The following is a 56,831-nucleotide window of genomic DNA, read 5'->3' on the forward strand; positions in this document are numbered from 1 at the left end:
GGTCATGCAGGCGTATGGCAGCATCTTTCGCCGACGAGTTCACACCGTTGCCGGCGTGGTTCATAGCGAAACGGATGAGCTTTTCGACATCAGCTCGGCGCAGGCTGACGGTATCGCCAACGGTTGGGGTGTTCATGAGGTTCCTTGAATGAAGTCGACATGCGGGTGGTATTCCCGCAGCTGTTCGATGGTGATGTCTTCTCGAGGGATGGCGGTGAAGCCGGTGCCGTAGCAGACGTTGCATGGCAGTCCGGGGGACCAGTGGCAGCGTGGGCATTCCCTGGTGAACCAGAAGCGTCGATGGATCAGGTCACCCTGCCCACATCGCGGGCATGCTTGCCCCGCCTGGTTCAAAGTCATGCAGCTGTGCCCGCAGCCGTTACAGACGGCCGCTGGCCCTAGCAGGTTGGTGTCGCGTCGATGTCCCATCGACGGATCGTACAAACTCCCGGGCTCACCGGCCGAGACACTAGGCCTCGACCGGGCGGCTGTCGTACTGGTGGATCGCCCAGGCGATCGCACGCAGGCACCAGATGAAGTGCCAGGTGTATCGCTTGAAAGCGCTCGTGGAGATGTCCTCGAACGGACGGTGGTGAGTGTTCTCGATCTGGAAGTGATAGGCGGCAGCCATGGCTGCGTGCTCACCATCGTCGGCCATGCCCAGCACCTCTTCGCGCAACTGCTGGAAGCCTTCTTTGGCTTCGGTGAACTGACCCGAGTCACGGAAGTAGTCGCGGTACCAGCGGACGATTTGGCTGCGGAATATTTCCGGCACGAACTCTTCCAGGCCTTTGTCGTAACCCTTACCGCCGCTGACCACTTTCTCGCTCCAGTAGCCGGCGTTGATGTAGGTGCCTGGTTCCTCACCGTCGCGAGGCGTGGCGCGGAAAAACTCGAACATGTCCGTCAAGCGACGGAACACGTGCGATCCGCAGTCCCCGTCGATACACAGGGCACCGGGCCACGTGAGGATGTCGAACCAGTACGCACTGCAACCAGGCGCACGAAAGCGCAGATGGCGATGGACACCGTCATCGCGGATGACTTCCATCTGGTGGTTGCCCACGTCCTTGAGGAAGCGATCTAGCGTAGGTTCGTGCTTGTCCATCACTCGCTCCACTCGGTCAGGATGAACGTGCAGTCGCAGTCCATGCAGCGGTAGTCACGGGATTCACCCATGTGCTCGGTGAACTCTTCACCGTCCTTGGTGTAGGTCAACGTGCTCTCAGGGATCTCGGCGTAGCGCAGGTAGCCAGCGGATGCACAGTCGGGGCAGGTGCGCCCCGGATCTCGTGTGTAGATTTCAAACATCTCAGCATTCCTTTCCGTTGGAGTCGCGGTAGGCCTTAAGGCGGCCTACGACGTAGTCGGCATGTACCTCCGGCTCCGTCAGGGAGACCACGGCCTCTGAAGACCGACCTTCGCCCCAGTCCACCTTGATGAATTGGTCCGGGTTGGTCTCGGCGACCGGCGCATAGTCGATGACCATGCAGTCCATGGGCACGGTAGTGATGGCGTCCTGGATGACGCCGTCTTCCATGACGATGACGATGGCAGGGCGTTCTTCGCGCAGCTCAGCGAGGAGCGCTTCGTCGATGGCACTCTTGAGATTGGCCCTGGTCGTATCGTCCGAACGAATCAGGACCATCTCGGCGGCATGCCGCAGTTTGCTGTGTGCGTTGCTCATGTCAGCTCCCCGTCTTCGCACTCGTTGGTCACACCGGGGATACCGAAGGCAGGGTCGCCAACGTTCTCCCCGCTGGACGCCTCCATGCAGTCTTCGCACCAGGTATCGTCGAGCACGGCGATGTTGTCGAACTCGCTTGTCTCCGGGTTGTATCGCGCGACAGCGTCGTGGCGAACATCCAGCCCGCCGCAGGTATTGCAATACCAAGTTTCCTTGTGGGCCATGTCAGTTCCTGGGTGGATAGAGCTTGGTGATGAGGTCGGCCAGACGCAGCGCCTCGTATTTATCGATGAAGACGTCAACGTGTTTGGTGCCTTCCTCGAAGGCAAAGGTGATGCCCTCGCGGTACGGCTCACCGCGGTTGTCGTAGCTGACGCGGAGGCTGTCGCCGTCCTCACCGGTGAACGTTTCATGCGCGCTGAACTTGTCGATCTGGCGCATGTCAGTCCTGCTTCTGGAGGAAGTGCTGGTGCAGCAGCGTGTTGATCGCACGCAGGCCGATGGTGCTGTCGCGATAGATCTCGCGCAGCTTGGTCGACACGTGTTTGATCACCTGGTTCTTCTGGATCTTGGGATAGAGCTTCAGGTACTCGGTGAGCAGCTTGGCCTTGGGCACCAGCTGCAGCATGCTGTCGAGGCTGATCTTCTGGGTGTTGTAAACCAGGCCCACACGACCCACGAACTCGGTGCGCAGGCCGCGCTCACGCAGGTCATCCAGCGTCATCTTGTCCTGGCCACCGAAGGCGCCGGCGAAGACGTACAGCACGCGGTTTCCCTCGTAGGCCTGGTACTTGCCGTAGTCAGTGAAAATCGACACGTGCGTGCTTTCGAGCACCTTGAGGAACTCATCCTGCACGCCGAGCGTGTGCTCCATGCTGCCGCCATTTTGGTTGAGCAGCTTGTCGAACTCGTCGACGAACACGATGGTCGGGCGATCCCAGCTGTTGATCAGCGGGCGCATGGCCTTGCTGAGGCTGTTGCCGCTGAAGCCTTCCTTTGTCAGCTGCGCGGCGTTGATCTCGAAGTACGCGGCACCCTTCTGCTCGGCGATGGTCTGGATCAGGTAGCTCTTGCCGGAACCAGACGGCCCCGTCAGGAAGAAGTGCGGACGGATCTCGCACTCGCTGTTGATGAAGACATCGAAGAGGTGGTTGATGGTGCGGGCGATTTCCTGCTGCTCGGGGATCATGGTCATTTCCGTGTGTTGGGCTGGCGTGGCCAGCAAAGTTGGCAGTAGAAGCCACGGCCGTGCGGACACGTCGGGCAGGTCTTGATCTGTTGCTGCTGTGCCCAGGAACCTTCCCAAGGCGTGATGGGTTTTTGCTTGCCGTTGACGATCGGGCCGTATCCCATCAGGCAGTCCTCAACCAGTAGGTCCAGTGGTGGAAGTGTTTGCCGAGGTAGACGGCCTTGCTCATCAGGCGCGGGTTCCGTGCGCCGCCGAGTGCGCAATAGCCGAGGTAGGTGATCTGTTCCATCAGCTGGCGCCCCAGCGGTGCTTGCGGTTGCGGTGTTTGTCACCTTTGCTGCGCCGGCGGCGGTCGCAGGTGTCGGGCTCAGGGAAGTGGGGGAATTGCACGTGTGTGATGTCGGTCAGCTCATCAAGGAGAACGACATATCCCCTGGAGCCGGTGAGCTTCGCTGGTTCGTCGACGACGACGACCACAGGTGTTTTGCGCAGAGCCTCAGCTGCCAGTAATGCAGCGATGAGCTGACCAGCGTGGCGGCCTCCGCCGAAGACCAGAACTTTCATGGCAGGTTCTCTAGTGGTGAAGGGACAAAGCAAAAAAAGAACCCCCACCTCCATGTAGGAGGTGAGGGCAATTGGGAAAGCATCAGCAGATTGCGTAATCGCTGGCCAAGATCTTGGCCGGCAGTTGCGCGGAGGCTTTGTTGACGGTGATGGTGCGGCCGGTGATCTCCGACGCGATCGACGGTAGGATGTCCGATGCCGCGATCTCGCTGAGGATCTGCTTGTACTGGCGACGCACGTCGTTGCCGTAGGTCGGGTGGAACTTGAAGCAGTCGTGGATGCAGATCAGCGGGAAGCTGGTGTTGGGCATGGTGTCGATGAGCTGGATCAGCTTCTCGCGCATGTCCGGTGACACCAGACCGTAGTTCGCCTGGTCGACGTACTCGAAGATCACGGCCGAGACGAAGCCGGTCATGTCAGCCAGGTGCAGCAGACGGAGCAGCTGCACGTCCATGACACGTGCGGTGGATTGCCCACCGGTGGTGCGGGTGTAGTAGAGCTCCTGAAAGGCGTTGATGGTCTCGGCGCTGTAGTTGCAGCGGCGGCCCATTTCACGCACGACCATGCCGTCGATTGAGTGCACGATGTTGGCGCCCATGCACAGGCTGGTGGCCTTCGGTGCCTGCACCTTCTCGGTGACCGCATAGACGGTACCGAGGAACGTGACGTCGGACTCGACCGTGACCATGGACTTGATCACGACCTCGAAGCCGTCGGGCAGGGTCCATTCCATGGACATGGCTTCCGGGTTCCACAGCGTGATCAGGTCACGGTTAAGGGCATCGGCTCCCGGGATCAGTTCTTCGACCGCGGAGTAGAACGCGCGCAGCTCAGGGGTGTCTTCGCCGAAGGTGCGCTTCGGTACCGCCTTGCTGCCGTACAGGTGCGTCATCAGGCTGGCCTTGACGTCCTTGCGCGGGATCGTGCCATCGGTGCCCAGCTGGGCATTCATGTGGTTGTAGGTGGCGGTGTAGGCGTCTTCACGACGGCCGGTGTCGATGAGGTTGCAGATGCTGGCGCTGCGCTCGCAGCCGCTGAGGAGCGACAGGAGCTGGAGGCCAGAGGCCGTGGCATCGAGGCCGCATAGGTAGGCAATGGGCTTGCCTGCCTCGACGTCCTGGAATGCCATGATGCCGGCCAGCGCCTGAGCAGGTTCGTCTGCCTTGGCGGCAGCGCGAACAGGATCATGCAGCAGGTCAGCCTTGTTAGCCTCAAACCATTCCAGACGCTCGTTCCACGTTACTTTGTCGAAGCCGAACGATGCGGCGATGTCCATCTTGAGGTACTGCAAACCGGTGAAGTGCTGCATGAGGATTCTCCTGAACTAGAAATACTGATAACGATGACGGTCGTGTGCCTTGGCCAAGCGTTGCTTGACCTCAGCGATGGTCTTGCCGCTGATGTGCGCGGCTATGCAGGGATGTGTGCGCCATTGGCTCTTCCAGCGACTGCGGAACAGCCGCCAGAGCCCGTCGTAGAAGACAAGGTGAGCCCTCTGTGGATGGATCACTGGCTCGACGTACGGTTTTGGTAGGCGCAGCCGGTACTGATGCGGCCTCAACTGAGGCCGCTTGCGTGAAAGCCTGCGTTGCATGGGGTTACCCCTGTGAGTTACGTGCGGACTGGCAATAGCGACCGTAGGCGGCCCAGTACCAGTGGCGTGGACGAAGCTGCTGCTTGTCCTCGATGAGCTGCTGTTCCTTCCACGCATGGAAGGTCATGGGCTCGCCGGCGTACCCACGTGCGTACGCATCCTGGTGCGCCTGGCTCAAGCGAGTGAGCTTGTTCGCAGCCCAGCCATAGGCCTTGTGCTCTGCACCCTTGCGATAGCACATCCGCAGCGGCGGGTTGTCGCTATCCCAGAGCGCCTGGTTCTCGGCGAAGTTGGGCTCAGCCATCTCACACCTCCATGTAGCCGGTGAGGGTGTAGGTGTCGATCCACTCTGCGTTGCAGGTGTTGCAGCCAATCTCCTGGGTGGCGCCGCCTTCATTGATGTCTACTTCGCTGCCTTCGACATCTTGGCTATGGCAGTACGGGCATTGGGTGCCGCGCACGGTGAGGTACTCCGATTGGGTCATGGCCATGGCTCATGCCCCCAACAAGGCGAGTTCGCCTTCCTGTGTCAGGAAGATCTTGCCGTGCTCATCGGTGGTGACGAGCTTTTGCTGGGTCAACGTGCCCCAGATCTGAATGCCCACGGGCTCGTGGTCATCCATGAAGTGCATCACAGATGCACCTCCGTTGGTGTTCTTCACGTACTGCAATGCACGTTTCGTTGTTGCGTTTACCATGGGTCAATCCTCCTTTCGTTGGGGGTCATCGGTCCCCCTGTTCAAGGGGCGACCGTATTCGTTGGTGATGTGTAGGCCGTGCTCCACGAGCGTCTTCCACAACAGGCGTGAGGGCCTGATATTGGTCGACGGGTCGGAAAGAGAGACGTTCTTCACGTACTGCATGGGCTTGGTGATTGCGCGGGCTGGCTCCGGCCAGTCGTCGTAGGGATCAAGCCGGTGGGTGTAGGCATCCATGCGTGTCAGGTGCGGTGGCCACACGATGGTGTTGGCCATGCTCGCGCAGTGGCTTCCCTTGGGTGCGCGACAGAGCGGGCAGTCCACCTTGATGATGGCTGCGCACTCGCGCTCGATGTCGTCCTGGTCGAGTGGACGTCCGGCAGAATCGCGCAGGTATTTGATGTTATGCGGCATCAGGCGGCGCCCTCATAAAGGTGTTATGCGAACCGAACGAGCGGCTGTCCTCCGGCGTCTGAAGTGGCAGGAGGGAAAGGACATCAAACTGGTACATCAATGTGCTCCGGTGCCCATAGGCAACTGCTTGTTTAGAGTGGAGCGTCCATGAGGTGCTGTGGTCACAGCACATATTCCGGTTCGGCCAGCTCGACGACTGCCTTGTTCCAGCAGTTGCCTTGCGTAGTGATGTGGTAACCCTGCGCGTAAGTACGCCCGCGCTTGTCCACCTTGTGGGTCAGGTGGAACCGGTTACCCATCTCGGCCATGAGGGCGATGGTGAAGAAGGAGTCCTTCTCGTAGCGCTCGAAGGCCTTGAGGCGCTTCTGGTAGTCCTCGAAGGTCTCGTCCGTCTTGGGCTTGTCGATGCTCTTCCAGCTATTGCGGATCTTCCGGACCACGTCCAGGTTGGCTCGCAGTGGGATCCGGTTGAACCGGTTGATGCTGTCCAGGCACAGATCGCCGTCATGATGGTTGTCCTTCAACAGCAGGCTGTCGTGGGTGACAGTGATGTAGCCCGAGCCGCGGTTGGAGGTGACCTCCAGCGGCGGGACGATCATGGGCGGCAGGTACTGGTACTGACGCAAGAGCTGCTGGGTATCAGCGTCGACGTCGAAGACCAGAATGAACTGCTCGGTGGTTGGGTCAAAGTCGACCAGGTCAGCATGAGCAGCTGCCTCCAGTGCGTTGGCCGTTTCCTGCAAGGAGCTGAAGTGACCCTTCATTAGGCCAATCATGGTGGGCACATTGGCCCGCTTGTGCAGGACCATCTGGCTCAGCAGATCGAGGGCGAACTCATGGTTGAGTCCGCTGCGCTCGATCGTGGCCAGCACGGTGGCGTCGGCGGTGAGCTCACGACGCAGCAGCGCAAAGGTCTGCTTGTCGTTGAACATCACCTCGAGCATTTTCTGGTTCTCGAAGTCCATCGTTGATACTCCCTGTTTGGTGAATAGGTGTGCGCCCAGGTCAGACCTGGTAGCGCACGATGTGTACGGGCTTGCCGAGCGTCTGCATGGTCTGCACCATGTGCTCGGTGCCGCGGGACTTGCCGTCCCAGAAGGCAATCAACTTGTCGGCGGTCTCGGCCATCTGCCTGTTGCGGATGAAGCCGGCGCCTTTGCCAAGACGATCCCAGTCAGCGGGGAACTTCTCGACCGGGTTGTCGTAGCGCTCGGTCCACAAGGTGTACGCGAGCATGTCTGCACCCCTGGCCATACCGCACACGAGCGTGCTGTCGTCGGCCATCCATCCGTGCTGTACGAGATGGGTGATGTGGTCGTGCATGAGTTCGATGTTTGCGAAGTCGCGTCCACCGGCCACGATGATTTTCATGGTTTAGGTTGCCTATAGTCAGAATGGGTCTTGGAGTTAACTGCTGGTATTTAGGTGTTGCGGTCTATCCCAGAGTGAAAAAGCACACCTCTGTCGATGTGCTGACAGAGGTGTACGTGGGACATCACGCAGCCTTCTTCCCGGCCAAGGTGGCCATAAGAGAGGCGACCAGCGGATTGCCTTCGGTGGTGCCGTGCTGCGCCGGCTCATTGCGGCGATACAGCTCAACCTGCAAGCAGTCGATCGGCTGACGGGCACCCGGCTCCATGGACGCAGCGTGCTTCTGGAGGGCTTCCAGCAGCGCGTTCTTCGTTTGGGCCAGATTGATCCAATCCTGGTTCGTGCCCTTGATGGCCTGCGGCTTCATGTCATCGAGAGCGAGGCCGACGGGCAGCGAGACGAACAGCGGCTCACCATCGGGACCATCAATCGTGATGCCGATGTTCAGCCAGAAATCGCTGTGCTTGCGATCGGCGATGGGCGTGACGTTGGCGGTAGCTGCGGCCTTGGCGGAAGCAGCGGCGACGTCATTGCGGAGGTTGTTCAGAACGGACATGGGCAGATCTCCTATTCAAGTGGGCAAGCACGGAATGCGCTTTGCTCCATCACGGGCGAAGCCCGACGCACGCAGCACGAAATAGGCGGCCCCCAGTCGAGCCGGGGACCGCCACATGCGCTACGCGCTTAGTTGAAGAGAGAGATCAGCCGGGACCATATGCCCTTGGTGCACCGATTCTGCTTGTACTGCCTCAAGTTCTTGCGAGCCCGCTGAGACTGGATCCTCAACGATTCTCTTGCAGCGATTGCCTCCCGCGAATGCTGTGCGTGCCAGTAAAATTCGGCATGGCGGCTCATTCCGGCCACCCAATAAAAGCGCACATCGCAGCAAAGGCGGCGAAATATATTACGACGCCTACACGCAGCCAAGCTGCGCGGCGACGTGCTTTGGTCGTAGACCTGTGATAGTGCTCGTTCAGCGAGACCGGGATGTAGTCTCGGCTCCGCTTACGACGGCGATTCCGAGTATCCCTTCGGAACAGACCCACTGTTGCAGTACGCATAAAGCTCTCCCGAAGTTAACTTTGAGACGCAGTTGTCCGGCACACGCAGAAACTGCGTATGGTTTAGAGACCCTTTAGATGAGGGTCATGAGTTTGTTGGAGTTGAGGAAGGTGGAGATGCAGCAGTACGAATACTGCTATCCAGCATCTCCCTGACCATCTCTCGCATGAGCGAGGTCGATGGTTACCATCCCAACTATCCCTAGAGGTCTATCTAGGGGTTGAGCCTTGCCACCCTTGCGGGTGGCTTGGCCAGTTATGCAGCTTGAGCTTCCACAGCAGCGACAGCGTTCTGGACCTGCTCGAGAGCCTTGTCGTAGGCAGCCTTGAGAGCGGCGTTGCCAGCGAGAGTCTTCTCACGCTCGACGATGCGAGATGCGATGGAGAAGGTGACTTCGTCGATGACAGCGACCTTGCGGTCTTCAGCGGATGCAGCGCTACGCAGACGGGTGTCAGCGAGCCAGTCGTTGGACTTGACGTTCATGACGTCGAACGCATTTCCCACAACCGTGACAGCAGTGGTGAAGGCGTTAGCAGTGGTGCCGACAGCACCGAACAGCAGAGCAGCGGACTGAGCAGCGGACTTGGTGACAGTAGCCATGGTGGTGATCCCTAGTGAGTTGAGTAGAGGCAGATGCCCAACACGGCCGAAGGCCAAAGGGGTACCCCTAGCCAAAACGAAATCGCAGATACCCGGGGGGGCGAAACGTGTTTTGTGTAAACGTGTGACGTGTACCCTGCACTGAGACATCTGCATCACCTGGTCAAAAACCGGATCGGCCTAGCCACCGGGGGTAGGTCCGCTTCGTGGGGGCGCACGTTAATGGAGTCCTCCACAAATATCCAGCATTGTTGTTGCTTCCTGGTTCCCGCCTGGCTACTCTGGCCACCTTCTTTCTTCCCTAGCGATAGGGTTCTTTCTTCAAAGGAGAGGGGGAGGGTCTTCTATAGAACAGGCTTCTATAGGGGGAGGGGGGATATGTAGAAAGAGCAGGATTTCTATACAGAACCGGGGGTTATATATGAGCAAGGAGTTCTGTATTAGGGCGGTTCTTTGGGCAGTAGTCCTAGTGTTTGTAGTGGCTTGGGTGGGTACAGTAATCCGGGGTTGATGGAGTCGTTGTTGCTCATCTAGGGTTAATGGGGAACCTACAGGATCCCTAAAGCCCATGTCCCATCAGTTGATGACGGTGGCCGACCTCAAGCAGGCGCTGCCGAAAGGTCTCCAGCACCAGGCCAATCAAGAGTTCGCTGACAAGGTGAACTCGATCGTGGCGGACCCGGAAGCGGCGGAAGAGGTGAGGAACAACTTCCTCACATACGCCAAGGTGCTGCAGGACGGGAAGTACAAGACCGAGGACTACTTGAACGCAGTCACGTACTGCACGTTCAAGATCATGGGCTACACCAACAAGGACGCCTACGCCAAGACGTTCGAGGATCGGTACAAGACCCTGGTCCTGCGTGGCGCCAGCGACAAGGACATCAGCGCCTACGTCGCCGCGTATCACAAGAACAAGCTGGTGAACCAGATCCTGGAGCAGGCCACGATCCCGACCTGGTTGCTCAACCAGGACGTGTTCCAGAAGGCGATCAATACCCAGCTCGAGCTGATGACGTCGGCTCAGTCGGAGAAGGTGCGCACGGACGCTGCCAACTCGCTGCTCACCCACCTGAAGCCGCCGGAGACCAAGAAGGTCGAGCTCGATGTGAGCGTGAAGAACCAGGGCGGTATCGCCGACCTGATGGCCACCATGGAGCAGCTGGCACAGACCCAGCTCTCCCTGATCCAGGGGGGCGCCAATGCGCGAGAGGTGGGGCGTACGCCGCTGCTGATCGAGGGCGAGGTGCGTGATGTGACTGCGGTGCCCGCCGTCTACAGCGGCCCGCCGGCACAGGCTGTGGCGCTCCCCCACGTCGGTCCCCCGGCCCAGGCCGTGCCGTTGCCTCACGTCATGCAGAGCACTTGCGTGCACGGCGTCGATACCCGCTTCCCCTGCGAGGTGTGCTCCAAGATCCCGGCCCAGAAGCCGAGCTTGTTCCCCGCGACCACGGCTGCGCCGGCGGTGGTGACGACCCAGCCCGTCGGATGCACATCGTGCTTCGGCAGTGGCACCACCATTACCGGCCAGCCGTGTGTCTGCGGCCTTGCACCCGCTGCCCGCCCGAGCATGTTCAGCGTGCCGGCGCCTGATCCCGAGCCGGCCGCACCGGAGAACAGCAGCCCGTTCGCCGGGCTCGAGGATCTGCGCACCGGTGGCGACTTCGAGTACCGGGAAGACGTGGTGCAGCCGAAGCAGCAGACCGTAGCGCTGTCGCTGTTCGATGGTGACTGGGCATGATGCTGCTCCTCCTGCTCCTCGCCGTGCACGCGCTGTGCGACTACCCGCTGCAGGGTGACTTCCTCAGCCGCGCCAAGAACCGAGCCAACCCGATTCCGGGTGTGCCGTGGTACCAGGCGCTGGGCGCGCATGCCCTGATCCATGGCGGTGCCGTGGCATTGCTCACCGGGATCTGGTGGCTGGGCGTGCTCGAGGTCGCCGCACACTTTGCGATCGACGACGCCAAATGCCGCGGGCGCCTGACCTTCAACCAGGACCAGGTGCTGCACGTGCTGTGCAAGGTGATCTGGTTCGCCGTCGTCTGGTGCATGGCATGAGTGCACTGCTGGCCCAGACGATCCGCGAGACCGTCCACAAGCGGCAGGACGTCGACACCTGGCTGGACCAGGTCGACTATGCCTGGCTCAACAACGGCAGCTACGTGCCGAGCGCTTTCGCGCTGAACTTCGTCAACTTCATCAAGCTGGTCAACGGCGGGGAAGGCGAGAGCCACCCCACACCTGTCGTGCACATGGCCATGCTCGACAAGCTGACGGGCAAGGACACACGCCTGGCCAACCTGGTCTTCCGTGGTTCCGGCAAGACCACACTGTTCATCGAGTACCTGTTCCTCTACATCGCCGTGTTTGGTGAGATCCCCGGGTTCGGCGACATCTCCGCGATGATCTACGTGTCGGACTCGATGGAGAACGGCGTTAAGTCGGCACGCAAGAACATTGAGTTCCGCTACCACAACTCAGCGTTCCTCCAGTATTGGTTGCCGGACGTCAAGTTCACCGACAACTACATTGAAGCGCGCAACCGCGACGGCCACCGTCTAGGCATGAAGATGTTCGGTGCCAAGACCGGTCTGCGCGGTACCAAGATCTTCGGTAAGCGTCCGGTGTTCTGCGTGCTCGACGACCTAGTCAGCGACGACGACTCCAAGTCCAAGGCCGCGATGCAGGCGATCAAGGACACGGTCTACAAGGGCGTGGACTACGCGCTCGATCCGACCCGCCGCAAGATCGTCTTCAACGGCACGCCTTTCAACAAGGGCGACATCCTGTACGAAGCGGTGGAGTCCGGCGGCTGGGTGGTCAACGTGTGGCCGGTGTGCGAGCGCTTCCCTTGTTCGCGCGAAGAGTTCCGCGGCGCCTGGGAAGAGCGCTTCAGCTATGACTTCGTGCTAGAGCAGTACAACCTGGCGGTGAGCACGGGTCAGCTGGCCAGCTTCCGTCAGGAGCTTCTGCTGCGCATCACCAGTGCTGAGGATCAGCTGGTTCCGGCCGAGGCGCTGCGCTGGTACAACCGTGCGAACCTGCTGGCCAACCGCTCGCGCTTCAACTTCTACATCACCACCGACTGGGCCACGAGTTCCAAGCAGGGCGCCGACTACACGGTGATCGTCGTGTGGGCACTGAACAACAATGGCGACTGGTTCCTGGTGGATGGCATCCGCCACCAGAAGACCATGGACAAGTCGCTGGATGAGCTGTTCCGCCTGGTCGCCATGTACCGACCCATGAACGTGGGTGTGGAAGTGACCGGTCAGCAGGGCGGCTTCGTACCGTGGATGCAGCAGGAGATGATGAACCGCAACGTGTGGTTCACCTTCGCCAGCTCGAACAACGGCAAGCAGCCGGGCGTGCGCCCCGACACCAACAAGCTGGCCCGCTTCCAGCTGGTGGTGCCCCTGTTCAACACCGGCAAGATCTACCTCCCCGAGGAGCTGCGCACCACCGAGTTCGTGGCGGCCGTCGTGGATGAGGTCACGCACGCTACCCCGGAAGGCTTCAAGTCCAAGAACGACGACTGCGCGGACAACATCAGCATGTTGCCGCTGCTGGGTGCGTGGAAGCCAAGCGAAGAAGCTCCGATGGCGCAGAAGGACGATCGCTGGGAAATCGACGATCCCGAGCCCGATGTCGGGGGCATGGCCGGGTACGTCGTCTAGTCCTCCATTAACCCGTCCATCTATACTTGTGGGGTCTCCATCTATTCGGACTGGGCCTGCCTCCATGAACCTGAGCGAGCTGCTGCAGAAGCTGTCGTACGGCCAGTTGTCCGAGCTGCCCATTGCGGGTGAGGGCACTGGTGTGGTGCCCGAAGCCAACATCCCCAAGCTGGTCGTCCGCATCAACGACGCCCTGGCGAAGCTATATGCCCGCTTCGACCTGCAGAAGCGCACGGTGATCCTGGAGACGGTAGACGGCGTGTACGCCTACCAGCTGGCGCCGCAGTTCGCCCAGACGTCGGGATCCAGCGAGCCGAACAAGTACCTGAAGGACACGGTGGCCAACCCGTTCCTGGACGACGTGCTGCAGGTGACCGCCATCCTGGCGAACCAGGCGGCGCTGCCCACCGATCCGAACTACATCACCACGCCGCGCCTGGATGAAAACGACTACATCCCAATGCCGCTGAACGATGTCGAGGATCGGCTGAGCTGGCACACCCTCAGCTTCGACACGCTGGCGATGGACTACCCCAAGACTGGGGACCGGTACTTCATCCAGTACCGCGCCAAGCATGCTCCGATCCCGCTCAAGCCTGACGACCTGGACAAGGTGCAGATCCGCATCCCGTCGCAGCTGGAGACCGCACTGCTCTCGCACATCGCAGGCAACGTCTACGCCGGCATGAGCATGGAGATGTCGCTGGCAAAGAGCCAGCAGCTGCTGGCGTTGTATGAGGCCGAGTGCAAGTTCCACGAGGAGCGTGACACCTTCACCCAGTTCAACGAGAGCGGCAATGTGAAGCCGCTGTTGGGTGGCTGGGTATGACGGCAAAGCTCGCCGGGGCGCCGGCGCTCGATGCTTACCTGCACCAGAGCTTCGAGGTCATCCAGTACGTCGCCGACAACATGCCGGCGATCAAGGCGGTGGCCGGTCACCTGACGCCGGTGGAAGACTTGGTCGACTTCAAGGCCACGATCGACGATCTGCACGCCAAGCTCGGCCTACTGGTGGAAGCCAGCGAGCTGATCATCCAGACGACGCCGGCCGGCATCCGGCTTCTCCTGGCTCCGGATGCGCCGTCGCAGCGCCTGGTCATGGGCCTCGGTAGCGCGTCGGTCAAGGATGCGAGCTACTTCGCCAAGACCACCGACTTCGATGCACTGTCGCGCTACGTCGGCGAGATCAAGCTGATCACCGACCAGCTGACCGAGGACTTGGCCAAGCGCGCCACCAAGGTGGAGCTCGATGCCGCGGTCGACGGGCTGCAGACCCAGATCACGGACCTGGCTGCGGTCGTGGCCTCCGGCGCGCGCATCAACGAGATCATCGAAGGCCTGGCCAAGGGTGAGTACACCGACTTGGTGAACTCGCAGATCTCGCTGCTCACCTCCCGCGTCAACGATGCCGAGGGCAATCTCGCTGGCCAGGCCATCACCATGGGCCAGCTGTCGAGCCAGGTGAAGACCAATGCCGGCGGCATCACTGCGCTGTCCCAGGACTTGGTGTCGCTGCGCACGCAGGTGAGCGACACGGAAGCGCAGCTGGCCGGCAACACCACGTCGATCCACGAACTGTCCGGCCGCACCGAGACGCTGGAAGGCAAGGTCACGACGCAGGCCGAGGATCTGACCCAGCTGTCGGCGAAAGCGGACAACCTGGCCAGCAACATCAGCGCGCAGAGTGATGCGCTGCATCAGCTGCAGACGTTCGCCAGCAATACCGACGGCGAGCAGAAGTCCACCGCCAACGAAGTGAGCCAGCTCGCCGGCCGCATCACGGTGGCGGAGGATGGGATCGCCGCTGGCGTTGAGGCGATGCACTCGCTGAGCACGGAGCTCGAGGCGACGCAGGCCGGGCTGTCGGCTGCCGCCACCGACGTCACCAAGCTGAAGGCCTCGATCACCGGTACCGGTAACTTGCTGCCGAACACTGCGTTCGAGGCGGACACCCGTGCCTGGACGTTCTTCTCGCACGGTACCGGATGGGTGGCCTCCCAGCTGAAGCTCAACCTGGATCCGACCCGGTTGCCGCCGGCGCTGAATGTGCTGAGCACGAGCGCCAATGGCGTGCCTTCGGGTACCGCCGGCATTCGCTCGCAGCGGATCCCGATCAGTGCGCAGACCAAATACATCCTGTCCGGCTACCTCGCTGCCGAGAACTGCACGTTCGCCATGGAGTGGCGCCTGTTCAACGCAGCGGGCGTGCAGGTCGGGCTAGGTGTGGTGGGGCAGGTCACCAACGTGGCGCCAGCCAACAACCTGGTAAACTGGGCTCGAGTGTTCAACGGCGTGCAGACCTCTGCTGACGCCGCAATGCTGGAAGTGCAGTTGTGGGTGACCAACTGCAATACCGCGCCGCCGAAAGTGTGGTTCCTCCGCCCGATGATGGAAGAGGCGGTCGGTACCCAGACGGAGCCAAGTCCGTGGGTGCCCGGGGTCAGTGGCCTCGAGGAGACCATGGCCACCGCGATCAACGAACTGACGGTGCGTGTCGAGTCGACCGAAGCGGGTCTGCTGGCCCAGGCCGAGAGTGTGACCAAGCTCCAGGCACGCATCGGCAACGTCGTGCACTGGCGAGTAGTGACCATCGCTGGTTCCGGCAATGCCGCTTCGGTGGGCGCTCCGCTTGAGCCGACCATCCGCGTGCTAGGCGATCCGAACGCGCTCGCTGCCTACACGTTCCAGCGTGGCCTGACGCTGATCCGCTTCAGCGCTAACGGTGAGATCGAAAGCGCCACGCGCTTCGACACGTATGCGAGCGTGACCGAGCGCCGCAACCTTACCGCTGCGCTCGAAGCGCTCGGCCCGAACGATGACTTCCTCCTGGTCAGCGAGAACAACCACGGCATCAAGGATGCGCCGCTCACCGCGGCGATGGAGCGCTGCGGCGCCAACCTCTTCTCCACGATCTCTGGTTCCACGCCGTATGCACTGCGTGGTCGTGGTGGCATCGGTAAGGGCGGTGGCATCGAGAACTTCCCGACCAGCGAGAACCAGTACATCGACTTCAGCCTCACCACCGTCAACGACAGGGTACAGGGACTCGGTGACCAGGCGGTGCTGTCGGGCGTGGCTGATGCCGTGCAGCAGATGTCCACGAAGGTAGAAGAGATCGCCGGCGAGATGACGGCGGTGGCTGCGGCCAACACAGCACTGAGTGCCCGCACCGATGGATCCGAAGCGGCCCTGGTCAATGAGCTGATCATCCGGGCGTCGCGCAACGCGCTGGTGACGAGCCAGGTCAACCTGATGGACAGCCGCCTCACCTCAGCAGAGACCGGGCTGACGGCAGCGGCCACCACGGTCGCAGGCTACGAGACGCGCATGACCAATGCCGAGGGTGCGATCTCTTCGCAAACGCAGAAGATCGACCACCTCAGCAACGTCGTTGATGGCGAGCTCGCCGGTACCAACGAGACGATCGCGGCACTGAGCTCGAAGGTAGACCGGCAGGGCGACACCATCACAGCGCAGGGCAGCTCGATCACCTCGCTAACCTCCAAGGTGGATGACTCGAAGACCGGACTGGCAGCGACGGCCTCGGGGCTGTCGGGGCTCACCACTCGGGTTAGCTCGGCCGAGGGATCGCTGAGCTCGCAGGCGACGCAGATCTCCAGCCTTGACACCAAGATCGGCAGCGTATCCACGTCGTTGTCCTCGGAATCCACGGCACGCGCTAGTGCTGACACAGCGCTCGGCAGCCGCATCGACACCCTGAAGACCACGGTCGATGGCAACACTGCGGCGATCACCGCGGAGCAGACGGCACGTGCCAATGGCGACTCGGCAAACGCCGCCAGCATCACCTCGTTGTCGACGACGGTGGGTGGGCACACCGCCAGCATCACGACCATGCAGCAAAGCATCGACGGTGTGCGAGCACGCGCCGGCGTCATGTTGGACGTGAACGGGCGAGTCACCGGTTGGTCGCTCAACAACGATGGAAAGTCCGGCACCTTCGACGTGGTGGCTGACCGTTTCAGTGTGAGCAACCCGGCGGGCGGTGATTCCCTCACCTGGACCGGTGGTGTGCAGATTGCGCGCTCGGGTGCCTACATGAAGGTGACCGGGCCTGGCTTCGGCAACGCCGGTCAGTTCATCGAATGGTACGGCCCGGTCATGCAGACGTGGCAGTGCTCGGAAGCCAATGCACTCTACTACCTGAAGAAGGATGGCTCGGCGTACTTCGGTGGATCGCTGTCGGCCGGCATTCTGAAAAACTCGATCGCCACTTCGATCGTGAGCAACACGGCACAGGTGGAGACCAGCCCGTTTGGTACCAACGGTCGCTCAAAGGTCATCGTGGCCTCGTTGTTCTACGGCGTCAACGGCACCGTCAATGGCAATGCTGCCGGCTACTACAACGGCTTGCAGACCGACGCCGTTATCACGCTCTATCGCAGCTATGCCGGCGGTGGTTGGCAGTGGATCAACGCGATCACTGTCTACGGCAGCTGCCAGGCCGACTACGACGGCGAGTTCAAGCGCACCAACATCACGCAGCGTCTGGATGGCGCCATCACCATGACTGACTCGCTCGGCGGCACGGGCACCTTCAACTATCTACTTCAGGTGAGCAACGCACATGGGTGGCCAACACAGATGGCCAACGGCAACACCGGCAACCAGCGTCTCACCATCGTCTCTACCGAATCGTGACCCCGGCTGCAGGAAAGGAACACGCATGAGTGCATATAGCGAACTGCAAGCCTGGTTGAAAGGCACGCCTACCGGCGGCCCGTACGGGGATGGCAGGTACCCGCTGACGGGTGCTGACGGCAAGACCTACCTGCTGCTGTGCCCGGCCGCTGACCAGCTGGCCCAGGACAACCTGGCGGTGGCGCCCATGACCTATGCCATTGCAGCGAAGGACTCGGCTGATGCAGCAGCAGCCTCTGCGGCGACCGCTGCCGCTTCGGAATCTGCGGCGGCCGGGTCTAAGTCAGCAGCTGCGGGTTCGGAGACAGCTGCGGCCGGTAGTGCCACTGCAGCGAAGACCTCCGAAACGAATGCCAAGACCTCGGAGGGCAATGCCAAAACGTCGGAAACGAATGCGAAGACCTCCGAGACCAACGCCAAGGCTTCGGAAACGGCGGCGGCTGCATCGAAGACCGCAGCGGCCACGAGTGAGTCGAATGCGCTCGCCTCGAAGAACGCAGCGGCCACATCGGCTACCAACGCAGGAACCAGTGAGACCAATGCTGCGGCGAGCAAGACGGCGGCTGCTGGATCGGCCACTGCCGCTGCAAACTCTGCATCCGCGGCTTCGGGCTCTGCTACTGCCGCTGCAAACTCTGCGGCAGCGGCCAGTGGGTCCGAGGGGCGGGCTAAGACGTCCGAGACCAACGCCAAGACCTCAGAGACGAACGCCAGCACGTCTGCCTCCAACTCAGCGGGCTCAGCTTCGGCTGCAAGCGTAAATGCTGGCAATGCCTCAGCATCCGCCACTCAGGCAGCGGCCTCAGCGTCAGCTGCCGCGAGCTCGACAGCTCTTGCTCAAAAGTGGGCTGAGAACGGCGTGGACATCGAAGTCACCTCGGGCATGTACTCGGCGAAGCATTGGGCGACCAAGGCGAAGACTTGGGTCCAGGGCGTTACGACGGTTGCTGGCCGCGCAGGGGATGTCGTCCTGGGCATTAGCGATGTGGTTAATCTACAGAGCGCGCTCGACGCCAAACTACCCAGCACAGGCGGCACGGTGACGGGCAACTTGATTATGAGTAATGCCAGCATCGCCGTGGTGAGCGGAGCGTACACAAGCTACCTGAGCGCAGACGCTTCTGGCGTCGTTGGCTTCATCAACAAGGCAAGGACTGCCTGGAACATGATGCTGGACGACTCTGGAACTGCGACGTTTCGCAGCGGAGTCATAGCAACCGGGGCGCTCCGTGCGAGCGGTTGGGGTGGTACGGCCACCGACGGCGTCATGTATTTTGGTTCCGGCGACTCGTACCTCTACAAGAACAGCGTTAACTTTACGTTCAAGAACGAGCAGGGTGGTTGGACGGCGACGTTGAATGCAGGCGGAACCATTTGGACGTCCCTCAACTTCAACCCAGCTAGCAAGTTGGATGCGCGAGGTAGCCTCGCTGTTAGCGGCTCAATTATCACCGACTGGAATAGTGCGGATACCAACGGCTGGTACATGGCGTCTGGTGCGGCAAACGCTCCTGGCAACGCCTGGTATATGGGGCGCGTCACGAAGCACAACGACGCGTGGATTCAGCAGGAGCTGTGGGACTTCACGAACATCGCCGAGACCGTCCGCTACCGCCGACACAAGCTAAGTGGTACGTGGGGGCCTTGGACAGGGCGCATGCGCTTCGATGGCAATGCTGATCCCGCGCTGGGTGAGGGCAATTGTGCTCTGGTAACCACCGGTTGGGGCGGCGGCGGCTGGAGCATGATCGACAACGGAGTGCATGGCCGCATCTACATGAATGCAGATGGCGGCATTCGTATCGGCTCCGGGGGCTCCGGCGCTGGCATCTCTGTGGGTCTCATCGTCTATAGCAACGGTATCCAAATCCCTGGCGCCCCGAGGATGGTCAACGAAGGCGGCGTGCTTCGCCTCGAAGGGCAGATGCGTTCCTATAACCGCTACCAGTCGCTGGCTAACGATGGCTCCCGCTGGGTGGAGAACCCGCGCGTCTTCGTTCAAGGCAATGATCCAGGTAACTCTGCTGGTGATGGCGATCTGTGGTTCTGGTAAATGGCTAACACTCGACGCTCAGGTGGTGGCTGGACCACCAACACAGTCAGCCGTCGGCGCAACGGTGGCGGATGGTCGGACATACAGAACGGCTACCGTCGCTCGGGCGGTGGCTGGGTTTTGATGTACTCCGCGCTATCTGCGTACGCCAACGGCACCACGGCCAGGTTCAGCATCGGCAATACGACAACCCCACGCACGAGGGTCATGTCGACGACCGCCACAGCGACTGCGAGCGGTGGCGGTACGATCACGTACAACTGGTGGATTACCGGGTACACGGGGGTGGGTAGCCCCTCGCTCAGTGGAATCAACTCAGCGTCGGTCTCGGTGTCAGGCACCATCACCTTGAACGAACCTGGCACGGTCTACCTCAACTGCACCGTGTCGAACGGCGGCTCTTCGGTGACCGTATCCACATCTGTTGCTTTCAGCTACTACAACACTGTCTAACGAAGACGAGGGACGTATGGCCTACATCGGTACCGAAACGGGTGACCTCACGACCGAAATCGTGGCACCAAAAATTGAAATCCAGTGGGACTCGGTCAAGCAGGATGGCCAGATCCTTTTCTACACACAGCGCCTGATGTCGCTCAACGGTGTACCGGTGGCCGCACAGGATCTAAACCACCTGATGATCGTGCCGGTGAAGGAGTTGCTACCGCGCAGCTTCAAGGTCGAGGGGCAGGACGCTGAGGGCAACTACTTCGCCATGGACGTGCCGACGACGCTGATGATGGGGTACATCAAGGCGTGCTTCGACACGTTGTACGAGGAGAAGATCGTCAACTATGTGCCGCCCACTGTGGCACCAGGCGCATTGCCCACCGAAGTACCTGCCGCAGAGTGATCCAAAGAAAAGCCCCTCATTCGAGGGGCTTCTTCTTTCACGGTGTGTGCGGTGGACTTAGTCCAAGTGCCCGGACGTACCCTTGCAGGTAGTCGAGCTTTTCTCGGTCGCTGATGATGTCGGCTCGCAAATCGAAAACAGCGTGTCGAGTTTCTGTACTGAGTTCGACGCCGGCAGCATCGCCCAGGCTGCCGGGGCCGCTGGCTTGGGAGCTGCTGGTTCCGCTTTGGGGGCACGTGGTGCCTGTGAGGCGCATCCGCTGAGCAACAGCAAGACTAGAACTGAGAGAAGCATTCGTGGTGAGCGCATCGCTTAGGGCCTTCGTTTTGGTGGTGTCGAGCTGGGTGAGTTGGTTCTGTAGATCCTGTGCCCTGGCCGACAGCTCGGTGAACCTGTTGATGTAGTCCGTCTGATCAGCGTACTTGGCCTGGAGATCAGCGAGCTCGTGGGCGGTACTTTGTGCCGCCGCTGTGTAGCTGCGGATGCCATACCCAGTACCAAGCCCGAGTAACAGAGTAACCAAGCTCACGATAAGCACGCTTCGTAGTGTCATGGCTGCAATTCCCTGGAAGATATTCGGGCCGCATCAGCATCGACCCGATGAACAACCCAACGTGGAACAGCGCCGCCAGCACATGCACGGGCTCGTTGGGGAAGAAGACCACCGTGATCACCTGGCGACCGACGTAGATGGCTGCCAGGAACAGCAGCAAGCGATAACCCCAACGGGACTCCTGTCGATCTTTGTCGCTGAAGAACAGCAGACGGATGCAGAGGAGAGCGTTGGCACTGGCGAATAGAAGAGTCCAGACATTCACTTGGTTTGGTCTCCCGACTTCCGCGTCCATAGGTACGTGGGGTTATCCCGAAACCACCCCAGCATGTTGATGATGCAAGCCGCGGCGATGAGCGCGCCGAAGCCTTCGGGTACCTCTGCGGTGATCCGCACCATGGACAAAAGCTCGCTGACGACCTTGGCGACGGTGTGCGCCCCCAGCAGGCCGACCAGGAAGGCCACGATGAAATAGAGCACCCACTGCCACTTGGGCTTGTTCGTTGCCCCCAGCAGGAAGATCACGGAGCCTGCAAAGGCACCGAGAACGACCTCTGGGGCCAAGGCACTTAGGAAGGTCAGATACGTGATCCCCACAGCAACAGGGACTGCCTCCTGGTTCATCTCGTTCACGTTCATCAAGCACCCCTGCGCGAAGAAAGCCGGCTCCAACAACAACCGACTGTCTCATGGTAATTGATGGAGTCCGTACGGGTCTTCCCACCCACCCCATGCAGCGCGCAGCTTGGCCAGCTCTTCGGGCTCCGGTGCGGCGTTTGGTTTGACCTTGATCTGTACCAGGGGGGAGCGCACGCAGCCGTGTCCGCCACGGCTCAGGCGCAGAGTGAGGTCCATGCCGTAGAGGGTGGGGAACTCTGGATCAAACCCTCCAACTTCGAGGAACTTTCGGGTGTCCACCAGGAGGCAAGTTGGAGAGAGCATCGACACCGAATGTAGGACGGTGATCTGGTTGAAATTTCCGCGAATGTTCCACGGGGATCCATCCAACAATGCCCCGGGATCTGCCAGGTGAGTGGGGGTGATCGTCATGCCACCCACCGCGGTCACTCCCGGCAGCAGGCTGGCGCCGATCAAATGCTTGAGCCAGTCCTTGCTGATGGGCTCGCCCCGCAGGAACAGGATCAGCTGCGTGTCGGCCAGTGAGGCTTCCTGGTTCAGCGCCTCTGGTGTCTTGCCTGCCGTGTCGATGAAGGTGAGGGACGGCGGCACCTCTACCGGGATACGGATGTCGAGTGTGCCGTTGAGCTGCTTGATCCTGGCGAAGATCCCCAGCCGCTCGAAGTGCCGACGGACAGCATCGAGGTCATAGCGGGGCAGGTAGGGGCTGATGCGCGGATCGTCGCTGCGCTCGGTCATCCGATTGCGGTGCCGGCGATAGAGCCTGGCCGGCGTGTAGGCGAAGCCGCTGATGCCCTCTGCCTCCAGCAATCGCAGGTAGATGTCGTGTGTGGGGCAGTCCGATGCCAACCGATCGAAGCCGCCGGCCGTGATGAGCAAGCTCTTCTGGATCAAGGCGAGATCCTGCAGGTACTCCTCCGACTTCAGCCGGATCGGGTCAGGTGGTCCCTTGGCGGTCTGTAGGGAGATCTGCCCCCAGGTCCCCAGCGCTTCCTGGTCCGAGTAGATGACCCGGGCACCCGGGTTGTTGGCGATGGCAGTGGCCATGGCCTCGAGTGCTCCGGGGATGAGCTGGTCGTGCTGACCCAGGAAGGCGACCCAGTCGCCCAGCGTGTCGAGCAGGGCATTGCACGACCAGGCCAAGAGTTCACCTTCCGGCCGCACCTCCACCCGGACGGTGGGCTGACCCTCGGCCAGCCGCTGCGCTATCGCGAAGTCACCGGGGGAATGGTTGCTGACCACCAGCACGAGCTCCCAGTCATGGCTGGTCTGGGCCAGAACGCTGGCCAACATCCGCTCGAACAGCATCGGGTTGGGGCTCTGGACTCGCACAAGGATGCTGACCGTCTGCATCAATTTCTCCGAATTGGTGGAGTTTCCGTATAAACTCCTCCATCAATACTACCGACTTGCCTGCAGAGAGTCCTTCATGGCCGAAAACGCGCAGCCCATCAATGCACAAGGCCAGCCGGCACAGAAGCTGACGAACTGGGTCAAGGAACCGGACTTGGCCATGCTGAAGGCTGATCTGGAAGCGGCCAAGCCGACTCAGAAATCCCAGATGTCCAAGATCGCGGTGTGGCTGGATCACCTCAACATCACCGGTGACGCCAAGATCAAGCCGCGTACAGGGCGCTCTTCGGTGCAGCCGAAGCTGATCCGCAAGCAGGCCGAGTGGCGCTACTCCTCGTTGAGCGAGCCGTTCCTGTCGACGGACAAGCTCTTCACCGTCAGCCCGGTGAGCTGGGAAGACCAGGCTGCCGCCGAGCAGAACGAGATGGTGCTGAACTGGCAGTTCCGCACCAAGCTCAACAGTGTGGCCTTCGTCGATGAGTTCGTCCGCACCTGTGTGGACGAGGGCACCGTGGCTGTGCGTGTGGCCTGGGACCGCGAGACCAAGATGGAAAAGGTCATGGCGCCGGTCTACCAGTACCTGCCGATGCAGGATCCGGATCAGATCCAGGCGCTGCAGCAGGCCATGCAGATGGAGGAGGAGAACCCGAACGAGTTCTTGAACCTTCCGCCGGAGATCATCGAGTCGGTGCGCTACTCCATGGAAGTGGGTGCGCCGCACCGCGCCGAAAAGATCGGCGAACAGGAAGTGGAGCAGGAAAAGGTCGTCCGAAATGAGCCGACGGTCGAGGTGATCAACATCAACAACCTCATCGTTGATGTGACCTGCGGCAGCGATCCGAACAAGGCCATGTTCATGGCCTACAGCGATGAAGTGACTCGCGGCTACCTGCGCAGCGACAAGCGCTTCAAGAACCTCGACGCGGTGAACTGGGGCAACAGCATCCTGGCCGAACCGGACCATGTGACCAAGGGTCCGCAGGAGGTCAACTTCAAGGATGACTCCCGCCAGAAGGTGATCCTCAACGAGTGGTATGGCCTGTACGACATCGAGGGCAATGGCCAATTGGTTCCGATCTACTGCGCGTGGATCGGCAACACGATGGTCCGCTGCGAAGAGAACCCGTATCCGGATGGCAAGCCGCCGTACGTGATCATCCCGTACCTGCCGCAGAAGCGGTCGATCTACGGTGAGCCGGACGGCGCCCTGCTGATCGACAACCAGAAGATTGTCGGCGCCGTCACCCGCGGCATGATCGACACGATGGCCCGCAGCGCCAACGGTCAGCGCGGCATGGCCAAGAGCATGTTGGACATCCCGAACAAGCGTCGCTTCGACGCTGGCCAGGATTACGAGTTCAATCCGAACGTCCACCCGTCCAACGGCATCGTCGAGCACAAGTTCCCAGAGATCCCTGGTTCCGCCATGGGCATGGTGCAGATGATGAACGGTGAGGCCGAGTCGCTCACCGGTGTGAAGACGTTCTCGGATGGTGGCCTCAATGGCAATGCACTCGGCGCCACCGCTACCGGCGCCAAGGGTGTGCTGTCCGCCGCCAGCACGCGCGAGATGGGCATCCTCCGTCGTCTGGCCAAGGGCATGTCGATCATCGGCGCCAAGATCGTTGCCATGAACCAGGAGTTCATGAGCGAAGAAGAAGTGATCCGCGTCACCAACGAGAAGTTCGTGACCGTGCGCCGCGAAGATCTGAAGGGTTCCTTCGACCTGAAGGTGACGATCGCCACCACCGACGAAGACAACGCCAAGGCGCAGGGCCTGGAGTTCATGCTTCAGACCACTGGTCAGTCCATGGATCCGAACGAGCGCCGGATGGTGATGGCCGAGATTGCACGCCTCCGTCGTATGCCGGAGCTGGCGCACTCGTTCAAGACCTATCAGCCGCAGCCCGATCCGATCCAGCAGCAGATCCAGCAGCTCGAGATCGAGAAGCTGCAGAAGGAAATTGCTCTCCTCGATGCCAAGGCTGCCGAAGCTGCCGCACTCGCACAGCGCTCCGGTGCGCAGGCTCGCAACCTCGATGCCGGTACCGACAAGACCAACCTCGACTTCGTCGAGCAGCAGACGGGCACTGCCCATGCACGCCGCATGGATGAGCTCGCGCAGCAGGCCGACGCGAACCAGAACCTCGCCATCACGAAGGGCATCCTCGCCCAGCGTCCTGACGGTGCACACCATCCCGATAACCCCACGCCGGATGCCCCGACCAGGGACAACCTGCTGGAGGCCTTCGGCTACCACCAGCTCACCAAGAGCCAATCGCAGCATCCCTCCCTGTAACCACGTCTCTATCCAGAGGAAACGATGAACGACCTTCAGTCCCAGATCCAGCAAGTGGAAGTGTCCCTCGAAGAAGCTGAGCGCATCGCAGCGTTCGGGGAAGCACTCAACCGCCTGGAGAACAACCGCGACTTCCAGACGGTGATTCTCGAAGGCTACTTCCAGAAAGAGGCTTCCCGCCTGGTGATGCTCACCGGCGAGATCAACCTCAAGCCCGAGCAGAAGGAAGCCGTCTACGCCGGCATCCGCGGTATCGCTGAACTGCGTCAGTTCTTCATTGCCCGCCGCACGGCAGGGCAGATGGCTGCCAAGGAAATCCTCGATTTCAAGGAAGCCCTCGATGAAATGCGGGAAGAGGCTTAATCCATGACGATCAACACTGAAACGCAGGCGACCGAAGCCAATTACTTCGCCATGTCCGATGACGAGGTCATGGGCATGATGCCGCCGACCAAGACGGTTCCGGCTGAAGTGGTCGAGACGAAGGAAGAGGTGGTTGATCCAGCCGCGGTCGTTACTGACCCGGTCGTGGATCCTGCCTCTGTCGTGACCGATCCCGTCGTCGAGGATCCGACCGTCGTCAAGGATCCCGTAGTGGATCCGGCGACGAAGACGGACCCGGCACCGAAAGAGGATGCCACCACCACGACAACGGATCCGGTCGAGCCGAAGGAGGACGAGCCGACCGCTGTCGAGGAGATCGACTACAAGGGTTCCTACGAAAAGATCATGGCCCCGTTCAAGGCCAATGGTAAGGACATCCAGCTGCAGTCGCCGGACGAGGCGATCAAGTTGATGCAGATGGGCGCCAACTACACGAAGAAGATGCAGGCTTTACAGCCCGCGCTTCGCGTAGTTAGGATGCTGGAGAACAACCAGTTGTTGGACGAGTCCAAGCTCTCCTACCTGATCGACTTGCATCAGCGGAAGCCGGAAGCGATCCAGAAACTGCTGGTGGACAGCAAGTTCGATCCGCTCTCCGCCGACGTTGAAAAAGCTGCAGCATACGTGCCCGGTGACCACCGCGTTAGCGAGACCGAGATCCAGTTCCAGACCGTGTTGGACGACGTTGAGTCCACCCCAACCGGACCCGCACTGATCGCCGAAGTCGCTCAACAGTGGGACGCTGATAGCCGGCAAGCTTTGTTCAAGGATCCGCGACTCCTCGCGGAGATCAACAACCAGAAGGCCAGTGGCCTCTACGGTGTGATCTCCACCGAGCTCGAGCGCCGCAAAGTCCTTGGTGAGTTCCAGGGTGTTCCGTTCCTTGCCGCCTACGAAGTCGTAGGCAAAGACCTCCAGGCCAAGGGCCTGCTGGCTCCCAAGCCCACGGAAGCACCTCGGCAGGATCCCCCCGTCACTCGTGTCGTTGCCCCCGCTCCGCAGGTGGCCAACAACGATCGTGCGCGTGCAGCCATGCCGACCAAGGTCACCCCCACGCCGTCGAAGGAAGAGTTCAATCCGCTGGCTCAGTCGGATGAAGAGTTCTTGAAGTCGATGCAGGGGCGCCTCTAACCACAAACCTTTCCGCCCCGTCAGTACGTCCAAGGAAGCCAACACATGAAGTACAACGATCCCGCCGGTGGTACTCCGTCCTCGATCGGCCCGCAGCACATCACTGCGTTCCACCTCAAGAAGGCCATCGTCACTGCCCGTAAGGAGCAGTATTTCACCCAGCTCGCTGACGTGAAGAACATGCCGAAGAACTTCGGCAAGACGATGAACGTGTTCGAGTACATCCCGCTGCTCGATGCGCGCAACGTCAATGACCAGGGCCTCGACGCCGCTGGTGCCACGATTGCCAACGGCAACCTGTACGGCTCCAGCAAGGACATCGGCACCATCATGGGCAAGCTGCCCACGCTGACCGAGAACGGTGGCCGCGTTAACCGCGTCGGCTTCACCCGTATCCTGCGCGAAGGTTCCATCCACAAGATGGGCTTCTTCACCGAGTTCACCCAGGAACAGCTGGACTTCGACTCGGACGAAGAGCTGTTCGGTCACATCTCCACCGAGCTGCTGAACGGCGCGGTGCAGATCTCCGAAGCGCTGCTGCAGAAGGATCTGCTGCTGAGTGCCGGTACCGTCGTGTACTCGGGCGCTGCCACCAGCAACGCCACCATGACTGCGGAAGGCGCCACCCCGTCGGTGGTGGACTACAAGCTGCTGTCGCGTCTGGATCAGATCCTCAACGACAACCGCACACCGAAGCAGACCAAGGTGATCACTGGTTCGCGCTTGATCGACACCCGCACTATCGCGTCGGGTCGCGTCATGTATATCGGCTCCGAGCTCCAGTGGACCTTCGAGACGATGAAGGATCCGTTCGGCAACCAGGCGTTCATCCCGGTGCAGAAGTACGCCGACGCCGGCAACGTGCTGGAAGGCGAGATCGGTACCGTCGGTCACTTCCGCATCATCGTGGTGCCCGAGATGCTGAGCTGGGCGGGTGCTGGTGCAGCGGTCACGGCGAACCCGGGCTACCGCGCCACGAACAACAAGTACGACGTGTTCCCGATGCTGGTGGTCGGTGACGACTCGTTCTCGACCATCGGTTTCCAGACCGACGGCAAGACGGTGAAGTTCAAGATCACCACCAAGATGCCGGGTGAAGCCACTGCGGATCGCAACGACCCGTACGGCGAAATGGGCTTCAGCTCCATCAAGTGGTACTACGGCACGCTCGTGTACCGCCCGGAGCGTCTCGCCCTGGCCAAGTCGGTGGCCACGATCTAACCTCCAACAATCATTGTTGGAGTGCAGTAAGATGGAGGGGCCGGCTGTCCGGCCCCTCTTTTTATTCCACCAACGAGAACACCAGAATGTCGGAAGAACTGACTCTCCTGAAAGAGCGTGCGACGGCGATGGGTATTGCCTACTCGCCGAACATTGGCCTGGAGGCCCTGAAGGCCAAGGTCAACGCCAAGCTGAACTCGGAAGATGAAACCGCCGGCCATGGCGAAGGTACGGGTGAGAGCGAAGCGGAAACCGCTGCAGCTCCCCCGGCACCAGCAGCCAAGCCGCAAAAGGCTGACAAGCCGGCACGTGAACCGACGGCCGCGGAAGCGCTGCAGGCCGAGACCATGAAGCAGCATGCCGAGCAGATGAAGCTGGTCCGCATCCGTGTGACCAACCTCAACCCGGCCAAGAAGGATCTGCGCGGTGAGATCTTCACCGTGGCCAACGCCATCCTCGGCACGGTGCGCAAGTTCGTCCCTTACGGCGAAGACACCGACAACGGCTACCACGTTCCGCAGATCATCTACAACGAACTCAAGGAAAAGAAGTTCGTGTCGGTGAAGACCAAGAAGGGCGAACACGGTCAGATGCACGTGGAGCAGCGCCTGGTTCCCGAGTTCGCACTCGAAGTGCTGCCACCCCTGACCAAGGAAGAGCTGAACCAGTTGGCACGCCAGCAGGCTGCTGCACAGGGGCTGGACTGATCCAGTCCGCCCCCCTGACCTGACCCCATCGGAGACGCCGCGTGTCCCAGACCACCACCATCCCTGTCGTTGCCGACGAAGCCAACCAGCTGTTCACTGCATTGGCCGGCGACCTGAAGGTCAACCTGGATCTTCCTGATCTGGTTCTGCCGACTGATTTCCAGATGCCCCCGGAAGCGGACAATCCCGCTTACACGGTGCTGGAACCCATCACGGTCGAGCAGCTGACGACGAAGGATGTGGCGGGCACCGGCGTCTTCGATGCGCTCATGGCCACGATCAACACTCACCTGGTGGCCCAGTTCGAGAAGGGCCGCATCACCGGTGGTGACTACGCCAAGTCGTACACCGGCGCCATCACCGCGGCCATGCAGTTTGGTGTGCAGTTCCTCCTGGGCAAGGACCAGGCGTACCTGCAGAACCTCCAGACGCAGGCCAATATCCAGCTGGCTCAGGCACAGAAGGTGCGTGCGCTGGCCGACATCCAGGTCGCTCGTGCACAGGTCCAGCAGATGGCCTTCACGTCGATCGAGATGCGCTTCAAGGCGTACACCGCCCGCAATGAATATGCCGGCTCAAAGATGCGCCTGGTGACCGACTACAACGGCATCCTGACCTCCGAGGCGCAGGCCAAGCTCATCACCGAGCAGGTCGACAGCGCTCGTGCAGAGACCAAGGACACCCTGCAGGACGGCAAGCCGATCATGGGTGTCGTTGGCATGAAGAAGGCCATCATGGAGGCCGAGCAGCAGACGGCGCTCGAGCAGCTCGATGTGGCCCGTGCCCAGACCAAGGACACCTTGCTCGATGGCTCGCCGATCAGCGGTATCACCGCCGTCGACAAGGCGTTCAAGGAAGCGCAGCAGATCCAGATGGAACACCAGGGCCAGCTCACCCTGGAGCAGGTCGAGACGCAGCGTGCGCAGACCCGTGACACGCTCACCACTGGCCAGGCGATCGGCGGCCTGCTGGGCGTCGAGAAGCAGACCAAGGTCGCAGCGCTGAGCCTGGTCACCGAGCAGGTGGAGACCCAGCGTGCCCAGACGTGGGACAACCACACGAACGGCCAGACCATCACCGGCATTCTGGCAGCCGAGAAGGCGCTCAAGAACAACCAGGCCAAGCTGGTGCTGGAGCAGTACGAGACTCAGCGTGGCCAGACTCGCGGCACCTTGTCGACCGGCGAGCAGGTCGGCGGTGTGCTCGGTGCACAGACGAAGCTCTACAACCAGCAGGTCATCTCGTACCAGCGTGATGCTGAGTCGAAGTACGCCAAGCTCCTGCTCGATACCTGGACGGCTCGCAAGACGATCGACGAGGGTGTGGCTGTGCCGGGCAACATCGACACGCCGGCGATCAACAGCATGATCCAGACCTATCGAAACAACCTGCAGCTGTAACCGATGGGACTCTTCAGCTCCAAGAAGAAGATCTATGTGAGCTCCGTCGTCTACCCCCTTGGGGAAGACGGCGAGAAGCGCACGGACATGATGAAGCACACGGTGCTCAACGCGATGCTCCAGAAGAAGGGCATCGCCGAGAGCATCCGTGAGTCGTACCTGCGCGGGCAGGGCATGATGCTGCGCAACGCCTTTGCCTATGCCCGCGACAAATACACCAACGGGCTGCCGACCAGTTCCGCCCGGTACTCGGATCAGCCTGACCTGGTTCCGCTTAAGGCGGTCCTGGATTCGCTGCACCCGGGCTACAGCATCAACGTGGTCAACGCGCTGATCAGCACCGGTGACTTTGAGTGGTGGGCAGAGCGCTACCTCACCGACACGTATGGCTACGACCGTACGATCAAGCAGTTCGATGCGCCGCCCAAGGGTGTCGAGGTCAACGCCACGGTGGCTTATGACCTCGAGCCCAACGGCGACATCCGCATCCTGCTGATGAATGCCAATGGCGCCACGACGCTGGTGGACTACCGCCCGACCGATTACGTGCGCATGGGCAACTACGTGCAGTGCGTCTACCAGACGGTGCGTACCTTCGACGGTGGCACGACCACCAGCACCCGCCCGGCAAATCCTGGTGAGGTCGATACCACGATCTACTCCTCGGACGCGGCCCAGCGCACCGGCGAGAGTCAGCTGACCACCACCAAGACGGTGACGAGCATTTCTGGTTCCACGGCGACGGTGACCGTGAGCAAGCAGATCGACGTGACCTCCCGGCCGAAGTACCTGCTCTACCTGATGGGTACCGGCAAGTACCCGTCGCTCGATGCGATGCTGACGACCAGCAAGCTGACAGCGCCCTATTTCCCGTCGATTCCGCTGCGTGTGGACAACGTCAGCTGGACGACGAAAGACCGGAAGAACACGCCGCTCTACAAGACCGCCACAGCCCTGCTGAAAAAGGTCGGCCTGAATTACCAGGAGCTCGGTGACAAGGTCACCGCAAACAAGAACATCAAGGACATCGACTACTGCTTCGTCACGTTCGGGGTTCGGCTGAACACTCGATCACCGGAAGGCAAGCGGTACCTGTTCCGGTATTTCAGCTACCTGCGCAGCATCTCGAAGGCGACGTCCGCCCAGTACAACACCTGGGTGGCCGGCTTCAATCCGCGCTCCAGCGCACCGCCGATCAACTCCGTGGAGATCTACTCGGAGCGGGACCGCTCCAACAACCACGACGTGAAGCTGCAGTGGCAGTACATCGACACCCGTCTGGTGGCCGGGCAGGTGAAGCCCAATGCACTCATTGGTGACGTTGAGATCGTGGCCGGCAGCTCGCGGCAGTTCAACCTGCTTAACGATATGGTGCTGGATGGTTCGACGATCCTGGCTCGCCGCCAGGTCGACGCCAACACCTACGAGGAGCTGGCGATTAGCGGGCTCACGTACGAGAATTTCATCTACAAGGGCAAGTCGGTGATCATCACCGCGCACGAGGCCATGGCCAACCAGGATGAGGAAGGTTTCATCATCCCGTTGAACCAGGAGATCGTACGTGCCACGCCGATGGTCGAACTGACGAACCTCTCGTACCAGTGCATGTATATGGTGTTCAACTGCTACAAGGTCGTGAAGCAGAAGTGGTATCAGACCGGCCTGTTCAAGATCATCATCGTGATCGTGTCGATCATCATCATCGTCTGCACGTGGGGCGCAGGCACGCCGGTGGCAGCAAGCATGATGGCTGCAGCCTTTGTCGCTGCTGGTGTGGCCATCTCTCTAGCTATAGTGCTCGCCGCCACGTTGTACGTGCTGGCGGTAATGGTGCTGATGTCGCTGTTGATGGACGTGTCGACCGACGTGTTCGGCGAGAAGTGGGGACCGATTATCGGTGCCGTGCTCTCGATCGTGGCGATGAACTACAGCGGCCTTGGTACCGCCGCAGCCGGCAGCACCAACTACCTGACGGCGCAGAACATCATCAACGCCTCCAGTGCGCTGGCTCAGGGCTACGTCGCAGACCAAATGGGTAAGGTCGGTAACGAGATGGCCAAGGCGACCGAGGCCTACAACGCCAGCATGAAACAGGTCGAGGATCTCGCCCGAGAGAACCTCGGTACCAACCTGGATCTGATCGACGTACAGGGCCTCACCCAGGCCACGTTTCAGATGAACTACGAGCAGCCCGACACCTTTCTCAATCGCACGCTGATGACAGGCAGCGATGTCTGCAACATCACCACTGGCTTGATTGAAAACTTCGTGGACGTTGGCCTGCGCCTACCCACCACTGGATAATAAATCGACTGTTCTTGGAGCCGCATTTATGAGTTACCAGCCCTTCGGAAGCATTTATGGATTCGGGCAGCCGAACCCGACTGCCAATGTGGCCATGCCTGGCGCGGATTTGTCTGCCTACGCAATGCCGACGAGCCAGAGCCTTTCCTTGCTCAGCGGTGGCACGTACAGCCCGGATGCCGGTTGGGGTGCCCTGTCCCGGCCAGGAACGTCGATTGCCGGCGGTGGCTTTGGCAGCTGGCTCGCTAAGGACGGAAACCTCGGCACTATGATGCAGGGCATCGGTACCTTGGGTAGCTTGTACCTTGGGCTGCAGCAACTCGGCCAGGCGAAGGACGCACTGAAGTTCCAGAAGCAGGCGTACAACACGAACCTGACCAACTCGGTGCAGACCTACAACAACTCGTTGGAAGATCGCATCAACGGTCGCACGGCGGACTACGCCGGCAAGCAGCAGGATGTGCAGAGCTACCTGGCTGCCCACCAGCTCAAGAAGCCCGGCAGCTAAGGAGCAACTATGCCCAACGTACTCCAGTGGCAGCAGGTCGATGCGCCTCGTCTCGATACGCGAGACCTGGCCATCGCCGGCCAGACGGTCGATAACGCCTTCAATCGTTTCGCCGACATCCTCAATGCGCGTGATGCGCGCCTCAAGAAGGGCGCCACGGACAACGCAGCGGCGCAGCTCATGGCTGCGCAGACACCGGAAGAGCTGGCTGCACTGCAGGCACGTGCCGCAGCTGGTGGCTTCGGCCCTCGTGCGGACATGCGTGAGATCCTCTCTGTCGGCAACCAGCGGCAGGGCGACATGCTGCAGAACTCCGCCCGCCAGCAGCAGATCGACATTGGCCACGAGGACCTGCTCAACCGGCAGGACATGGCCCAGCACGCTGAGCTCTACACAGCCTACGACGGCGCCATGGCGAAAGGTGACGTCAAGGGTGCTGAGGCAATTGCCGCTCAGATCAAGGCCAATGGCGGTGGTCGTAATCTCTACAGCGTCGGGCTCGATGGTCAGAAGGCCTACGGCGACTGGCGTGATGCGGCCGAGCGTCACCGCAGCAACGTGGCGAACGAGGCCAATGCCGCGGCTCGTCTTGGCATGGAGCGTACGCGCTTCAACCTGGAGCTTCAGGACCGCAAGTCGCTGCAGACTGGCATGTCGCTCTCGGGGCAGCTGGCGGACAGGCTGGGCGCGTATAACACGGACGATGCCATGAGCCTGGTCCGCGACTTGCCGGAGTACAAGGCCCTGGATCCGATCGCCAAGCGTGCGTTCGACCAGGACTTCAAGACCCAGCATGCCGCCATCACGCAGATCACGCAGGACGTGCAGCGAGCGACGGCCGGGTCGACATCGGAGGTCAACCGCAAGGTGGCCGACCTCAATTCGCAGAAGCTGCAGGCGCAGGCACCGATCCTCAATAACCCGCTGTACCGCACGCTGAACCAGGGCTCCAAGCCAGATACCAACATCACCCGCCAGTCGATCTCAGAGAAGGTGGGTAGCCTCGATGGCAAGTGGACGACGGCCGGCACGCAAGCGGAGGTCGACAAGATCCTCAACGACGTGCGGGGACCGGATGGCAATCCGATCTCCCTCGAGGATCTCAATGCGGTGATCGACAACTACGCCATGAAGAATGGCGGATTGCTGGGCAAGGTCAGCGGCTCGGACGCTTTCTGGGCGAACATCAGCAAGCGTGCGAAGGAAGTGGCCGATGCTCGTGCCACTGGGCAGCAGCAGTTGTTCGAGCAGGATCTCAACTCGTTGGGTGCTCCGTACGACAGCCATGCCTCCTCACTCGCAAGCCAGTTGCATGAGAAACAGCAGAACATGCGTCGTGGGTTGGACACCTCCAAGGTGGACGCTGCGCTTGCTGGTTCGCTGAACCGTACGCATGAGACCAAGGCCGATGTACAGAAGCGCCAGAACGCGGTGATGGACCAGCTCGACGCGTCCTATACCGACCCGCTGAAGGCCACGCCCGCTGGCAATACGGCGACTGCTCCGGCACCCGCTCAAGGTGGGTGGACGCCGGCGGACCAGAAGGAGTACCAGAGCATCCTGGATAAGCGCATGGCGCACATCCGCGGTGGCGGCACGGCTCCCGACATCACGCAGGCAGAGTTCGATCGCATGAATGCCTTGCTCAAGAAGAGGGGCTCCAACTAAAGGCCCCAACAACTCCATAAACGCTTTAAGATACGGGGGCTGCTTGCAGCTCCCTTCTCTTTTGGTGGATGCCTTATGGACCCGAATCAGCCTGTTTTCTCGCGTGATGGTGCACTTCCCGAGGGGCTGATTCGTGATACGTCTGGGGTCCAGCAACGCGGTACCGGTGTCGCCAATGACCTGCTGCCGGCCAAATACGCCGAGGTAAAGGCGGCTGGCTTGGCCAAGCGTGCTGAGCTTGCTGGCGTCTCGCCGGCCGATCAGCTTCGAGCTGAGTTCCAGCGCGATCAGCAGACGATGTCGCTGGGCCAGCTGGCCCGTACCTATGGCAACGATGTTGCGGCCAGCGTGAACCAGGAGCGCTCGGCCCGTGATCAGCTGTTGAACGAGGCCAACCGCAGCCGTACCGGCAATGAGCTGACCAAGGACACCGGCCTGAGCTTGCTCTCCGGTGGCGTCAACCTGGTCGGTGGTGGTGTGGTCCTCGGCGAGGATCTGCTGCATCGCGCTGGTTCGGCCATGCTGACGTTCCCGGCCATGGGCCTGCATGCCACAGGTGTGATCGACGATGGCCTCTTCAACAAGGTGGCCGACGACACCAATGCGGGTCGTGCTGCCTTGCTGGGACCGCAGCAAAGGCTGCTGGGCCAGTTCAACCAATGGCGCGACCAGACCGCCTCCACGGTGAAGCAGGCCGACCAGACCCTGATGGGGGAGGAGAATGCTGCAGCAGCTGAGCAGCACAAGGCTGACTATGAGCGAGCCGTCGCCAATGGCGAGGATCCCAATGTCGCTGCCGCAGCACGTGTCGCCAAGGACTACGGCCACGACTTCGGCAACGTGTTCTCCCATCCGACCACCCTTCTCGACACGGCGGTGGAGCAGGTACCGACGTTCGGCATCGGTGCGGTGGCGAAGGGCGCTATCACCGCGGAGCAGGTAGCCGCTGGCGTCGCCAAGCAGGTAGCCAAGGAGACGACCGCAGCTGGTGCGCTCAAGGCCATGGGCGCAGAGGGTGTCCGGAAGGTCGAGGAGAGCCTGGCTCACGCCAATACCCGTGCACTGGTCACTGCCACTGAGATGGGCTCGAACTACGGGCAGGCAGCCGGCGACATCGCTACGGCGCCGATCGACGAGTTGGCCAAGCGCTTCCCGGATGTGCAGCGCCAGCTCGATGCTGGTGTGCCGGAAGACCAGGTGCGTGCGCAGCTCGCCTCGGACAATGGCCTGATCACGGCTGCCGTCACGGCGCCGATTGCCTATGGCAGCTCGTACCTGTCCCAGGACTTCCTGGCTCACCCGACGGGTAAGGGCCTGGCCACCACGTTAAAGGCGGCCGGCAAGAACGTCGCCGAGCTTGCGGGTGAAGTCGGTGAAGAGTCGTTGCAGGGTGCCGGCGGCCAGCTGGCACAGAACATCGCCAATCAGCAAACCGGTGACGTCACGGCAAATGATCTGCTGGACGGTGTCGGCGGTGCTGCAGGCCAAGGCGGTGCTGCGGCACTCGGTGCGGCAGGCGCATTCCGTGCACCAGGTCTGGCCGTCGGTGGCGCGGTGCTGACTGGGAAAGCGGCACTTACTGCAGCCAAGGTTGCCGGCAAGCCGGTGCTAGATGCTCTCGCTGCCCGAGGTGAGAAGGTCAAGGCAGAGAATGCCGCTTCGGTCGATGAGCAGAAGGCGGCCGTCGCTTCGGGCCTGGCTGAAGATGCCAGCACCCTGAGCAAGGGCTTCGAGAACCAGAAGGCACCGAACGCTGATGGCGTGGTGCCTGAGAATGTGTCGCCGGCGGCTGAAGTGGCCACGGCACCAGCGGAAGCCGATCCGATCCTCACCCCGGCAGCCAAGCAGGCGCTCAACGAGGGTGTCGATCAGACCGTGCCGCTCAACAAGGTGACGGCACTGGCCCAAGCGGTGAATCTCCTTGGTTCCGGCAAGCCGATGGATGCTGAGACCGGTGCCACGTTGCAGCTGTTTGCGCTGAAGGCGGCACGTGAGCTGCGCCAGCACGTCGACACCATCACCGATCCGGCGATGAAGCAGGCGGCGAACAACCTCCTCGAGAACGACGGCATCCGTAACCTCGAGGAAGCGGTGAAGAACCAGGATCCGGCCTTCATCCAGAGCTTGCTGGATCAGGTGCCGGAAGACGCTATTCCCGCCGGTACCGAGCCCACACCGGAAGTGAAGGCTGCGCTGGCTCAGCTCAGTGAAGTGGCCGCTGTCGCACCGGAGAAGCTCTCCAGCGAGCAGGCCGCTCGTGTGCTGTTCCATTCCGAGGGCCTGACGCCGCAGGAAGTGAACCAGGTGAAGCTGGCCGAGAGCCTGGCTAAGGTCCGTGAGGATCATTTGGCCCGTGCCGAGGAGCTCGCCAAGCAGTATCCGCAGATCAAGTCGCCGGACATCGTCTCAAGCGAGATCGCCAACGACGGTTTCCAGCTCGGCAACAAGCGCCTGCCGTCGCTCAACGATATGGCCCGCAATGTGGTGCAGGCCATCAACAACGGTCACACGCAGGTGGCCGTGCAGGCGATGGCGGATCTAGCAAACTTCGCGCAGTCGCGTATCGACCGTGCCATGGCCTTTGACCAGGCTGCCCGCCAGCACGTGGAGAACGGTTCGGCCAAGGGGCAGGGCGTCGAGGTCCAGAACACCCGTCAGCTGAAGACGGACAGCTCCCTTGGCACGAAGGCCAACGTGGTCGACATCACCAGCCCGGGTAGCCGTGGCCTGGTCGACATCGTGCACAACGATGCGCAAACGGCGGCCGGCATCTACAACACCCTGGCTCAGGCGAACCCGAGCCTGGTGCAGGCTGCTGCCGGCAATGCCGAGCCGCTGCCGTCGTCGCTCACTGCGCCGAAGGAAGCCAGCTACAAGTCCATGACCAAGGGCGATGGTGTTGCTATCCCTGGTTTCGCGCCCGCCGCGACGCAGCCGAAAACCGAGCTCGCACCGAAGTCGAGCACCGTCACGGCACTGGAAGCAAAGGTCGCTGCGGCCAGTGACTTCGCTGCGAATCTGCCGGCCGATGCCACCATCACGCAGGTGGAAGACCACATCGCCACGATGAAGCGCATCGAGGCTGTGGCTGGTGCGAACCATGGGGATCTCGTGACCAGCGCCAGTGATGCCCGTGCGCAGCTCGAGAAGATCCTCGCCACTGACATGAAGAATCGTGCGGCTGGTGCCGACGGCAAGCTCGTGGACAACACCACCGATCGTCGTCAGGCTACCGAGCAGCGCGCTGCCATCGACAACCTGCCGCCGGCGGAATCGCGGCAGGCCAAGCTCGAGGCGCGCATTGCGCAGCTGGAGCAGGAGCAGCGCACCTCGGAAGTGACCGGACTGCGCAACAAGAAGGCCTTCGAGGAAGACACCGCGCTGGGCTGGAGCACGGTCGGCGCCGCTGACATGGACGGCCTGAAGAAGCTCAACGACCACGTGGGCCATGCAGCGGCTGACGTGGTGCTCAAGGCGCTGGGCGAAATGCTCAAGGGCTACGAGAGCGACACCGTGCGCTTCTATCACCGCAGTGGTGACGAGTTCGCAGCGCGCTTCAAGAACACCGACGAAGCGGCGAAGATCATGGCCGATGTGCAGGCCAAGCTGGATGCCGCCCAGGTCTCGTTCGAGGTCGACGGCAAGCCTTTCATCTACAATGGCATCGGATTCTCCGTAGGCCATGGAGCCACGTATGAAGCAGCAGACACGGCCGTCAACGCCGACAAGCAATCCCGCCTCGACGCAGGAAAGCGAGAATCTCCCCGTGAATCTGGGGCGCCTCGACGACTCCAGTCCGCCGCCCCCGCAGGGGAAGGTCAGCAACGTCAAGGTGACGTTCCCAAGTCCGTAAGCGAACGCTTCGCCGGCCCGGCACAGACGCTGGGCGAGATCTCCGCTGATGCGTCGCCGGCCGAGCGCTACCTGCGCACCAACAAGTTCTTCTCTGCGTTCAAACTGAACTCGAAGGCAACCGGCTTGTTCGCTCGTGTGGCTGGCGGTCTGGAGACCGTAGCCAGTGCGCTGATCAAGGCGGAGAAGGATCCGCTGGCGCTGCGTGAGGTCTATGCCGAGCAGCACCAGTACATGCCGATCGACGCGCAGCAGGTCGGTGCCATGCGCGAGATCATCGGCCAGTTCGTGCCGCAGATCGTCGACACCCTGAACCAGTCGCTCTACAACGCCGCCGTCGGTCTGAATCCCGATGGCAGCAAGCGCGTGCAGACCAACACCAAGCAGGCGGCCAAGGGCTTCCTCCAGGATCTCCTGGATCCGGCGAAGTACGACAAGGCGATCTGGCAGTACGGCAACCGACTGAGCCTGCATGTAGCTGAGTGGGGTGTGGGTGAAGACGGCAAGCCGTACATCCGCTACCAGCCGGAAGTGGCACAGGCCATGGCGCTCGCTGTGCTCAACTGGGGCCTGGCCACGGTCAACAACCCGACCAAGGCCGACCAGGCCAAGGTGTTGGAGATGTTCCCGAATGGTGTGCCGGAGGCCGTGCAGAAGGCCTTCGATACCAGCCACTATGCCGTGCAGCCGATCAACACCATGGCCGCGGATCTGGTCCGCATCCTTGGCCTGTCCTCGAACAGCAACAGCTCGGTGCTCTACACCGATGGTTTGCCGAAGGCGCTGATCCATGACGCGCTGAATGCGCTGGCACAAACGGGCGCCATCACGTTGAACAACGTGGAAGGTACCGAGAAGACCGCCGACGGTCGTGCCAAGACGCTGCCGTTCATCGCCTTCAACAAGTCGGGCGACACGAACAACTGGAGCACCGACTCGGCACGCAACCTGAAGTCGCTGCGTGATGCACTGGGCAACCAGGCGCTGATGACCTACCTCCTCACGCCGGACGCACAAGATCGCCCGACGTTTGGTGAGCCCAGCAAGCAGGTGCCGACTCGCCAGTCCGGGACCGGCCAGAAGCTGTCGGACACCCAGCGCAAATCGATCAAGAACGAAAACAACGTCCCGTTCCACGCCAACACCGAGTTGCTCGTGTTCCAGGACCAGCTCGGCGACGACAACCTGCTGAGCTTGCTTGGCTACTCCGATCCGGCCGATGCGCTCAATGAGCAGCACCGTCGTCAGGTCGAAGGCGTGAACCAGGGTCTCACCAACGCACTGAGCAATCTGCGTGAGATCTTCGCTCTGTGGCAGGGCAAGGCCGAAGAGGCCGGCAAGAACATGCAGGACGTGCCGGCGTTCTACAGCCACCGCATCGTCTCGAACGGCCGCACCATGGCCAATGGCTTCGGCCCCCAGTCGGACAAGATTGCGCGTGAGCTGATCAGCGCCGTGCGCGAGAACCTCGATCTGAAGAACAACGAGGACCACAAGCTCGCGTATGCAGTGACCCTGGCTCAGGCCTTGGGTATCAAGACCGAGAAGGTGAAGAACGCTGCTGCTGCGGTGCAGATCCAGCAGGAGCTGGCGCACCCGGCATTCAAGCAGCTGTTCGCCGACATGGCGCAGCTCAACGCGCTCGATGGACAGGACCAGGCTGACCTGGCCAACAGCATCACCCGGCAGATCGCAGCGCTGCAGAAGGGTGTCGACGGTACCCGGCCCATTCCGGCCACGGCCCGTGCCATCCATGCGCTCTTCACCCATGCACGCTTGCTGGCGCACCCGGATCCGTCGAAGTTCGAGACGCATCTGGCAGTCGAGCTCGACGGCAAGACCGATGGTCCGATCAATGCGATCGTGCACTTCGGCCTGCATACGGCGAACCTCGACAAGCAGATCGACCAGCTGCGCAAGGGCGGCTGGTTCCTCAACGAGTCCGATCCCAAGGTGCTGGCGGATCTCGGCGCCAAGGCGGCCGACCTCTATACCGACACGGCGGAGGGTCTGCAGCGCGCGGTGAATAATGCGCTGGCGAAGAAGACGGGCACCGATCACCAGATGCTTTCCGCGGCGCTGCATCTCCTCCAGCGTGTGGGTCACGTGACGCTGGCCGATGACGGCTCGGTGCAGGTGACCCGCAACATGCCGAAGGGTGGCTTGGTCAGCATGAACTACGGCGCCGGCGAGCAGTCGGTGAACCGGGCTATTGCCTACGACATCCTGGACTACGTGCACGAGCAGATGTCCAAGTCGCTGCGTGACAACGTCCCGCTCGATGGCAACTTGCAGAAGGCCCTGCGCCTGATGACCGGCCGCTACCTCGACAAGGATGGCGTGTGGCAGAAGACCGACCCGGTCAACGTGGACGACATGGCCGGCTATGCCAAGGGTCCGTTCTCGCAGAAGCACATCGCCCAGATGGTGCAGAACCTGCGCCAGACCGCTGGCGGCATGCTGACCGACGTCATCCAGTCCGAGATGGATCCGGTGATGTCGACCTACACGCTGCTGTACCAGGCCTCGGCCCTGCAGACGGCACAGCTGCGCAAGGCCTACAACGAGGCCTACGCCGCTAAGCAGGCGGAGCGTGTGGCTGCTGGGGAACTCGGTCCCAAGGAGCCGCTGGGCAAGGGTGATGAGCAGGCGATCCTCGCAGATCTTGCTCACCTGGTTCCGGCGTACGCCTCTCTCGTCGCCGGTGGCGCCAAGGAAGAGCAGGGCGTCAACGTCAGCACCAAGGACCACTCCGGCCAGTACCTGGTCGACGGCCAGGCGCTGGGTGTGGGCTCGATCTTTGGCGGTTCCCGCTCGGACATCAACACGACCCAGATCACGAATCCGGGCGTGCGCGCTGCACCGCTGCTGACCATTGCCGCTGGCGACGCCACGATGATGACGCTGCTGGGTAGGCAGAATCCGAAGGGCACGCTCAACGTGTACGACGGCTGGGAGGTTCCCGCGTCGGAGCTAAAGGATCGTGCGGTCGAAGCGAACAAGGCGGTCTACGACGGCTGGCAGTTCGATCTGCTGGGCTCGGTGGCCAATGCCTTCGGCAACTTCAACATGGACATCTCCAGCCTCAATGCGGCGGAGCTGCAGGATCTGGGTAATGCGCTGCGTATCCCAGGCACGAAGGAAATGCCCCACGCTGACCTGGTCGACGCGATCAATCAGTCGGTCGAGTACACCCGCAGCGAATTGGCGCAGCGTGCTGCTGCCACCGAGGTGAACAAGGCGATCCTGCGTGAGCTGGCCAGCTCGAACGACCACATGAGCACGGGCGAGAAGCCCTACCAGAACGAAGGCAAAGTGGTGGAGAACCTGTCGGCGTACATCGCCGAGCAGCAGGTGCGTGCACGCACGGAGCCGGCCGCTGCCGAGGTCACCGTCAGCGCAGAACCGGCCCCGGCCAAGAATGTCAGCGAGGCCTTGGCCAACCTGGCTCAAGGCGGGCTGAAGACGCTGGGCGCCAGGGACGTGAAGTCCCTGATCGAGAACCAGGGGTTGCAGGGCAAGGTGCGCCAGTTCGTCTACAACCAGATTGCCCACCTGTTCCCGGCGGATCTGCAGGTGCACGTCGGTTCGGAAGCGGAGATCGCGCAGAAGCAGAATGCGCTGTTCCCGGGTGTGGACTTCGGCGGCAAGAACAACGTCGGCGCCACGTACGAGAACCACGTGTTCATCAAGAACGGCTCCGAGGAGACGCTGGTGCACGAGCTCGTGCATGCGGCGACCTACGGTCTGCTGCAGCGCTTCTACGACGGCGGCATGAAGGGGCTCACCGCACACCAGCGTGACGCCGTGCGTCAGCTGGAAGCGATGTCCCGTGAGTTTGTGGCCATGCCTCGCGGCGAGAACGAGTCCGTGCAGCAGGCGCAGTCGGTGATCCGCGGTCTCTTGAACGAGGGCGCCACCGCCGCAGCCGTGAACGAGTTCATGGCGTGGACGATGAGCAACCACCAGATCCAGGATGCCCTGGCCAAGGTGGGACCGCTGGAGACGGTGAAGGCGCTGGCCAAGAAGGTGCTGGAGGTCGTGCGCAAGGCACTGGGCCTGCCCAAGAACGAGCCGATTGACAGCTTCCTGACGCAGGCCATGGGGCAGGTGCATCGTCTGGCTCGCCGGCCGGCACTCGATCCCATGAATGTCACTGGTTTGGCGCTGTTCCAGACCCTGCCCAACGAGAACCAGGCACAGGCAGATCGCCTCAGTGCGCTGTCCGACCAGCTGGAATGGCTGCGCTCGAATCTGCCGACCGATGGTCTGTCGAAGCCGGAGACCGCGCTCAAGGCAGCGGATGCCCTGGTCGCGGCCAATGAGATCCGCGAGCGTTTCGTCGACGCTGGCTTCCAGTTCAACGAGCAGCAGCAGTATGTGTTCGAGCAGATGCAGGCGCTTATGTCCAGCACGATCCAGCTCGACTCGGCGGTGATGGAGAAGCTGCAGCACCTCTACGACGAGGTCATGCCGCAGCTGTCCGCCGAGGATTTCCTGGCCAACCCGAATGACACTAGTGCGATTGCACACAGTGAAGCCGTATCCCGCTTCAACGCGCTGCAGGGCGTGGGCAACCTGACCACCGATGCCGCTGGCCGCAGCAATCTGCTGGCCAACTTCGTAGCCTTGGCTTTGGTGTACGAACCGCTGCGCGAGAAGCTGGCCACGCTGGCGCCGGCGAAGGCAGCCATCGACAAGTCCTCGATCGACGCACGGATCCGCAGCGCTACCAGTGCCGCGTTCGATGTGCTGACTGGCATGGCAACCAACACGGCCCGTGCCACCAACCAGCAGACGGTCCTCGACAACCTAGTCAACCGCCTTGCCGTGAACCAGGCAGCGGCGATCAAGCGCGCGAATGCACCCGCCAGCGTGATGGAGAAGGCCGAGGCCAAGGTGAAGGAACGCATGGCAGTGCTGGGGCAGCGAGCAGACGACAAGCTCACCGCCCGCCTTGATGCTGGCCAGGTCGGTGGCATTGATGGCTGGATCAACGGTGCGCTCAACGCGGTGCGCGGCATCACCTCGAAGGACGGTTCGGCCGCATTTGGCGAATCGCTGCTGAGCTTTGCCAACGAGTCGAAGCTGCCCCGTGCCATCAACCAGCTGATTGGCGAACTGGTCGGTCGTACCGCCAGCAATGAGCACGTGATCGAGCTGCTCGACAAGTCGAAGTCGATGGTGGCCCGTGTCCGCCAGCGTCTGCGCGAGGAAGCGCCGGCACAGGTCCGTGCCCTGTTCACCGAACCGGTGAGCAAGCAGGACTGGGCCACGCTGCACAAGGTCGTCGGCAAGGCCGATATGGCAGCGCTCCTGGGCAACTACAGCCGCACCCAGCTCAAGGACATGCTGAGCAACCCGGCGAGCCTCCAGAGCGCTATCGCGGCGATCGAGAGCAAGTTCACCAAGCACGCCGACGAGTACATCCAGGCGGCGAAGGATCTCGGCCACTACATGGTGACGGGCAACAACCGTGCGAAGGGCCTGCTCTACAGCAACGCCCATGCGATGGCGCACCTGCTCGGTACCAACCATGGCGTCACCGATGAGCTGGCCAGTTTCATGGGGCCGCTGCTCGATCGCCTGACCTCGCTGCGTGCCATGGAGGCCCTGAGCCAGGGTGAGCGGGATGTGGCAGCCAACCTGATGGCCACGCAGGGCGAGGGCATGGAGAAGCTGCTGCGCCTGATGAAGACGCTGGCCAACAACGAATGGTCGAAGGCGGGCGCCAACGAGCAGCTGTTCAACGCTAAGAAGGGCTATGTGCCGGAATCCCTGGATCCGCGCAGCAAGCTCATCCTGGCCAGCTCGGCGAAGGCCGCGGAACTGGTGAAGATGGGTTACCGCAAGGTGGGCGACTACCACGGTGATGTGCACGACGCGAACGCACGCGACATGGCCTACTACGCCATCAAGCACATCGGCGGGCAGGCGTCCTATCGTCAGGGCGCCATGCAGACCGTCGAAGGCACGGTGTCGGGTGTGGACCAGTTCACCGGCCGCGCACTGGGTGTGGCGCTGCAGACCATGATCGGGCACCAGCAGACGGTGGCCAAGATCACGGCTGACAAACTGGCCGGCAACAGCGTCGGTACCCGTAACCTGGTGCCGATCTTCGGCAGCGATGGCAAGGTGGTGGCGTACCAGCGCACGCTGGATCCGAGCATGCTCGATGCCCACCTGCGCGGCAGTCGGGATCTCCCGCAGTCGATCGGTACCTGGCTCGGCCGTCAGGCGGAAGAGACCATCGGTCGGAAGGTGAATGAGCAGTTGGTCGGTGTGCTCCACGATCAGTGGCAGCGTGAAAAGAGTGATCGCAGTGGGGAGTACGTCGACATCGCGGACGCGAAGACGAGTGTCCTGAAGGACACGTGGAACAGCATTCCCCGCGATACCCAGCGCTTGCTGATGCGCACGTTCGATGGCCCCGTGATGGTGCGCAAGGACATGCTCGACAACGCGCTTGGGTACCGTGCCGCGTCCATTGCAGACGTGTTCACGGGAATGTCTGATCTACCGACGTCGGTACAGAAGAACATCGCCGACGCGGCGTATGGCTTGCTGGGCAAGAATGCCTACCAGCACCTGGTGTTCGCCGAGCGAGCAATCCAAGGCGTGGTGGGTATGGCCAAGGAAACCATCGTGGTGAAGTCGGGCATCGTGGCCTTGGCCAACGCCACCTCGAACCAGTACCAGCTGGTGATGCACGGTGTGAATCCGCTGCGCCTGGTGCAGACGCAGGCGGCGAAGGTACGTGAGGTCGAGACCTACCTGCGGCAGGAAAAGCGCCTGGCCCAGATCACGCTGGAACTGGCCTCGGCCACCCGCCCGGACGTGCGCAGCAAGTTGCAGCGTGAGCAGCAGGTGTTGCAGGACGCCAATAGCCGCCTGTCGATCTGGCCGCTACTGCAGGCCGGCGAGCTGCCGTCCATTGCCGAGGGTCTGTCCGAGCACGACCAATACACGCTGCTCAATGACTTCACCGGTTGGCTGGCCAGCAAGACGAAGGGCTTGCCGCCGGGCCTGATCACCGCGGCGAAATACGCCACGATCGCCAAGGACACGGCGCTGCATCAGGGCCTCAATCGCGCGGTGCAGTTTGGCGACTTCATGGCGAAGGCGGCCCTCTACGATCACCTGATCTCGAAGGGCAAGACGCAGGCCGAAGCGCTGGCCTACGTCAACGACCGGTTCGTGAACTACAACCTGATGGCCGGGCGCACCCGTGACTACCACGAGAGCATGGGCATGACCTGGTTCTGGAACTACAAGATCCGGATCCAGAAAGTGATCCTGGCCACCATCCGCGACAATCCGCTGCGCTTCCTGGCGAGTGGCATCACGGCAGAGACATTCATGCACGGCACCAATACGCTGATGTCGGACAACGCCCTGAACACGAACTGGCAATACTCGATCGGGCCGGGCCAGCTTCTGCACTCGCGGCAAATGCTGATGTGGGACCAGCTGCTAGGGCGCTAAGCCCTAGCGGCAGATGGTCGAGATACCCGACGTGACACAGGACGTGCCGTCGGTACCGATCAGGGCGTTGCCGGCCTGGTTGTAGCCCACGCCGCCCGAAGTAGGGATGCCTTGGACGGCGGGCGGCAGAATAGAGGGAGATGTCTGGCCGTACCCACGCATGGTTTGTCCCAGCTGCTGCAGTGATGCGTTCAGCTGGGCATTCCTTTCCCGCTTCCGCTGCTCGTCCAGTTGGGCTTGTAGCTGCTCCAACTGCGCCTGTTGCTGCGCCACCAGTGCTCGTTGCTGGGCCTGCTCCAGTTCGGTTTGCCGTTGCGACTGCACCAGTTGGGTGAGGCGCTGATCCGCCTGTAGCTCTTCAGGGGTCATGGCGTCCCGATATACCCCGGTGGGCTTCATGTTCTCGTCGTAGCACATGAGGCGTGTTGGGGTCACATGCTGTCCGTTCATGCAGGCAGGATCGCCCACCATGTAGTAGTGCCCTTCCACTAAATGTGGGGTGGGCATACCGGCAAAGCTGACGGCCGGTAGCAGAAGCATCGCAAGCAGTGCGGGGATGGTACGACGGTCCATGGCTACCTCTCCTGTTGGACGCAAGATCCTACGGCCAATGCCGCGGAACCGGCAAGTGACCAATAAAAAACCCGCCGATGGGCGGGCCTCTGCGGGTAGCGTCGGTGGTGCGGGGGTCAGCTCTGAGTGAGTCCGTAGCGCACGAAGCCATAAATAGCCGCTGCGAGGCACACGAAACCAAGTAAGGCCACGACAGTGCCAGACACCTTTCGTATGAGGATGCGCGTCTTGACGTCGGGATCGAACAATGTGGCGGATACCCGCGCATGGAGGATCCAGCAGCCAGTGCCAATCAGGTTGGCGCCGCCGCCCAACAGAGCGACAGGCCCTTTGGGAAACTGTAGTTCCCGAGTCAGCGCCACCGCGAACACGGTAAAGCCTGCGTACGTGAGCCACTTATACCACTGGTCAAAAGGCTTGAATGCGTCCATGCCTGGCATCCTATCATCCTGGTAGTCAGGAACTCGAAGCGGTCACTTCCTGTGCCGGATGGCCCAGCGCAGGGGAGGGGTAAGGGTGTCCTCGTACCGCTGCAGGAACTCCAGGAACCAAGCCAGCAGCACCATCGGGGTGCAAACGAGCAGGCAGTAGGGAAGGATCAGCCACCAGCGCCAGTTCAATGCGGTGTTGCGCAGGATCATTTGGCCTCCTTGGCCTTGGCCTTCTCGACCGCACGGATCTCGCGGAGCGTCTTGCGGATGATCCGGCTGCACTGCATGTCCGCGTGCTTTGTGGCCCGGTGCACGCTCTCGATACCGCTGGAGATCTTGTGGGCGAGGCCCATGTCACCGCGGGATCGGCGCACCAGTGCGAGGGCTTCCTCCATCATGCTGCGTGCTTTGTTGAGCTGGTTCTTGGCTTGCTGGAGGTTGTTTACTTGTTGGGTCATGGTGCTGCCTAGGTAAAGGTACTCACAACTGCGCCCGGCCCACGCTGAGATGTGGGTCGCCGGGGTGTGACGGATTGGGACTGCCCTCCGTATCCAGGCGCATGTGTGAGAACCGTCGTTGCTGTTCATGGTCGTGCCCGGCCCTCTCCACGAGGGTGCCTGGCAGGGCTGGTTTAGGGCTGCCACCCGTTATCCAGGCACGCCCATCAACAGCATCCAGAGAAGCCCGGGGCAGTACCCCGGGCTCCTGATCTTCTGCGAGGCATTCGCAGCCTCCCTGTCGATCAGTCGTGCGCTGGCTTACTGGCTGAACAGGGTCTTGCGGCCACCAGCAGCAGCGGCCTGCTGGAACGGCGGCTCTTCTTCAGCAGCAGCGCCGTCGGTCGACTCGCCATCGTTGGCAGCCGGAGCGTCAGACGCAGCAGCGCCAGCGCCGAACAGCGACTTGCCCGAGGTCTTGCGGACTTCGGTGGCCGGCTTCTCGGGAGCGGCTTCCTCGTCGACGTTGGCGGTCGCCGTGGAGATCGGCGCTTCCTTCACGAGCGTGACGGGGGTCGGCTTGGACACCTTGGCGCTGGTTGCGGGGGCGGGAGCAGCTGCGATCGGCTCGGGCTGAGCCACCACGGCGACCGGTGCTGCGGCGGCGAGGCCAGCGCCAGCGAGCGCCAGGTGGCTGATGTCCACTTCGGCACTGATGCCGTTCTCACCACGGCCCGCCTTGAAGTCGATGGTAACTTCGGTACCGGGCTGCAGGCTGATCATGCCGGTCACGTAGGCGCGGACGGCGAGTTCGAGTTCGTTCTGGGAAAGCGTGAGCTTCATGGTTAGACCTTTGCGTAGAGACGCATGAGATTTTGGAAAACAGACGTCCGTACGCCTGCGTGAATGGCTGCGGTGGCATCGGCCACGTGTTCGGCTTTGCTGCTGATCTTTCCCTGGTGTGTGGGAAAGTTCGCTTCGGGATAGAACTCGATCGCCTTGGCGATCATTTCTTCCTTGGTCGCGTTTTTGTTGCCGGTGAAGACTTGCTTCACCTCGGTGGGTGTCACCTCGATGAGAGGGATGCCCTCGGCTCGGATGGCTCCCAACACGCCGACGCAGATCCCGTAGGACGCCATCGCACGTGCGCTCTGTGAGCCGACCGGAACTTCCACGAACACGCACTTCGCCTTGCGTGCTGCGGCCAGTGCGGCAGCAGCGAGTTGCTCAGCGATGTGCAAGTCCGTGGAGTTCTGCCGCACCTGTTTCCCCTTCAGATCCTTGACCGAAACCAAGGAGAGAAGGGGAGTGGTCAGGCACCCTGTCGTGAGGTCCAGCTGCGCTTCTGAGAGTCCCCAGTTGCGCAGCGAGGGATCCATGCCGACGACAGGGATCAACATCAGCCGAACAGGCTCTTGCTGGCCTGCTTCTGGCCGCCGCCGATGGCGTCGTTGGCAGCCTTCTGGCCCGGTGCGCCGACCTTGCCGGCCTTACCGGTGGAACGGTCACGGGTGACGCCCTTGTTCTTGGCGCCCCACTTGCCCTGGAACTCGGCGTTCTCGACCTTGAGCGTGAACTCGCTGACCGTCTTGCCGGTCTCGGCGTGGAACACCTTGTCGATGATGTTCTCTTCGCGGGTTTCGCCGCTCGGCACGTACGTGTTGGTGGCCTCGTTCTTCACGTTCTTGTCGACGATCTGCTTGAGGATGCCGAGCGTGATCGGCTTGCCGTGCATGCTGACGACGGCCTGCACCTTGGTCGGCACTTCGGCCTTGGCGTCGAAGTCGTACAGCTTGACCACACGCTCCTCGATCTCCTGCTCGTTCAGCGGCACGCCGGTGGACAGGAGAGCCAGGTCATTGGCGGTGGTGAAGCCCGGCAGCGGGTTCTTCTTGCCAGCCTTCTCGTAGTAGTTCTGGCCCTGCTTGTTGGTGACGTACAGGGTCTCGCGGTACTCGCGGCCTTCCAGGTCGACGACCACGGTCATCGAGTGGGCACCGCCCGAGGACTTGCCGGCGTAGGCCAGCTTGATCGTGCCGGTGTAGAGGCCCGAGTCCATGGCACCGCCGCCGCCGAGGACGTCACGGGCAGCTTCGAGGCCTTCGGACTTCAGGCCACCAAACGGATTGTTGTTGCTCTGGTTCATGTGTTTTCCTTACGCGTAATACTGGTGGAGGTGGTTGAGCAGCTTCTGGACATCGTTGTCCATGAAGGTCTCGGAGGTTTTGAACAGACCCATCGGCGAACGGATGCGCTCATGCACCGTGTCCTTGGTGAGCTTGGTCTGGAAGACATACTTAAAGCCCAGCGCTTGCTCTTCCTCGCTGATCTCCAGCAAGTCGGAGGCGTAGCCTTCAAGCTTCTTGACGGGCATCTTCTTGGCTGCAACCACGCAGCTGAAGTACGCCTCGATGCCGTTGTTCTTGAGGGAGCCCTTCACAGGCACCTTGGTCTCAAGAATCATGTCGTTCTCGTTGAGCTGGGTCAGGGTGTGCGCGGTGAAGATCACGTTGCAGGTGGACTTGGCCACCTTGTCCTGCATCAGTGCCTTGAAGAACTGAGAGAAAGCACCCCACGCCTGCATCGTGTTCGGCGACGTGATGACGTGCACCGACTCGAACATGTCGAGCAGGAACGTCAGCGAGTCGATGATGACCGTGTGAACGTTGCCCAGCTTGCCCTCGGCGATGGCGTCGAACGCCTCGAGCACCTGGTACGGATCGGTGATGGTGAATTTCTGGAACTTGTTCGGGAACGGCAGTTTCTTGCCGGCCTCGCAGTTCAGGTAGACCACACCGGGCTGATCCACCAGGTTGCGCAGCGCCGCGGATTTACCCGCAGCGCTGGCACCGGCAATCAACACGAGGTTGTCGTTGGTGATCTGTTGCATGTGCTTTCCTGGTTCAGGGGGTTTGTGCGGCCGCAAGCTTGCGGGCCACGGTGATCAGCACCGTCTGACGGAGCTCGTCGTCAGGCAGCTTGTTGTCGAGCTTGGCGTTGAACTCGATGACGCGGCGCTCGATGTCCTGGTAGCTGAGGCGACCGGTGTCCACGAGCATCATGGCGAAGCGCAGCATCTGGTTATTGCGATTGCCGTTCACCATGCGCTGGGCAAACCAGCGTTCCGCGTTGTCGAGGTTCTCGAGCTTGAGGACGGACGCCTTGTACTCTTCGTTCCTCGAGGTCTTCGGGATGAACTGCAGGGCATCGAGCAACTCGCCCTCGTTGTACCAATGCTGGCCGGGGAAGGTTTCCCACTTGCGCTCACGCTGTCCCGTGACGTCATCCACCTCGAATGGCAACCACGAAAAGACGTTCGACATGAACTCGCGGAACTCCTCGCCATCGAGCTCCAGCCGATAGTTGATCGGCATGACGATGCGGAAGCGGTTCGCCTCGTCGGTGCTGCGCTTGGTCGTATACATGAGGAATGTGTAGTCCTTCAGGAGCTCGCGCACCTGAGCGGCCTGGATCCCCTTGTCCACGTCGATGACGACCATGTCGAAGCCCTTGATGACGTTCTCACCAGCGCGGTGGCCTTCGCCCAACTCGCCACGTGCAAGCGCGTGGTTGAGCCAGTGCATGCCCGGTGCCTGGGTCAGCTCGTGCATCCGATCGAACGGCACCCGCTCGCTGCGATAGCGATAGGCGACGTGGTCCGAATACGAGAGGGTGACGGCCTCGAGCGAGGTCTCCTTCAGCGTTTCACCGCGGAAGAAGTCGATGCCCTGCTCGAAGGTCTTCTTGACGATGATGTGGTTCTTGTAGCCCCAAGCCATGGCCAGGTTCATCATTTCGTTGCGCGCCGACTGGCTGCCCTTGTAGAAGGGCAGGGACTCGTTCAAGTCCGCGTGCGTGAGCTCGCTGCCCGCCGTGGCCAGGTACTTGGCCAGCTTCACGTAGTTCTTCTCGCGGCTGAAGATGCGCTCGAAGGACGTGCCCGATTCCTCGACCAGCTTGATGGCGTAGTAGAGGTGGTCCATGGTCAGCTCGGCGGACTCGTCGATGAACGCCAATGCGCCGGCGAGCTTCAGCGTCTTGAAGTAGCGGTGGCTGATCTCGGCCTTCTTGATCTCTTCGTGTTCCGGCAGGCTGTCGGCCAGGCGCTCGCAATCGATGCGATATTCCAGGAGCTCGATGCCTACCTCGTCCGGGAGATAGATCTTCCAGCCGAACTTGGCTGGATCCGCCAGCAGGGTGAAGTGGGTGGCCCACTTGTCGACCAGCGCCTCGTTGGAGGTGTCGGTCAGCTGAGCGTAGATCTGTGCCGGGGTAAGGCTCTCGCCAGCACGGATGCGGTGCCCGTAGGCGAAGATGCAGCGGCGGGCGTAGCCCGTCTCCAACATGCTGTAGAACTCATCTTCTGTTTTGCCGCCGTCGAGTAGCTTGCTCGGCGTGCCGAAGAGCAGCATGTTGGTCGGTGTCTTGCCCTCGAGTTCTTCACTGCGCAGGCTCTCGGTGGTGTTTTTGGTCAGCTTCTGCTTCACGAGGCCCTGGTCGTACAACTCCAGGAACACGTTCAGCACCTCGGTGGCACCCACCAGGTTGGAGCCGATTTCGTCGATCTGCAGGTTGATGCTGCCGGCGTTCGCCATCAGCAGCTTCTGGCGCATCTGCTTGACCGCAGGCGCCGTGCCCGAGTCGAAGGTGAATGCCAGTGCGCCCAGGCGATTAAACTCGCCCTTGACCTTCTCTAGCTCCGTATCGAAGTCGCTGTCCGTCTTGCGCAGCAGGCGCTCGTTGGCGATTTCGTTGAGGCGCTGCTCCGCGACAACCGGGAAGGTGTCATTCATGAAACGATCCCGGAAGCCGCGGATGAAGCTCTCCTCGAGGATGCCCACGGAGTGGCCCTTGCCGGAACCAGACACTGCCAGCGACAGCGCATAGATGTTCACCGGCACAGAGCCGCGGTCCTTGGTTTCGATGGTGGCTCGCATCGAGCTGGCCATCTTGCCCAGGAAGAAGCAGACCATCATGCGGAAGAAGCTGCGGTCAGTGTTCTGGGTCTTTTTGCACAGCACATCCACGATCTCTTCGATGCCGGGATGGTGCTGAATGGTGGCAAGGTCTTTCATGGGGATCTCGTCGTCAGATAAGGAGTGAGCCGTCGGCGATGAGACGGTCTTTCTGTTTGCACACGCTGAAAGCGGCGCAGTAGAGGCAGGCTTTGACGGTGCCGGGCACCATGTCGACGCGGCCCTTTCCGCCTTTCTCCGCCATGAACTGGCGGGCAGCGAGGGCGTTGTCGAAGTTCTTCGTGCTACGCCCCGTCGCGTTGACGTTGGCGTAATACTTGTAGACAGGTTCGGAGCGCCAGAGCTCGTCCTCGTTACACTCGGGGATCTCGTGGTCTGGCGCGTCCATGTACTGCTTGAGGAGAGAGAGACGATTCCGGATCCACTGGTCCGTCTCCTGCACGCTCATCAACGTAATGCTGCGAACAGGGACTGCATGAGGGGGATAACCGGGTGTGCGCTTAGACTCAGCAGAGCTCCAATCAAGGAGCAGATACTGAATAAGAAGCTCATCATGGGTAACTTTCTCCGGGTTGAGCCAGCGATAGATGCTGCCTTGTAACTTCCAACCCTCGACGCTTTTCTGGCTCTGGTAGGCCCAGACCGTGGTGCTCTTGGCATCCCGCAGTCGCCAGTCGATGATGAGATCGACCTGGCCACTGACGATGAATCCAGCGACTTCCTTCTCGCTGCGAAACTCCGTGAATACCGGAATCGTGTCGGGCTCGATTTCCTCCGGGTTGATCCGTACTGCGTCGATCACACGCTTCGGGAAACCCAGCTTCGCCAGTGACGACCGGTAGTGCTCCTTCCAGGAGTGCTCGATGCCACGGTGAAGGACGTGACCGATGGAAGACTTCACGCGATCGAGCAAGTCGACGGTGCGTTCTTCCAGCGGGACTCGGCGAGCCAGCACCGTCTGCCGGATCGGCTTGATCAGTGTGGTGACCGAGATGTAATTGGGGCGGGTGTCGTAGGTGTACTCGTCGGTGGCCAGCCAAACTGCTGCTGCGAGGTCCAGACCGGCGTTATTCGTGATGCGTTGTTGCATGTAGGCTGCTCCGGAAGGCGCGCAACTGTATCAATAAAAAAGGGACACTCCAACAATGGAATGGCCCTTTCTTGGTTTTGCAGTAACGTCAGTTATTTACGGGCGCTGGATCGGCACCACGTTGTTGTCTTTGACTCCAACAACATCAGCCGTGTCCACTTCCTGGAGCTGCGGACGGTTGCCCGGGATGTTGGCCTGGCTGCCCCAGAACTCTTCGTCGGACATCTCGCCCAGCGGCAGGATGTTGAGGAGCACGACCTCGAGGGCCTTGAAGCTCTCGTCCTCGACGTCGTTACGCACCTGCATGGCGGCACTGTTCTGCAGCTGTTGCAGGCGCTGGGCCGGGAAGGTGTCGACGTCGGCCTTGCTGAAGAGCTGGACGCGGTGGGTGCTGACGCCCTTCTTGGTGGAGAAGATGACCTCGGCCAGCACCAGCGAGTAGCGGTAGCGCTGAATCGGTGCCGGCGTTGTCGCCATGTCGATCAGCTGTTCCTGGTTCGAGGCGGTGTCGGTCTGGTTGGTGTCGTTCATTGGTTCAGGTGTTCCTGTGCGAGTGAAAGGATCTGGTCACTGCCCGCCCCGTTAGGGATGGTCAATTCGTTGGCCCACGTGGGGAAGAAGATGGAGAGCTCTCCACCGAGCTTGACTTGGTCGTGCTGGATCTCCGGTAGCTCCTGCCACTGCACCGCCTTGACCAGGCGATCGTTCACCCACGCCAACAAATCGGCATCGTCCCGAACCAGGTAATACTGGGCATCGTGGATGTGGGCGCAGGGACGGATCTCGTGAGCCCACTTGGACTGACGGACCTGGCGCATGAAGTCGGTACCGGCACGGGTGTTGAGCAGGCCGTAGGATTGGCCCAGGGCATTGCCCGCGGTGCGTCCCTCCGCCGATGCCTCGTGAGGCGTGCTGCGCGTTCCTAGGATCGTCTGCGCCAGCATCGGCGTGCGTAGCCGCAGCCCGAAGGCGACGGTCACGTAGCCGCACTGGGAGGCTTCCTCGAGGCGTGCTGCCACCCACTGGTCCGACACCACGTAGAGCTCGTGGTAACGGGCCTCGATCTGCTCGGCCAGCTCCTTGCTGAACCCGCAGTTCTTCATCAGCGTGTGGGCCGTGCCCTGATAGGTCAGGGCGAAGGTCGGTGCCTTGGAGTCCTGGCGCTGCTTCTTGTACTTCGTCTGGATCGAGTTGATGGACTCGACCGTGTCCTCGATGTCAGGCATCTGATTGCCGAAGTAGGCATACGCACGCAGCGAGTGACCGTCGTAGCCGTCGGTGTAGACCTTCAGCTTGTTCGGATCCTTCGTGGTGAGTGCGCTGATGCGGTCTTCCAGAGAGGCGAAGTCCAGGCCGATGAACAGCCAGCCGTTCGGTGCCTTGAACATCTTCTTGATGGTCTTGGCGTACTTGGTGCCGGTGCTCGGGATGTTCTGCAGGTTCGGCTCGTTGGAGCTGAGCCGACCCGACAGCGTGCCGCCCAGGTTGAAGAACCCAAACAGGTAGTGCCAGCCGTCCGGTGCCCGAGGCGCTGCCTCGAATGCCGGGATGAAGCTGGTCAGGATCTTGTCCACCTGCTTGAAGGCCACCAGGGCGCCAAGCAACTCGCGCTGCTCGTCGGTGGTGCAGTGGTGAACCAGGGCCTCCAGATCATCCATGCCGGTGGCGGCCTGGCCGGTCGGCGTCCGAGACAACACCGGCAAGCCCATGACCTCGTGCAACAGATCCTGCAGCTGCGGGCTGGAGTTGAGGTTGAAGACCTCCTTGGCATCCGCCAGGGAAACCCGCTTCACCTTCAGCTCGCTGTTGCGCTTGGCGACCCAGCGTTCATTGAGACGCAGGGTGGCCTTGGCCACGGCATCGGACGACATAATCGCGGCAATGGCTGCATCACGATCGGCTTCCATCTCCGCCTTGCCGGCGGCGACCGCGGCCATGTCCATCGGCATGCCCGAGAGCTGCATCTGGATGATGTCCTTGAGCGCCGGAAGGAACAGGTTCCGGTAGATCTCGTCCTGCTGGTCGTCGATCACCTTCTGGCGCCACTTGTTGTAGACGTACCAGGTGGAGAGCCCGTCGACCAGGTTGTACTCGAGGAGCTGGGGCAGCGGAACCACGCTGATGTCCTTGACCTCTACCGCATAGTTGCCGGCGTATTCCTGCGCCTGCATCTTGAGGCTGAGCTCATTGCCCGCGCACGAGTTGGTGGCCAGGTAGGCCAGCAGCAGCGTGTCGTCCATCTGTCGGGTCAGCTGCTCGATGCCAAACAACATGCCGGAGCTATCCAGCAGGTCGTGCATGAACAGCTGGTACACCAGCACGTACACGTCGAAGTTGCCCTTGTGATAGAGCGTCTGCGCGTTCCGGTGGATGAAGAAGTTCTTCAGCATCTTCCGGATGAGCTGAGCTTTCTCCGGCGGATTGTCCTTGTCCACGGCGAAGGCGATGCCCTCGGTCTGGGACCAACACATCGTGATGGTGCCGAGACCCGCGTTGTAGTGCTTCAGGCCGTAGGTCTCGATGTCGACCGCCAGCGGCACGTTCTGCAGTTTCATCAGCCACGCCGAGATCTCCTCGATCGTGTCGGGATAATCGGCGTAGTGGATGATGGCGCTGCCCGGCGGCATGTAGGTGTTGCTGCGGTGATCACGCACCGCCTTCAAGCCCTGTTCCACTTTCTGGCTCAACGATGGGTCGTAGATGATCTGCGATGGCGATGGCACGTAGACCACCGACATGTGCTTGAAGCCCTCGATCACGCAGGGGAAGACATAGCCGCCGATCGTGCTGACCTTCTGCTGCTTGGTCAGCACCTTGAACAGGGAGGCTTCGGTCACCAGCAGGTAGTCGGTCTGCAGGCTGCACAGCACCGGCAGCAGTTCTTTCAGATACGCGAGTAGCTCAGGGTTCTTTGCTTTCGACGCAGTGGTAATGGCGTAGGCAACCGTGTCCTTGGCAAGGCTGCCCAGGTAGTTGGCCAACTCCCGTTCCCGAAGATAGCGGGTCAGCAAGGCCACCGGGTAACGGTTGGTCTCTTCGCCGAAAACGAGGTACCTCATAGCAACTTGTATCCCAGGTAAAGGTCGATGATGTCGCCCACCTGTGCGTACAGGCGGGTCAGGCTGGCGTTCCAGATGGGCTCGCCGCCCTGTTTGGCTGCTTCCTGCAGATCAGGCGTGGTGCGGGGCAGGTCGATGTGCGTGCTGGTGGAGAACGCCAGCAGGCGATCGGGAAGCATGTCCCGCACGTCCTGCCAGGACTTCGCACGCATCACGATCGAGCCCAGCACCTGCCGGATGCGATCGAGATCCGCCTGCATCTCCTTGGTGGGTTTGAGCCAGGCCAAGAAAGTCGGCAGGAGCTCCGGCGCCAGCGACTGTGGTTTGCCCTTCACTC

Annotated in this window: 54 protein-coding genes (2 of these 54 only partly in view); 18 read left to right on the forward strand and 36 right to left on the reverse strand. The window is 61.5% G+C overall.

Translation table 11 applies throughout. The features are described from left to right. The 19 genes from JHD67_RS03030 to JHD67_RS03115 all read right to left on the reverse strand — a co-directional run. Positions 1 to 136 carry the 5' end (the start) of a hypothetical protein gene (locus tag JHD67_RS03030; RefSeq protein ID WP_199097158.1) on the reverse strand. Its footprint begins 290 nt before the window's first position, so only the first 136 of its 426 coding nucleotides appear in the window; the start codon lies at positions 134 to 136; its stop codon lies off the left edge, out of view. A gap of 333 nt (positions 137 to 469) precedes the next feature. Continuing rightward, the gene (locus tag JHD67_RS03035) at positions 470 to 1,108 is read right to left on the reverse strand and encodes a hypothetical protein (protein ID WP_199097160.1); all 639 of its coding nucleotides are present in this window, start codon (positions 1,106 to 1,108) and stop codon (positions 470 to 472) included. Further along, positions 1,108 to 1,311, reverse strand: coding sequence for a hypothetical protein (locus JHD67_RS03040; protein ID WP_199097162.1), 204 nt, complete (start codon positions 1,309 to 1,311; stop codon positions 1,108 to 1,110). Before JHD67_RS03040 ends, JHD67_RS03035 begins: the two co-directional genes overlap by 1 nt. 1 nt (position 1,312) lies before the next feature. Beyond that, the gene (locus JHD67_RS03045) at positions 1,313 to 1,687 is read right to left on the reverse strand and encodes a hypothetical protein (protein WP_199097164.1); all 375 of its coding nucleotides are present in this window, start codon (positions 1,685 to 1,687) and stop codon (positions 1,313 to 1,315) included. Then, positions 1,684 to 1,911 carry a hypothetical protein gene (locus JHD67_RS03050; RefSeq protein WP_199097166.1) on the reverse strand — a complete coding sequence of 76 codons (228 nt, stop codon included), beginning with the start codon at positions 1,909 to 1,911 and terminating at the stop codon, positions 1,684 to 1,686. The genes JHD67_RS03045 and JHD67_RS03050 overlap by 4 nt, the downstream gene beginning before the upstream one ends. 1 nt (position 1,912) lies before the next feature. Beyond that, positions 1,913 to 2,128 carry a hypothetical protein gene (locus JHD67_RS03055; RefSeq protein WP_199097168.1) on the reverse strand — a complete coding sequence of 72 codons (216 nt, stop codon included), beginning with the start codon at positions 2,126 to 2,128 and terminating at the stop codon, positions 1,913 to 1,915. Between the two features lies 1 nt (position 2,129). Continuing rightward, on the reverse strand, positions 2,130 to 2,876 hold the full coding sequence (locus JHD67_RS03060) for an AAA family ATPase (RefSeq protein WP_199097170.1): 747 nt from the start codon (positions 2,874 to 2,876) through the stop codon (positions 2,130 to 2,132). Positions 2,877 to 3,039: 163 nt separating this feature from the next. Next, positions 3,040 to 3,165, reverse strand: a complete 126-nt coding sequence (locus JHD67_RS22590) for a hypothetical protein (RefSeq protein ID WP_255556674.1) — start codon at positions 3,163 to 3,165, stop codon at positions 3,040 to 3,042. Then, positions 3,165 to 3,440 (reverse strand): hypothetical protein, encoded by a 276-nt coding sequence (locus tag JHD67_RS03065; RefSeq protein ID WP_199097172.1) that lies wholly within the window; start codon positions 3,438 to 3,440, stop codon positions 3,165 to 3,167. Before JHD67_RS03065 ends, JHD67_RS22590 begins: the two co-directional genes overlap by 1 nt. Positions 3,441 to 3,522: 82 nt before the next feature. Continuing rightward, complete coding sequence (locus JHD67_RS03070) at positions 3,523 to 4,749, reverse strand: DNA-directed RNA polymerase (protein ID WP_199097174.1); 1,227 nt, start codon at positions 4,747 to 4,749, stop codon at positions 3,523 to 3,525. 15 nt (positions 4,750 to 4,764) lie between these two features. Continuing rightward, positions 4,765 to 4,950 carry a hypothetical protein gene (locus JHD67_RS03075; protein WP_199097176.1) on the reverse strand — a complete coding sequence of 62 codons (186 nt, stop codon included), beginning with the start codon at positions 4,948 to 4,950 and terminating at the stop codon, positions 4,765 to 4,767. 88 nt (positions 4,951 to 5,038) lie between these two features. Then, positions 5,039 to 5,338 carry a hypothetical protein gene (locus JHD67_RS03080; protein ID WP_199097177.1) on the reverse strand — a complete coding sequence of 100 codons (300 nt, stop codon included), beginning with the start codon at positions 5,336 to 5,338 and terminating at the stop codon, positions 5,039 to 5,041. A gap of 1 nt (position 5,339) precedes the next feature. Continuing rightward, positions 5,340 to 5,519: a hypothetical protein gene (locus JHD67_RS03085; RefSeq protein ID WP_199097179.1), complete on the reverse strand. Its 180-nt coding sequence runs from the start codon at positions 5,517 to 5,519 to the stop codon at positions 5,340 to 5,342. Between the two features lie 9 nt (positions 5,520 to 5,528). Next, complete coding sequence (locus JHD67_RS03090) at positions 5,529 to 5,732, reverse strand: hypothetical protein (protein WP_199097181.1); 204 nt, start codon at positions 5,730 to 5,732, stop codon at positions 5,529 to 5,531. A 3-nt stretch (positions 5,733 to 5,735) separates the two neighbouring features. Further along, the gene (locus JHD67_RS03095) at positions 5,736 to 6,146 is read right to left on the reverse strand and encodes a hypothetical protein (protein ID WP_199097183.1); all 411 of its coding nucleotides are present in this window, start codon (positions 6,144 to 6,146) and stop codon (positions 5,736 to 5,738) included. 161 nt (positions 6,147 to 6,307) lie between these two features. Next, complete coding sequence (locus JHD67_RS03100; RefSeq protein WP_199097185.1) at positions 6,308 to 7,111, reverse strand: hypothetical protein; 804 nt, start codon at positions 7,109 to 7,111, stop codon at positions 6,308 to 6,310. Positions 7,112 to 7,151: 40 nt separating this feature from the next. Further along, positions 7,152 to 7,517 (reverse strand): SLOG family protein, encoded by a 366-nt coding sequence (locus JHD67_RS03105; RefSeq protein ID WP_199097187.1) that lies wholly within the window; start codon positions 7,515 to 7,517, stop codon positions 7,152 to 7,154. A 124-nt stretch (positions 7,518 to 7,641) separates the two neighbouring features. Beyond that, entirely contained in the window at positions 7,642 to 8,073 is a 432-nt protein-coding gene (locus JHD67_RS03110) for a hypothetical protein (protein ID WP_199097189.1), read from the reverse strand. Positions 8,074 to 8,834: 761 nt separating this feature from the next. Beyond that, complete coding sequence (locus JHD67_RS03115; protein ID WP_199097191.1) at positions 8,835 to 9,179, reverse strand: hypothetical protein; 345 nt, start codon at positions 9,177 to 9,179, stop codon at positions 8,835 to 8,837. A gap of 568 nt (positions 9,180 to 9,747) precedes the next feature. Here JHD67_RS03115 and JHD67_RS03120 point away from each other — a divergent pair. From JHD67_RS03120 to JHD67_RS03145, 6 genes are all read left to right on the forward strand, one after another. Beyond that, positions 9,748 to 10,920 (forward strand): hypothetical protein, encoded by a 1,173-nt coding sequence (locus JHD67_RS03120; RefSeq protein WP_199097193.1) that lies wholly within the window; start codon positions 9,748 to 9,750, stop codon positions 10,918 to 10,920. After that, the gene (locus JHD67_RS03125) at positions 10,917 to 11,237 is read left to right on the forward strand and encodes a DUF3307 domain-containing protein (RefSeq protein WP_199097195.1); all 321 of its coding nucleotides are present in this window, start codon (positions 10,917 to 10,919) and stop codon (positions 11,235 to 11,237) included. Before JHD67_RS03120 ends, JHD67_RS03125 begins: the two co-directional genes overlap by 4 nt. Further along, complete coding sequence (locus tag JHD67_RS03130; protein WP_199097197.1) at positions 11,234 to 12,856, forward strand: hypothetical protein; 1,623 nt, start codon at positions 11,234 to 11,236, stop codon at positions 12,854 to 12,856. Before JHD67_RS03125 ends, JHD67_RS03130 begins: the two co-directional genes overlap by 4 nt. A gap of 64 nt (positions 12,857 to 12,920) precedes the next feature. Next, positions 12,921 to 13,685 carry a hypothetical protein gene (locus tag JHD67_RS03135; protein WP_199097199.1) on the forward strand — a complete coding sequence of 255 codons (765 nt, stop codon included), beginning with the start codon at positions 12,921 to 12,923 and terminating at the stop codon, positions 13,683 to 13,685. Continuing rightward, positions 13,682 to 17,518 (forward strand): methyl-accepting chemotaxis protein, encoded by a 3,837-nt coding sequence (locus JHD67_RS03140; RefSeq protein ID WP_199097201.1) that lies wholly within the window; start codon positions 13,682 to 13,684, stop codon positions 17,516 to 17,518. Before JHD67_RS03135 ends, JHD67_RS03140 begins: the two co-directional genes overlap by 4 nt. Before the next feature lie 25 nt (positions 17,519 to 17,543). Further along, positions 17,544 to 19,571, forward strand: a complete 2,028-nt coding sequence (locus JHD67_RS03145) for a pyocin knob domain-containing protein (RefSeq protein WP_199097203.1) — start codon at positions 17,544 to 17,546, stop codon at positions 19,569 to 19,571. A 92-nt stretch (positions 19,572 to 19,663) separates the two neighbouring features. On the opposite strand, the gene JHD67_RS03150 is transcribed toward JHD67_RS03145, so the two are convergent. Further along, the gene (locus JHD67_RS03150; protein WP_199097205.1) at positions 19,664 to 19,918 is read right to left on the reverse strand and encodes a hypothetical protein; all 255 of its coding nucleotides are present in this window, start codon (positions 19,916 to 19,918) and stop codon (positions 19,664 to 19,666) included. A gap of 122 nt (positions 19,919 to 20,040) precedes the next feature. Here JHD67_RS03150 and JHD67_RS03155 point away from each other — a divergent pair, with 122 nt between their 5' ends. Further along, positions 20,041 to 20,424 (forward strand): hypothetical protein, encoded by a 384-nt coding sequence (locus JHD67_RS03155; protein WP_199097207.1) that lies wholly within the window; start codon positions 20,041 to 20,043, stop codon positions 20,422 to 20,424. Positions 20,425 to 20,461: 37 nt separating this feature from the next. On the opposite strand, the gene JHD67_RS22245 is transcribed toward JHD67_RS03155, so the two are convergent. Next, complete coding sequence (locus JHD67_RS22245) at positions 20,462 to 20,977, reverse strand: lysis system i-spanin subunit Rz (protein ID WP_304487898.1); 516 nt, start codon at positions 20,975 to 20,977, stop codon at positions 20,462 to 20,464. On the opposite strand from JHD67_RS22245, the gene JHD67_RS22250 reads away from it, so the two are divergent. Next, a complete protein-coding gene (locus JHD67_RS22250; protein WP_233171600.1) occupies positions 20,976 to 21,224 on the forward strand; it encodes a hypothetical protein in 249 nt (82 codons plus the stop codon). The genes JHD67_RS22245 and JHD67_RS22250 overlap by 2 nt on opposite strands. A gap of 14 nt (positions 21,225 to 21,238) precedes the next feature. Here JHD67_RS22250 and JHD67_RS03170 read toward each other — a convergent pair whose 3' ends face one another. Next, on the reverse strand, positions 21,239 to 21,616 hold the full coding sequence (locus JHD67_RS03170; protein WP_199097213.1) for a putative holin: 378 nt from the start codon (positions 21,614 to 21,616) through the stop codon (positions 21,239 to 21,241). Between the two features lie 48 nt (positions 21,617 to 21,664). Then, a complete protein-coding gene (locus tag JHD67_RS03175) occupies positions 21,665 to 22,969 on the reverse strand; it encodes a glycosyltransferase (RefSeq protein ID WP_199097215.1) in 1,305 nt (434 codons plus the stop codon). A 76-nt stretch (positions 22,970 to 23,045) separates the two neighbouring features. Between JHD67_RS03175 and JHD67_RS03180 the strand changes: the two genes are divergently transcribed. From JHD67_RS03180 to JHD67_RS03225, 10 genes are all read left to right on the forward strand, one after another. Continuing rightward, positions 23,046 to 25,268: a hypothetical protein gene (locus tag JHD67_RS03180; protein ID WP_199097217.1), complete on the forward strand. Its 2,223-nt coding sequence runs from the start codon at positions 23,046 to 23,048 to the stop codon at positions 25,266 to 25,268. Between the two features lie 24 nt (positions 25,269 to 25,292). Next, positions 25,293 to 25,631, forward strand: a complete 339-nt coding sequence (locus JHD67_RS03185) for a hypothetical protein (protein WP_199097219.1) — start codon at positions 25,293 to 25,295, stop codon at positions 25,629 to 25,631. Positions 25,632 to 25,634: 3 nt separating this feature from the next. Further along, positions 25,635 to 26,783 carry a hypothetical protein gene (locus JHD67_RS03190; protein WP_199097221.1) on the forward strand — a complete coding sequence of 383 codons (1,149 nt, stop codon included), beginning with the start codon at positions 25,635 to 25,637 and terminating at the stop codon, positions 26,781 to 26,783. Positions 26,784 to 26,828: 45 nt separating this feature from the next. Then, complete coding sequence (locus JHD67_RS03195) at positions 26,829 to 28,004, forward strand: N4-gp56 family major capsid protein (protein WP_199097223.1); 1,176 nt, start codon at positions 26,829 to 26,831, stop codon at positions 28,002 to 28,004. Between the two features lie 86 nt (positions 28,005 to 28,090). Next, the gene (locus JHD67_RS03200) at positions 28,091 to 28,711 is read left to right on the forward strand and encodes a hypothetical protein (RefSeq protein ID WP_199097225.1); all 621 of its coding nucleotides are present in this window, start codon (positions 28,091 to 28,093) and stop codon (positions 28,709 to 28,711) included. Positions 28,712 to 28,752: 41 nt separating this feature from the next. Next, on the forward strand, positions 28,753 to 30,111 hold the full coding sequence (locus JHD67_RS03205; RefSeq protein WP_199097227.1) for a hypothetical protein: 1,359 nt from the start codon (positions 28,753 to 28,755) through the stop codon (positions 30,109 to 30,111). 3 nt (positions 30,112 to 30,114) lie between these two features. After that, positions 30,115 to 32,415, forward strand: a complete 2,301-nt coding sequence (locus JHD67_RS03210) for a hypothetical protein (RefSeq protein WP_199097229.1) — start codon at positions 30,115 to 30,117, stop codon at positions 32,413 to 32,415. 28 nt (positions 32,416 to 32,443) lie between these two features. Continuing rightward, positions 32,444 to 32,923, forward strand: a complete 480-nt coding sequence (locus JHD67_RS03215) for a hypothetical protein (RefSeq protein ID WP_199097231.1) — start codon at positions 32,444 to 32,446, stop codon at positions 32,921 to 32,923. 9 nt (positions 32,924 to 32,932) lie between these two features. Next, positions 32,933 to 34,591, forward strand: coding sequence for a hypothetical protein (locus tag JHD67_RS03220; protein ID WP_199097233.1), 1,659 nt, complete (start codon positions 32,933 to 32,935; stop codon positions 34,589 to 34,591). 75 nt (positions 34,592 to 34,666) lie between these two features. After that, positions 34,667 to 45,928, forward strand: a complete 11,262-nt coding sequence (locus JHD67_RS03225; RefSeq protein ID WP_199097240.1) for a diguanylate cyclase — start codon at positions 34,667 to 34,669, stop codon at positions 45,926 to 45,928. A gap of 3 nt (positions 45,929 to 45,931) precedes the next feature. Here JHD67_RS03225 and JHD67_RS03230 read toward each other — a convergent pair whose 3' ends face one another. The 13 genes from JHD67_RS03230 to JHD67_RS03290 form a co-directional block, all read right to left on the reverse strand. Beyond that, the gene (locus JHD67_RS03230; protein WP_199097242.1) at positions 45,932 to 46,501 is read right to left on the reverse strand and encodes a hypothetical protein; all 570 of its coding nucleotides are present in this window, start codon (positions 46,499 to 46,501) and stop codon (positions 45,932 to 45,934) included. Between the two features lie 116 nt (positions 46,502 to 46,617). Continuing rightward, a complete protein-coding gene (locus JHD67_RS03235; protein ID WP_199097244.1) occupies positions 46,618 to 46,932 on the reverse strand; it encodes a hypothetical protein in 315 nt (104 codons plus the stop codon). Positions 46,933 to 46,974: 42 nt separating this feature from the next. Then, positions 46,975 to 47,142 carry a hypothetical protein gene (locus JHD67_RS03240; RefSeq protein ID WP_199097246.1) on the reverse strand — a complete coding sequence of 56 codons (168 nt, stop codon included), beginning with the start codon at positions 47,140 to 47,142 and terminating at the stop codon, positions 46,975 to 46,977. Continuing rightward, positions 47,139 to 47,390: a hypothetical protein gene (locus JHD67_RS03245; RefSeq protein WP_199097248.1), complete on the reverse strand. Its 252-nt coding sequence runs from the start codon at positions 47,388 to 47,390 to the stop codon at positions 47,139 to 47,141. The genes JHD67_RS03240 and JHD67_RS03245 overlap by 4 nt, the downstream gene beginning before the upstream one ends. Before the next feature lie 300 nt (positions 47,391 to 47,690). Then, on the reverse strand, positions 47,691 to 48,212 hold the full coding sequence (locus JHD67_RS03250; RefSeq protein ID WP_199097251.1) for a hypothetical protein: 522 nt from the start codon (positions 48,210 to 48,212) through the stop codon (positions 47,691 to 47,693). Positions 48,213 to 48,214: 2 nt separating this feature from the next. Continuing rightward, a complete protein-coding gene (locus tag JHD67_RS03255; protein WP_199097253.1) occupies positions 48,215 to 48,769 on the reverse strand; it encodes a hypothetical protein in 555 nt (184 codons plus the stop codon). Then, entirely contained in the window at positions 48,769 to 49,515 is a 747-nt protein-coding gene (locus tag JHD67_RS03260) for a hypothetical protein (protein ID WP_199097255.1), read from the reverse strand. The genes JHD67_RS03255 and JHD67_RS03260 overlap by 1 nt, the downstream gene beginning before the upstream one ends. Positions 49,516 to 49,524: 9 nt before the next feature. Further along, on the reverse strand, positions 49,525 to 50,259 hold the full coding sequence (locus JHD67_RS03265; protein WP_199097257.1) for an AAA family ATPase: 735 nt from the start codon (positions 50,257 to 50,259) through the stop codon (positions 49,525 to 49,527). A 13-nt stretch (positions 50,260 to 50,272) separates the two neighbouring features. Next, positions 50,273 to 52,444 carry a hypothetical protein gene (locus tag JHD67_RS03270; RefSeq protein WP_199097259.1) on the reverse strand — a complete coding sequence of 724 codons (2,172 nt, stop codon included), beginning with the start codon at positions 52,442 to 52,444 and terminating at the stop codon, positions 50,273 to 50,275. A gap of 13 nt (positions 52,445 to 52,457) precedes the next feature. Beyond that, positions 52,458 to 53,435, reverse strand: coding sequence for a hypothetical protein (locus JHD67_RS03275; protein ID WP_199097261.1), 978 nt, complete (start codon positions 53,433 to 53,435; stop codon positions 52,458 to 52,460). A 96-nt stretch (positions 53,436 to 53,531) separates the two neighbouring features. Beyond that, on the reverse strand, positions 53,532 to 53,966 hold the full coding sequence (locus JHD67_RS03280; RefSeq protein WP_199097263.1) for a hypothetical protein: 435 nt from the start codon (positions 53,964 to 53,966) through the stop codon (positions 53,532 to 53,534). Continuing rightward, positions 53,963 to 56,494 (reverse strand): DNA polymerase, encoded by a 2,532-nt coding sequence (locus tag JHD67_RS03285; RefSeq protein ID WP_199097265.1) that lies wholly within the window; start codon positions 56,492 to 56,494, stop codon positions 53,963 to 53,965. The genes JHD67_RS03280 and JHD67_RS03285 overlap by 4 nt, the downstream gene beginning before the upstream one ends. After that, positions 56,491 to 56,831, reverse strand: the 3' portion of a protein-coding gene (locus tag JHD67_RS03290) for a hypothetical protein (protein ID WP_199097267.1). The gene runs 190 nt beyond the window's last position; 341 of the gene's 531 nt are visible here — the last part of the coding sequence; its start codon lies off the right edge, out of view — the gene reads right to left on this strand; it ends in the stop codon at positions 56,491 to 56,493. The genes JHD67_RS03285 and JHD67_RS03290 overlap by 4 nt, the downstream gene beginning before the upstream one ends.

The sequence above is a fragment of the Dyella sp. ASV21 genome, from assembly GCF_016428975.1.
GTDB lineage: Bacteria > Pseudomonadota > Gammaproteobacteria > Xanthomonadales > Rhodanobacteraceae > Dyella.

What these genes read in the sequence shown, in the direction of transcription:
- JHD67_RS03035 (WP_199097160.1), bottom strand. Translation starts at nt 1,108, where the DNA reads ATGGACAAGCACGAACCTACGCTAGATCGCTTCCTCAAGGACGTGGGC.
- JHD67_RS03040 (WP_199097162.1), bottom strand. Translation starts at nt 1,311, where the DNA reads ATGTTTGAAATCTACACACGAGATCCGGGGCGCACCTGCCCCGACTGT.
- JHD67_RS03045 (WP_199097164.1), bottom strand. Translation starts at nt 1,687, where the DNA reads ATGAGCAACGCACACAGCAAACTGCGGCATGCCGCCGAGATGGTCCTG.
- JHD67_RS03050 (WP_199097166.1), bottom strand. Translation starts at nt 1,911, where the DNA reads ATGGCCCACAAGGAAACTTGGTATTGCAATACCTGCGGCGGGCTGGAT.
- JHD67_RS03055 (WP_199097168.1), bottom strand. Translation starts at nt 2,128, where the DNA reads ATGCGCCAGATCGACAAGTTCAGCGCGCATGAAACGTTCACCGGTGAG.
- JHD67_RS03060 (WP_199097170.1), bottom strand. Translation starts at nt 2,876, where the DNA reads ATGATCCCCGAGCAGCAGGAAATCGCCCGCACCATCAACCACCTCTTC.
- JHD67_RS22590 (WP_255556674.1), bottom strand. Translation starts at nt 3,165, where the DNA reads ATGGAACAGATCACCTACCTCGGCTATTGCGCACTCGGCGGCGCACGG.
- JHD67_RS03065 (WP_199097172.1), bottom strand. Translation starts at nt 3,440, where the DNA reads ATGAAAGTTCTGGTCTTCGGCGGAGGCCGCCACGCTGGTCAGCTCATC.
- JHD67_RS03070 (WP_199097174.1), bottom strand. Translation starts at nt 4,749, where the DNA reads ATGCAGCACTTCACCGGTTTGCAGTACCTCAAGATGGACATCGCCGCA.
- JHD67_RS03080 (WP_199097177.1), bottom strand. Translation starts at nt 5,338, where the DNA reads ATGGCTGAGCCCAACTTCGCCGAGAACCAGGCGCTCTGGGATAGCGAC.
- JHD67_RS03085 (WP_199097179.1), bottom strand. Translation starts at nt 5,519, where the DNA reads ATGACCCAATCGGAGTACCTCACCGTGCGCGGCACCCAATGCCCGTAC.
- JHD67_RS03090 (WP_199097181.1), bottom strand. Translation starts at nt 5,732, where the DNA reads ATGGTAAACGCAACAACGAAACGTGCATTGCAGTACGTGAAGAACACC.
- JHD67_RS03095 (WP_199097183.1), bottom strand. Translation starts at nt 6,146, where the DNA reads ATGCCGCATAACATCAAATACCTGCGCGATTCTGCCGGACGTCCACTC.
- JHD67_RS03100 (WP_199097185.1), bottom strand. Translation starts at nt 7,111, where the DNA reads ATGGACTTCGAGAACCAGAAAATGCTCGAGGTGATGTTCAACGACAAG.
- JHD67_RS03105 (WP_199097187.1), bottom strand. Translation starts at nt 7,517, where the DNA reads ATGAAAATCATCGTGGCCGGTGGACGCGACTTCGCAAACATCGAACTC.
- JHD67_RS03110 (WP_199097189.1), bottom strand. Translation starts at nt 8,073, where the DNA reads ATGTCCGTTCTGAACAACCTCCGCAATGACGTCGCCGCTGCTTCCGCC.
- JHD67_RS03115 (WP_199097191.1), bottom strand. Translation starts at nt 9,179, where the DNA reads ATGGCTACTGTCACCAAGTCCGCTGCTCAGTCCGCTGCTCTGCTGTTC.
- JHD67_RS03120 (WP_199097193.1), top strand. Translation starts at nt 9,748, where the DNA reads ATGTCCCATCAGTTGATGACGGTGGCCGACCTCAAGCAGGCGCTGCCG.
- JHD67_RS03125 (WP_199097195.1), top strand. Translation starts at nt 10,917, where the DNA reads ATGATGCTGCTCCTCCTGCTCCTCGCCGTGCACGCGCTGTGCGACTAC.
- JHD67_RS03130 (WP_199097197.1), top strand. Translation starts at nt 11,234, where the DNA reads ATGAGTGCACTGCTGGCCCAGACGATCCGCGAGACCGTCCACAAGCGG.
- JHD67_RS03135 (WP_199097199.1), top strand. Translation starts at nt 12,921, where the DNA reads ATGAACCTGAGCGAGCTGCTGCAGAAGCTGTCGTACGGCCAGTTGTCC.
- JHD67_RS03140 (WP_199097201.1), top strand. Translation starts at nt 13,682, where the DNA reads ATGACGGCAAAGCTCGCCGGGGCGCCGGCGCTCGATGCTTACCTGCAC.
- JHD67_RS03145 (WP_199097203.1), top strand. Translation starts at nt 17,544, where the DNA reads ATGAGTGCATATAGCGAACTGCAAGCCTGGTTGAAAGGCACGCCTACC.
- JHD67_RS03155 (WP_199097207.1), top strand. Translation starts at nt 20,041, where the DNA reads ATGGCCTACATCGGTACCGAAACGGGTGACCTCACGACCGAAATCGTG.
- JHD67_RS22250 (WP_233171600.1), top strand. Translation starts at nt 20,976, where the DNA reads ATGGCTGCAATTCCCTGGAAGATATTCGGGCCGCATCAGCATCGACCC.
- JHD67_RS22245 (WP_304487898.1), bottom strand. Translation starts at nt 20,977, where the DNA reads ATGACACTACGAAGCGTGCTTATCGTGAGCTTGGTTACTCTGTTACTC.
- JHD67_RS03170 (WP_199097213.1), bottom strand. Translation starts at nt 21,616, where the DNA reads ATGAACGTGAACGAGATGAACCAGGAGGCAGTCCCTGTTGCTGTGGGG.
- JHD67_RS03175 (WP_199097215.1), bottom strand. Translation starts at nt 22,969, where the DNA reads ATGCAGACGGTCAGCATCCTTGTGCGAGTCCAGAGCCCCAACCCGATG.
- JHD67_RS03180 (WP_199097217.1), top strand. Translation starts at nt 23,046, where the DNA reads ATGGCCGAAAACGCGCAGCCCATCAATGCACAAGGCCAGCCGGCACAG.
- JHD67_RS03185 (WP_199097219.1), top strand. Translation starts at nt 25,293, where the DNA reads ATGAACGACCTTCAGTCCCAGATCCAGCAAGTGGAAGTGTCCCTCGAA.
- JHD67_RS03190 (WP_199097221.1), top strand. Translation starts at nt 25,635, where the DNA reads ATGACGATCAACACTGAAACGCAGGCGACCGAAGCCAATTACTTCGCC.
- JHD67_RS03195 (WP_199097223.1), top strand. Translation starts at nt 26,829, where the DNA reads ATGAAGTACAACGATCCCGCCGGTGGTACTCCGTCCTCGATCGGCCCG.
- JHD67_RS03200 (WP_199097225.1), top strand. Translation starts at nt 28,091, where the DNA reads ATGTCGGAAGAACTGACTCTCCTGAAAGAGCGTGCGACGGCGATGGGT.
- JHD67_RS03210 (WP_199097229.1), top strand. Translation starts at nt 30,115, where the DNA reads ATGGGACTCTTCAGCTCCAAGAAGAAGATCTATGTGAGCTCCGTCGTC.
- JHD67_RS03215 (WP_199097231.1), top strand. Translation starts at nt 32,444, where the DNA reads ATGAGTTACCAGCCCTTCGGAAGCATTTATGGATTCGGGCAGCCGAAC.
- JHD67_RS03220 (WP_199097233.1), top strand. Translation starts at nt 32,933, where the DNA reads ATGCCCAACGTACTCCAGTGGCAGCAGGTCGATGCGCCTCGTCTCGAT.
- JHD67_RS03225 (WP_199097240.1), top strand. Translation starts at nt 34,667, where the DNA reads ATGGACCCGAATCAGCCTGTTTTCTCGCGTGATGGTGCACTTCCCGAG.
- JHD67_RS03230 (WP_199097242.1), bottom strand. Translation starts at nt 46,501, where the DNA reads ATGGACCGTCGTACCATCCCCGCACTGCTTGCGATGCTTCTGCTACCG.
- JHD67_RS03235 (WP_199097244.1), bottom strand. Translation starts at nt 46,932, where the DNA reads ATGGACGCATTCAAGCCTTTTGACCAGTGGTATAAGTGGCTCACGTAC.
- JHD67_RS03240 (WP_199097246.1), bottom strand. Translation starts at nt 47,142, where the DNA reads ATGATCCTGCGCAACACCGCATTGAACTGGCGCTGGTGGCTGATCCTT.
- JHD67_RS03245 (WP_199097248.1), bottom strand. Translation starts at nt 47,390, where the DNA reads ATGACCCAACAAGTAAACAACCTCCAGCAAGCCAAGAACCAGCTCAAC.
- JHD67_RS03250 (WP_199097251.1), bottom strand. Translation starts at nt 48,212, where the DNA reads ATGAAGCTCACGCTTTCCCAGAACGAACTCGAACTCGCCGTCCGCGCC.
- JHD67_RS03255 (WP_199097253.1), bottom strand. Translation starts at nt 48,769, where the DNA reads ATGTTGATCCCTGTCGTCGGCATGGATCCCTCGCTGCGCAACTGGGGA.
- JHD67_RS03260 (WP_199097255.1), bottom strand. Translation starts at nt 49,515, where the DNA reads ATGAACCAGAGCAACAACAATCCGTTTGGTGGCCTGAAGTCCGAAGGC.
- JHD67_RS03265 (WP_199097257.1), bottom strand. Translation starts at nt 50,259, where the DNA reads ATGCAACAGATCACCAACGACAACCTCGTGTTGATTGCCGGTGCCAGC.
- JHD67_RS03270 (WP_199097259.1), bottom strand. Translation starts at nt 52,444, where the DNA reads ATGAAAGACCTTGCCACCATTCAGCACCATCCCGGCATCGAAGAGATC.
- JHD67_RS03275 (WP_199097261.1), bottom strand. Translation starts at nt 53,435, where the DNA reads ATGCAACAACGCATCACGAATAACGCCGGTCTGGACCTCGCAGCAGCA.
- JHD67_RS03280 (WP_199097263.1), bottom strand. Translation starts at nt 53,966, where the DNA reads ATGAACGACACCAACCAGACCGACACCGCCTCGAACCAGGAACAGCTG.
- JHD67_RS03285 (WP_199097265.1), bottom strand. Translation starts at nt 56,494, where the DNA reads ATGAGGTACCTCGTTTTCGGCGAAGAGACCAACCGTTACCCGGTGGCC.